The 55,559-nt window shown below is 41.5% G+C and carries 55 protein-coding genes and 31 tRNA genes (1 of these 86 running past the window's edge); 29 read left to right on the top strand and 57 right to left on the bottom strand.

Translation table 11 applies throughout. The annotated features are described in order from the left end of the window. The 3 genes from V7L31_RS08520 to V7L31_RS08510 form a co-directional block, all read right to left on the bottom strand. Positions 1–27: the start of a hypothetical protein gene (locus tag V7L31_RS08520; RefSeq protein ID WP_334695810.1), read on the bottom strand. 429 nt of this gene lie to the left of the window's left edge; the window shows 27 of its 456 coding nt (coding positions 1–27); it begins with the start codon at positions 25–27; the stop codon falls past the left edge of the window. A 384-nt stretch (positions 28–411) separates the two neighbouring features. Continuing rightward, a complete protein-coding gene (locus V7L31_RS08515) occupies positions 412–987 on the bottom strand; it encodes a GNAT family N-acetyltransferase (RefSeq protein WP_334695809.1) in 576 nt (191 codons plus the stop codon). Continuing rightward, positions 926–1,150, bottom strand: coding sequence for a hypothetical protein (locus V7L31_RS08510; protein WP_334695808.1), 225 nt, complete (start codon positions 1,148–1,150; stop codon positions 926–928). Before V7L31_RS08510 ends, V7L31_RS08515 begins: the two co-directional genes overlap by 62 nt. 272 nt (positions 1,151–1,422) lie before the next feature. Between V7L31_RS08510 and bioB the strand changes: the two genes are divergently transcribed. After that, entirely contained in the window at positions 1,423–2,430 is a 1,008-nt protein-coding gene (gene bioB, locus V7L31_RS08505) for a biotin synthase BioB (protein WP_334695807.1), read from the top strand. 109 nt (positions 2,431–2,539) lie between these two features. On the opposite strand, the gene V7L31_RS08500 is transcribed toward bioB, so the two are convergent. Further along, positions 2,540–3,319, bottom strand: a complete 780-nt coding sequence (locus tag V7L31_RS08500; protein WP_334695806.1) for a carbon-nitrogen hydrolase family protein — start codon at positions 3,317–3,319, stop codon at positions 2,540–2,542. 71 nt (positions 3,320–3,390) lie between these two features. Here V7L31_RS08500 and V7L31_RS08495 point away from each other — a divergent pair, with 71 nt between their 5' ends. Continuing rightward, the gene (locus V7L31_RS08495) at positions 3,391–3,657 is read left to right on the top strand and encodes a hypothetical protein (RefSeq protein ID WP_334695805.1); all 267 of its coding nucleotides are present in this window, start codon (positions 3,391–3,393) and stop codon (positions 3,655–3,657) included. Positions 3,658–3,678: 21 nt separating this feature from the next. Here the strand turns inward: V7L31_RS08495 and petL are convergent, their stop codons facing one another. Continuing rightward, on the bottom strand, positions 3,679–3,774 hold the full coding sequence (gene petL / locus V7L31_RS08490; RefSeq protein WP_334695804.1) for a cytochrome b6-f complex subunit PetL: 96 nt from the start codon (positions 3,772–3,774) through the stop codon (positions 3,679–3,681). A gap of 156 nt (positions 3,775–3,930) precedes the next feature. On the opposite strand from petL, the gene aroB reads away from it, so the two are divergent. The 3 genes from aroB (at position 3,931) to V7L31_RS08475 (ending at position 6,428) form a co-directional block, all read left to right on the top strand. Beyond that, the gene (gene aroB / locus V7L31_RS08485; protein WP_334695803.1) at positions 3,931–5,043 is read left to right on the top strand and encodes a 3-dehydroquinate synthase; all 1,113 of its coding nucleotides are present in this window, start codon (positions 3,931–3,933) and stop codon (positions 5,041–5,043) included. A gap of 107 nt (positions 5,044–5,150) precedes the next feature. Then, positions 5,151–5,729: a Uma2 family endonuclease gene (locus V7L31_RS08480; protein ID WP_334695802.1), complete on the top strand. Its 579-nt coding sequence runs from the start codon at positions 5,151–5,153 to the stop codon at positions 5,727–5,729. Between the two features lie 378 nt (positions 5,730–6,107). Continuing rightward, positions 6,108–6,428 (top strand): hypothetical protein, encoded by a 321-nt coding sequence (locus V7L31_RS08475; protein ID WP_334695801.1) that lies wholly within the window; start codon positions 6,108–6,110, stop codon positions 6,426–6,428. 82 nt (positions 6,429–6,510) lie between these two features. On the opposite strand, the gene V7L31_RS08470 is transcribed toward V7L31_RS08475, so the two are convergent. Then, on the bottom strand, positions 6,511–6,726 hold the full coding sequence (locus tag V7L31_RS08470) for a hypothetical protein (RefSeq protein ID WP_334695800.1): 216 nt from the start codon (positions 6,724–6,726) through the stop codon (positions 6,511–6,513). 207 nt (positions 6,727–6,933) lie between these two features. Here V7L31_RS08470 and V7L31_RS08465 point away from each other — a divergent pair, with 207 nt between their 5' ends. Next, the gene (locus tag V7L31_RS08465) at positions 6,934–7,245 is read left to right on the top strand and encodes a hypothetical protein (RefSeq protein ID WP_179065585.1); all 312 of its coding nucleotides are present in this window, start codon (positions 6,934–6,936) and stop codon (positions 7,243–7,245) included. Positions 7,246–7,465: 220 nt separating this feature from the next. Continuing rightward, positions 7,466–7,804: a thioredoxin gene (trxA, locus tag V7L31_RS08460; RefSeq protein WP_179065584.1), complete on the top strand. Its 339-nt coding sequence runs from the start codon at positions 7,466–7,468 to the stop codon at positions 7,802–7,804. Positions 7,805–7,930: 126 nt separating this feature from the next. On the opposite strand, the gene V7L31_RS08455 is transcribed toward trxA, so the two are convergent. Then, entirely contained in the window at positions 7,931–8,464 is a 534-nt protein-coding gene (locus tag V7L31_RS08455) for a dihydrofolate reductase family protein (RefSeq protein WP_334695799.1), read from the bottom strand. A 280-nt stretch (positions 8,465–8,744) separates the two neighbouring features. Between V7L31_RS08455 and V7L31_RS08450 the strand changes: the two genes are divergently transcribed. After that, on the top strand, positions 8,745–9,170 hold the full coding sequence (locus V7L31_RS08450; RefSeq protein WP_334695798.1) for a (2Fe-2S) ferredoxin domain-containing protein: 426 nt from the start codon (positions 8,745–8,747) through the stop codon (positions 9,168–9,170). A gap of 294 nt (positions 9,171–9,464) precedes the next feature. On the opposite strand, the gene V7L31_RS08445 is transcribed toward V7L31_RS08450, so the two are convergent. The 3 genes from V7L31_RS08445 to V7L31_RS08435 form a co-directional block, all read right to left on the bottom strand. Then, on the bottom strand, positions 9,465–10,127 hold the full coding sequence (locus V7L31_RS08445) for a nuclear transport factor 2 family protein (RefSeq protein ID WP_334695797.1): 663 nt from the start codon (positions 10,125–10,127) through the stop codon (positions 9,465–9,467). Positions 10,128–10,561: 434 nt separating this feature from the next. Continuing rightward, the gene (locus V7L31_RS08440) at positions 10,562–15,988 is read right to left on the bottom strand and encodes a trifunctional serine/threonine-protein kinase/ATP-binding protein/sensor histidine kinase (protein WP_334695796.1); all 5,427 of its coding nucleotides are present in this window, start codon (positions 15,986–15,988) and stop codon (positions 10,562–10,564) included. A gap of 184 nt (positions 15,989–16,172) precedes the next feature. Next, positions 16,173–16,709, bottom strand: a complete 537-nt coding sequence (locus V7L31_RS08435) for a nucleotidyltransferase family protein (RefSeq protein ID WP_334695795.1) — start codon at positions 16,707–16,709, stop codon at positions 16,173–16,175. Between the two features lie 194 nt (positions 16,710–16,903). Here V7L31_RS08435 and V7L31_RS08430 point away from each other — a divergent pair, with 194 nt between their 5' ends. The 3 genes from V7L31_RS08430 (at position 16,904) to cobO (ending at position 20,187) form a co-directional block, all read left to right on the top strand. Beyond that, on the top strand, positions 16,904–18,166 hold the full coding sequence (locus V7L31_RS08430; protein ID WP_334695794.1) for a plasmid pRiA4b ORF-3 family protein: 1,263 nt from the start codon (positions 16,904–16,906) through the stop codon (positions 18,164–18,166). Between the two features lie 362 nt (positions 18,167–18,528). Further along, positions 18,529–18,984, top strand: a complete 456-nt coding sequence (locus tag V7L31_RS08425; RefSeq protein ID WP_334695793.1) for a GFA family protein — start codon at positions 18,529–18,531, stop codon at positions 18,982–18,984. A gap of 525 nt (positions 18,985–19,509) precedes the next feature. Next, positions 19,510–20,187 (top strand): cob(I)yrinic acid a,c-diamide adenosyltransferase, encoded by a 678-nt coding sequence (cobO, locus tag V7L31_RS08420; RefSeq protein ID WP_334695792.1) that lies wholly within the window; start codon positions 19,510–19,512, stop codon positions 20,185–20,187. A 163-nt stretch (positions 20,188–20,350) separates the two neighbouring features. On the opposite strand, the gene V7L31_RS08415 is transcribed toward cobO, so the two are convergent. Further along, positions 20,351–20,896, bottom strand: a complete 546-nt coding sequence (locus tag V7L31_RS08415) for a fascin domain-containing protein (RefSeq protein WP_334695791.1) — start codon at positions 20,894–20,896, stop codon at positions 20,351–20,353. Between the two features lie 447 nt (positions 20,897–21,343). Between V7L31_RS08415 and V7L31_RS08410 the strand changes: the two genes are divergently transcribed. Beyond that, positions 21,344–22,741 (top strand): NB-ARC domain-containing protein, encoded by a 1,398-nt coding sequence (locus V7L31_RS08410; RefSeq protein ID WP_334695790.1) that lies wholly within the window; start codon positions 21,344–21,346, stop codon positions 22,739–22,741. A gap of 152 nt (positions 22,742–22,893) precedes the next feature. On the opposite strand, the gene V7L31_RS08405 is transcribed toward V7L31_RS08410, so the two are convergent. Then, on the bottom strand, positions 22,894–23,022 hold the full coding sequence (locus V7L31_RS08405; RefSeq protein ID WP_334695789.1) for a hypothetical protein: 129 nt from the start codon (positions 23,020–23,022) through the stop codon (positions 22,894–22,896). Here V7L31_RS08405 and leuB point away from each other — a divergent pair. The 4 genes from leuB (at position 23,014) to V7L31_RS08385 (ending at position 26,128) form a co-directional block, all read left to right on the top strand. Next, positions 23,014–24,102, top strand: coding sequence for a 3-isopropylmalate dehydrogenase (leuB, locus tag V7L31_RS08400; protein ID WP_334695788.1), 1,089 nt, complete (start codon positions 23,014–23,016; stop codon positions 24,100–24,102). The two genes, V7L31_RS08405 and leuB, sit on opposite strands and share 9 nt — an antisense overlap. Before the next feature lie 250 nt (positions 24,103–24,352). Next, positions 24,353–24,613, top strand: a complete 261-nt coding sequence (locus tag V7L31_RS08395) for a hypothetical protein (protein ID WP_179065938.1) — start codon at positions 24,353–24,355, stop codon at positions 24,611–24,613. A 123-nt stretch (positions 24,614–24,736) separates the two neighbouring features. Beyond that, the gene (locus V7L31_RS08390) at positions 24,737–25,564 is read left to right on the top strand and encodes a prepilin peptidase (RefSeq protein ID WP_334695787.1); all 828 of its coding nucleotides are present in this window, start codon (positions 24,737–24,739) and stop codon (positions 25,562–25,564) included. A 216-nt stretch (positions 25,565–25,780) separates the two neighbouring features. Then, a complete protein-coding gene (locus tag V7L31_RS08385; RefSeq protein ID WP_094347414.1) occupies positions 25,781–26,128 on the top strand; it encodes a DUF760 domain-containing protein in 348 nt (115 codons plus the stop codon). Positions 26,129–26,171: 43 nt separating this feature from the next. Here V7L31_RS08385 and V7L31_RS08380 read toward each other — a convergent pair whose 3' ends face one another. Then, positions 26,172–27,380: an HhoA/HhoB/HtrA family serine endopeptidase gene (locus V7L31_RS08380; protein WP_334695786.1), complete on the bottom strand. Its 1,209-nt coding sequence runs from the start codon at positions 27,378–27,380 to the stop codon at positions 26,172–26,174. A 390-nt stretch (positions 27,381–27,770) separates the two neighbouring features. On the opposite strand from V7L31_RS08380, the gene V7L31_RS08375 reads away from it, so the two are divergent. Further along, positions 27,771–28,664, top strand: coding sequence for a LysM peptidoglycan-binding domain-containing M23 family metallopeptidase (locus V7L31_RS08375; protein ID WP_334695785.1), 894 nt, complete (start codon positions 27,771–27,773; stop codon positions 28,662–28,664). 84 nt (positions 28,665–28,748) lie between these two features. Here the strand turns inward: V7L31_RS08375 and V7L31_RS08370 are convergent, their stop codons facing one another. The 4 genes from V7L31_RS08370 to V7L31_RS08355 all read right to left on the bottom strand — a co-directional run bounded on the left by V7L31_RS08370 (position 28,749) and on the right by V7L31_RS08355 (position 30,756). Further along, the gene (locus V7L31_RS08370; protein ID WP_334695784.1) at positions 28,749–29,786 is read right to left on the bottom strand and encodes an isochorismatase; all 1,038 of its coding nucleotides are present in this window, start codon (positions 29,784–29,786) and stop codon (positions 28,749–28,751) included. Positions 29,787–29,846: 60 nt separating this feature from the next. Beyond that, positions 29,847–30,056 carry a hypothetical protein gene (locus tag V7L31_RS08365; protein ID WP_334695783.1) on the bottom strand — a complete coding sequence of 70 codons (210 nt, stop codon included), beginning with the start codon at positions 30,054–30,056 and terminating at the stop codon, positions 29,847–29,849. A 245-nt stretch (positions 30,057–30,301) separates the two neighbouring features. Further along, positions 30,302–30,439, bottom strand: coding sequence for a type II toxin-antitoxin system RelE family toxin (locus V7L31_RS08360; protein ID WP_334695782.1), 138 nt, complete (start codon positions 30,437–30,439; stop codon positions 30,302–30,304). Positions 30,440–30,558: 119 nt separating this feature from the next. Continuing rightward, positions 30,559–30,756 carry a DUF2281 domain-containing protein gene (locus V7L31_RS08355; protein WP_179065931.1) on the bottom strand — a complete coding sequence of 66 codons (198 nt, stop codon included), beginning with the start codon at positions 30,754–30,756 and terminating at the stop codon, positions 30,559–30,561. Positions 30,757–31,082: 326 nt separating this feature from the next. On the opposite strand from V7L31_RS08355, the gene ispG reads away from it, so the two are divergent. Both ispG and ctpC read left to right on the top strand, forming a co-directional pair. Beyond that, positions 31,083–32,309 carry a (E)-4-hydroxy-3-methylbut-2-enyl-diphosphate synthase gene (ispG, locus tag V7L31_RS08350; protein ID WP_334695781.1) on the top strand — a complete coding sequence of 409 codons (1,227 nt, stop codon included), beginning with the start codon at positions 31,083–31,085 and terminating at the stop codon, positions 32,307–32,309. A 215-nt stretch (positions 32,310–32,524) separates the two neighbouring features. Beyond that, the gene (gene ctpC, locus V7L31_RS08345) at positions 32,525–33,808 is read left to right on the top strand and encodes a carboxyl-terminal processing protease CtpC (RefSeq protein ID WP_334695780.1); all 1,284 of its coding nucleotides are present in this window, start codon (positions 32,525–32,527) and stop codon (positions 33,806–33,808) included. A gap of 64 nt (positions 33,809–33,872) precedes the next feature. Here ctpC and V7L31_RS08340 read toward each other — a convergent pair whose 3' ends face one another. The 3 genes from V7L31_RS08340 to V7L31_RS08330 all read right to left on the bottom strand — a co-directional run bounded on the left by V7L31_RS08340 (position 33,873) and on the right by V7L31_RS08330 (position 36,565). After that, positions 33,873–34,058 carry a DDE transposase family protein gene (locus tag V7L31_RS08340; RefSeq protein WP_334695779.1) on the bottom strand — a complete coding sequence of 62 codons (186 nt, stop codon included), beginning with the start codon at positions 34,056–34,058 and terminating at the stop codon, positions 33,873–33,875. Between the two features lie 134 nt (positions 34,059–34,192). Then, positions 34,193–35,920 (bottom strand): succinate dehydrogenase/fumarate reductase flavoprotein subunit, encoded by a 1,728-nt coding sequence (locus tag V7L31_RS08335; protein WP_334695778.1) that lies wholly within the window; start codon positions 35,918–35,920, stop codon positions 34,193–34,195. A gap of 327 nt (positions 35,921–36,247) precedes the next feature. Then, positions 36,248–36,565: a hypothetical protein gene (locus V7L31_RS08330; RefSeq protein ID WP_292851316.1), complete on the bottom strand. Its 318-nt coding sequence runs from the start codon at positions 36,563–36,565 to the stop codon at positions 36,248–36,250. Positions 36,566–37,074: 509 nt separating this feature from the next. Between V7L31_RS08330 and V7L31_RS08325 the strand changes: the two genes are divergently transcribed. After that, complete coding sequence (locus V7L31_RS08325; protein ID WP_334695777.1) at positions 37,075–37,926, top strand: hypothetical protein; 852 nt, start codon at positions 37,075–37,077, stop codon at positions 37,924–37,926. Between the two features lie 63 nt (positions 37,927–37,989). Here the strand turns inward: V7L31_RS08325 and V7L31_RS08320 are convergent, their stop codons facing one another. The 4 genes from V7L31_RS08320 to pds form a co-directional block, all read right to left on the bottom strand. Further along, a complete protein-coding gene (locus V7L31_RS08320) occupies positions 37,990–39,312 on the bottom strand; it encodes an ABC transporter substrate-binding protein (RefSeq protein WP_334695776.1) in 1,323 nt (440 codons plus the stop codon). A gap of 193 nt (positions 39,313–39,505) precedes the next feature. After that, positions 39,506–39,597 (bottom strand) — tRNA-Ser (locus tag V7L31_RS08315). A 125-nt stretch (positions 39,598–39,722) separates the two neighbouring features. Beyond that, complete coding sequence (crtB, locus tag V7L31_RS08310; protein ID WP_179065921.1) at positions 39,723–40,655, bottom strand: 15-cis-phytoene synthase CrtB; 933 nt, start codon at positions 40,653–40,655, stop codon at positions 39,723–39,725. Beyond that, complete coding sequence (gene pds, locus V7L31_RS08305; RefSeq protein ID WP_334695775.1) at positions 40,639–42,078, bottom strand: 15-cis-phytoene desaturase; 1,440 nt, start codon at positions 42,076–42,078, stop codon at positions 40,639–40,641. Before pds ends, crtB begins: the two co-directional genes overlap by 17 nt. Before the next feature lie 443 nt (positions 42,079–42,521). On the opposite strand from pds, the gene V7L31_RS08300 reads away from it, so the two are divergent. Further along, positions 42,522–43,610 (top strand): glycoside hydrolase family 3 protein, encoded by a 1,089-nt coding sequence (locus V7L31_RS08300; protein WP_334695774.1) that lies wholly within the window; start codon positions 42,522–42,524, stop codon positions 43,608–43,610. Between the two features lie 95 nt (positions 43,611–43,705). Here V7L31_RS08300 and V7L31_RS08295 read toward each other — a convergent pair. The 29 genes from V7L31_RS08295 to V7L31_RS08155 form a co-directional block, all read right to left on the bottom strand. Beyond that, a tRNA-Lys gene (locus V7L31_RS08295) sits at positions 43,706–43,776 on the bottom strand. Positions 43,777–43,931: 155 nt separating this feature from the next. Next, positions 43,932–44,014 (bottom strand) — tRNA-OTHER (locus V7L31_RS08290). A 6-nt stretch (positions 44,015–44,020) separates the two neighbouring features. After that, positions 44,021–44,096: transfer RNA gene (locus V7L31_RS08285), tRNA-His, on the bottom strand. Positions 44,097–44,101: 5 nt separating this feature from the next. Then, a tRNA-Ala gene (locus tag V7L31_RS08280) sits at positions 44,102–44,175 on the bottom strand. A gap of 91 nt (positions 44,176–44,266) precedes the next feature. Beyond that, positions 44,267–44,340: transfer RNA gene (locus tag V7L31_RS08275), tRNA-Arg, on the bottom strand. Positions 44,341–44,346: 6 nt separating this feature from the next. Beyond that, positions 44,347–44,422 (bottom strand) — tRNA-Val (locus tag V7L31_RS08270). Positions 44,423–44,427: 5 nt separating this feature from the next. After that, positions 44,428–44,499 (bottom strand) — tRNA-Gly (locus tag V7L31_RS08265). A gap of 8 nt (positions 44,500–44,507) precedes the next feature. Further along, a tRNA-Gly gene (locus V7L31_RS08260) sits at positions 44,508–44,578 on the bottom strand. Between the two features lie 4 nt (positions 44,579–44,582). Then, positions 44,583–44,655, bottom strand: a tRNA-Thr gene (locus tag V7L31_RS08255). Between the two features lie 7 nt (positions 44,656–44,662). After that, positions 44,663–44,739: transfer RNA gene (locus V7L31_RS08250), tRNA-Met, on the bottom strand. A 10-nt stretch (positions 44,740–44,749) separates the two neighbouring features. After that, positions 44,750–44,822, bottom strand: a tRNA-Leu gene (locus V7L31_RS08245). Positions 44,823–44,827: 5 nt separating this feature from the next. After that, positions 44,828–44,903 (bottom strand) — tRNA-Leu (locus tag V7L31_RS08240). A 4-nt stretch (positions 44,904–44,907) separates the two neighbouring features. Continuing rightward, positions 44,908–44,981 (bottom strand) — tRNA-Leu (locus V7L31_RS08235). Between the two features lie 3 nt (positions 44,982–44,984). Continuing rightward, positions 44,985–45,057, bottom strand: a tRNA-Pro gene (locus V7L31_RS08230). Position 45,058: 1 nt separating this feature from the next. Beyond that, positions 45,059–45,136 (bottom strand) — tRNA-Leu (locus tag V7L31_RS08225). A 6-nt stretch (positions 45,137–45,142) separates the two neighbouring features. Next, positions 45,143–45,219, bottom strand: a tRNA-Leu gene (locus V7L31_RS08220). A gap of 6 nt (positions 45,220–45,225) precedes the next feature. Then, positions 45,226–45,301, bottom strand: a tRNA-Gln gene (locus V7L31_RS08215). 3 nt (positions 45,302–45,304) lie between these two features. Further along, positions 45,305–45,377 (bottom strand) — tRNA-Gln (locus V7L31_RS08210). A gap of 5 nt (positions 45,378–45,382) precedes the next feature. Beyond that, positions 45,383–45,457: transfer RNA gene (locus V7L31_RS08205), tRNA-Asn, on the bottom strand. Positions 45,458–45,463: 6 nt separating this feature from the next. Further along, positions 45,464–45,538: transfer RNA gene (locus V7L31_RS08200), tRNA-Phe, on the bottom strand. A 25-nt stretch (positions 45,539–45,563) separates the two neighbouring features. After that, a tRNA-Arg gene (locus V7L31_RS08195) sits at positions 45,564–45,638 on the bottom strand. Positions 45,639–45,642: 4 nt separating this feature from the next. Then, positions 45,643–45,732, bottom strand: a tRNA-Ser gene (locus V7L31_RS08190). A 4-nt stretch (positions 45,733–45,736) separates the two neighbouring features. Then, positions 45,737–45,819, bottom strand: a tRNA-Tyr gene (locus tag V7L31_RS08185). Positions 45,820–45,826: 7 nt separating this feature from the next. Next, positions 45,827–45,897 (bottom strand) — tRNA-Glu (locus V7L31_RS08180). A gap of 84 nt (positions 45,898–45,981) precedes the next feature. Further along, positions 45,982–46,053 (bottom strand) — tRNA-Trp (locus tag V7L31_RS08175). A 3-nt stretch (positions 46,054–46,056) separates the two neighbouring features. Further along, positions 46,057–46,132, bottom strand: a tRNA-Met gene (locus V7L31_RS08170). 4 nt (positions 46,133–46,136) lie between these two features. Further along, positions 46,137–46,209 (bottom strand) — tRNA-Cys (locus tag V7L31_RS08165). A gap of 3 nt (positions 46,210–46,212) precedes the next feature. Beyond that, positions 46,213–46,334, bottom strand: a tRNA-OTHER gene (locus tag V7L31_RS08160). A 4-nt stretch (positions 46,335–46,338) separates the two neighbouring features. Continuing rightward, positions 46,339–46,412 (bottom strand) — tRNA-Asp (locus tag V7L31_RS08155). Between the two features lie 119 nt (positions 46,413–46,531). Here V7L31_RS08155 and V7L31_RS08150 point away from each other — a divergent pair. Next, positions 46,532–46,723 carry a hypothetical protein gene (locus tag V7L31_RS08150; RefSeq protein ID WP_334695773.1) on the top strand — a complete coding sequence of 64 codons (192 nt, stop codon included), beginning with the start codon at positions 46,532–46,534 and terminating at the stop codon, positions 46,721–46,723. Positions 46,724–46,922: 199 nt separating this feature from the next. Continuing rightward, complete coding sequence (locus V7L31_RS08145) at positions 46,923–47,768, top strand: polysaccharide deacetylase family protein (protein ID WP_334695772.1); 846 nt, start codon at positions 46,923–46,925, stop codon at positions 47,766–47,768. 166 nt (positions 47,769–47,934) lie between these two features. Here the strand turns inward: V7L31_RS08145 and V7L31_RS08140 are convergent, their stop codons facing one another. The 3 genes from V7L31_RS08140 to V7L31_RS08130 all read right to left on the bottom strand — a co-directional run bounded on the left by V7L31_RS08140 (position 47,935) and on the right by V7L31_RS08130 (position 49,201). Next, entirely contained in the window at positions 47,935–48,324 is a 390-nt protein-coding gene (locus tag V7L31_RS08140) for an alr0857 family protein (protein ID WP_179065916.1), read from the bottom strand. A 16-nt stretch (positions 48,325–48,340) separates the two neighbouring features. Further along, positions 48,341–48,847 (bottom strand): HNH endonuclease, encoded by a 507-nt coding sequence (locus tag V7L31_RS08135; protein ID WP_334695834.1) that lies wholly within the window; start codon positions 48,845–48,847, stop codon positions 48,341–48,343. 114 nt (positions 48,848–48,961) lie between these two features. Further along, positions 48,962–49,201, bottom strand: a complete 240-nt coding sequence (locus V7L31_RS08130) for a hypothetical protein (RefSeq protein WP_442944382.1) — start codon at positions 49,199–49,201, stop codon at positions 48,962–48,964. An 83-nt stretch (positions 49,202–49,284) separates the two neighbouring features. Here V7L31_RS08130 and V7L31_RS08125 point away from each other — a divergent pair, with 83 nt between their 5' ends. The 4 genes from V7L31_RS08125 (at position 49,285) to V7L31_RS08110 (ending at position 52,988) form a co-directional block, all read left to right on the top strand. Continuing rightward, positions 49,285–49,620, top strand: a complete 336-nt coding sequence (locus V7L31_RS08125) for a hypothetical protein (protein WP_096535028.1) — start codon at positions 49,285–49,287, stop codon at positions 49,618–49,620. Positions 49,621–50,248: 628 nt separating this feature from the next. Further along, a complete protein-coding gene (locus tag V7L31_RS08120) occupies positions 50,249–50,377 on the top strand; it encodes a hypothetical protein (protein WP_334695770.1) in 129 nt (42 codons plus the stop codon). Continuing rightward, the gene (locus V7L31_RS08115) at positions 50,374–52,392 is read left to right on the top strand and encodes a sensor histidine kinase (RefSeq protein ID WP_334695769.1); all 2,019 of its coding nucleotides are present in this window, start codon (positions 50,374–50,376) and stop codon (positions 52,390–52,392) included. Before V7L31_RS08120 ends, V7L31_RS08115 begins: the two co-directional genes overlap by 4 nt. 8 nt (positions 52,393–52,400) lie before the next feature. After that, the gene (locus V7L31_RS08110) at positions 52,401–52,988 is read left to right on the top strand and encodes an SRPBCC family protein (RefSeq protein ID WP_334695768.1); all 588 of its coding nucleotides are present in this window, start codon (positions 52,401–52,403) and stop codon (positions 52,986–52,988) included. Between the two features lie 91 nt (positions 52,989–53,079). On the opposite strand, the gene V7L31_RS08105 is transcribed toward V7L31_RS08110, so the two are convergent. Beyond that, positions 53,080–53,152, bottom strand: a tRNA-Glu gene (locus tag V7L31_RS08105). A gap of 121 nt (positions 53,153–53,273) precedes the next feature. Between V7L31_RS08105 and V7L31_RS08100 the strand changes: the two genes are divergently transcribed. Next, positions 53,274–53,405: a hypothetical protein gene (locus V7L31_RS08100; protein ID WP_334695767.1), complete on the top strand. Its 132-nt coding sequence runs from the start codon at positions 53,274–53,276 to the stop codon at positions 53,403–53,405. 74 nt (positions 53,406–53,479) lie between these two features. Beyond that, positions 53,480–55,399, top strand: coding sequence for a cation:proton antiporter (locus V7L31_RS08095; RefSeq protein ID WP_334695766.1), 1,920 nt, complete (start codon positions 53,480–53,482; stop codon positions 55,397–55,399). Positions 55,400–55,559: the final 160 nt, after the last annotated feature.

The raw sequence follows: 55,559 nt of genomic DNA, 5'->3' as shown, positions 1-55,559 counted from the left end.
AAAGGGCTTTATAGAATTAATGGACATTTGAAAAAACTCCTCAGTCATTTAATAAAATTGGACACATCGGCTAAAACTAACCTTGATAAATAAGCCAGGCAATGAATAAATCTTACTATTGCATTTGCTTATGGACTTGTTGTGTATTTATTATGAATTTGCTATGAATTTTTAAATGTTCACAACCGAGACATGAAAATTATTTTAGGTTAGATATTTTACTATTATCGCTACTTGTAACTTTGGCAATAATTAAAAACTAAAAATAGTGGTTTTAGCTAATTTTAAGCCTTGTTATCTTACAGTATTTTCTAATTTTTGCTAGAAAGTAGTATTTATAAACAAGTAAATCTCGTGTATAAATGGTGTGGGAAATAAAATAAATATTTTTAATAATTATACTTAGTACATTTAAAATATCGGTACTTCCCAATTAGGATTTGTCAGACTTGTCAAAATATGGTCTTCCCATTGACCATTAATTAATAAATAGTCTCTAGCATATCCTTCAATAACAAAACCGATTCTTTTAAGTACATTGCCACTACGTCGATTGTGAGGCATATAATTAGCCATAACTCGGTGAAAGTTTAACTCTTCAAATAGATATTGAGTTGCAGATTTTAGCCCTTCTGTCATATATCCTTTACCTTGTTTATTTTCCGCCAGGCTATATCCCACATAGCAAAAATGAGCGGCTCCTCGAACAAAATTACTAAAATTGACCGTTCCAATAACTACAGTGGGATTTTTTTTGGTAAAAATAAATAGTTTTAACGATTGCCCATTGATAAACTCCAGAAAACTATTCTCTATCTGATATTGCCAATATTCTTCAGTGAAGAAACCATCAGCCCAAAGAGGGTAGAATGGAGTAAGATAAGTTTTGTTATTAGTGAAGTATTTGAGAATTTGGGGTATATCTTCATGGATCGCTGCTCGTAATAATAGGCGATCGCTTGTAATTATTGGCAGTTCTGATATCATAAATTACTTCATCGGCGGGGTCTGTTCCCATAACATTCTCTAAATTTATAAATTCTCTCATACCCTGTGGTTTAGCAGCAGTCAAGGCAATAGAATTTGCGGCTATACAGGCAAAATCTGCTTGTTTTATCCTAAAGCCACTCAGTTGACTGTTGCCCAACAAAAGATATATGCGCCAGTTGCATAAGTCCCCCTAATCCCAAATCCCAAATCCCCAATACATGATGAGTATTTTTGCTCTTAATCTGCCATTCCACCAAAATCTTGATAAGCTGATGTCTAATATCTAGAGCGGAAGGATTGAGAGCCAATGGGTGATAAAGCACAGTGCAGGGCATAACTTCGATAAAATCGCTTTGCCCAAACGCTGTACCGCAGCAGATTCAAGCAAAAAACAGCTCAAGATTCAACCCAGTCTACAAGAAGGATAGTGATGTGGTGGGAATACGCTACGATTGGCAGGAATTAGAGATTCGGGCGATATACAACACGCCATTGCTAGAGCTTATTTATCAAGCTGCTAGCGTGCATCGCCAATATCATGACCCAACAAAAATACAAGTTTGCAAGCTCATATCGATTAAAACGGGGGGGTGTCCAGAAGATTGTAGCTACTGCGCCCAATCTTCTCGCTATAAAACAGAGGTAAAGGCGCAAGCACTCCTAGAAAAGGAAACTGTAGTTAACATCGCCCAAAAAGCTAAAGAAACTGGTGTTAGTCGCATTTGCATGGGTGCTGCTTGGCGCGAAGTCCGGGATAACTCACAGTTTGAGGAAGTCCTGGAAATGGTCAAGGATGTAACCGCAATGGGTTTAGAAGTGTGCTGCACTCTGGGTATGTTGACAGCCAATCAGGCCAGGAAATTGGCAGAAGCGGGACTTTACGCCTATAACCATAACTTAGATACCTCGCAGGAATATTACAGCACAATTATCACTACAAGGACTTATAGCGATCGCTTGAACACAATTGAGAATGTCCGTCAGACAAATGTTACTGTATGTTCTGGCGGTATCCTGGGCTTGGGCGAAACCGTCAATGACCGTGTTGGAATGTTACAAACTCTGGCAAACTTACATCCGCATCCAGAGTCCGTACCAATCAATATTCTTTCACAAGTACCAGGCACACCCTTAGAAAATCAGCCTGATGTCCCCATTTGGGATATTGTGCGGATGATTGCCACAGCCAGGATTCTAATGCCAGCTTCCGATGTGCGTCTTAGTGCTGGTAGGGCGAGACTTTCTGAAGTTGAGCAAGCTTTCTGCTTCATGGCAGGAGCTAATTCTATCTTTTCCAGCGACGACAACAAGATGTTAACAGTGACAACTCCCTGTCCAGGTTATGACACTGACCGAGAAATGCTGAACTTACTTGGTTTGGGAATGCGATCGCCTTCCCAAAGACAGGAGAAAATAGCAAGTCCGGCTGTTGTAAGATAAATATTTGATTTCGTGCAAAACATTTAGTCGAGGATTTATATCCAGACTAAATGTTTTTCGTTTTGCCTTTCTTTTTTTGAATGAATAATGCTGATTAATCTCAATCTCGTTAATGATTAAAACAAATAACATCTGTCCTTGCTTGATCTAGCACTGAATTTGACACATTCGATAGGTTCAGTTCACTACTTCCCATTGCTGTGTTAGGCGATAGTACCTCAAATAGCACTTTTCCCGAAGGAGCAATAATCATAGTCGGACAGTTTTGATATGGATCTGCGTTGTTGGCTCCCAAAATAAATCGCTGTGTTTCAGCAGCACGACTAATCAGATGACTTCGCCATATAGGGCAAATTTCTGAATCTCCCACAGCATTATTGAGGAAAGCAAAAACTTGAACGCCTTTATATGCAAGATATCGCCATTGCTCAGGATAGCGAATCTCACGACACATTTGAATGCCAAGTGATACTGTCACCCCACGAATCAAAACAGAAAACACAGGAAGCTCATCTCCTGGTTTGAAGAAGCCCCGCTCACTCGTCGCCAGATTAATTTTTCGGTAGACGTAAAACTCTTTATCAGGCCCGAAATACAAAGCCGCATTGTACCAATTTCCTAATTCTTGAATACAAGAACCAATAACAAGGTGGAGATGACGTTGAGCAGCCTCGTCACGCAACTTCTCTATTGCCTGCTCAAGTAAAACTGTATTAACTTGCTTTAAAAATGTCGAGTCCTGCGAATATCCTGAAATAGCTCCTTCCGGTGTAACTACAATGGTTTGTTCCTCGACAGTATGGATAATTGAGAGAAGATGATCCAAGTTTGTTGAGATATCCAAAGAGACTGGAAACTGAGCAACAGCAGCAGAAACAGTATGATTCATAAAGCATTCAACCGTTGTTAGTGGTGATATTCTCGTGGCTATTATTGGGCGATAAACCATCAAGATGCTCAATGATGGCTGCCATTGTTGGATTTATTGCTGTTAGTTTATTGGTTCTCAGTCCAGCAGATCGTCTTGATTGGATCGGAATTGGCGCTGCGATCGCGGGAACGGTAACAATGGGCTTAGGAGCGACATTAACCAAACACTGGAAACGTCCAGTTTCTCTGCTAGAGTTTACGGCATGGCAATTGGCGATCATTCGACCACTTTTAAGCGCAATTCATTGTGAATTGAGGGACAGGCAGAGTGCCCGTCCTTCAAAAGTCATAGGTTAATAGATTGAATGTATCTCTCAGTTAAATTATTTTGGCAGTCCGCAGACCGAACAGCAGTCCAACAGATAAGCCAAAGAACAAAGCTAAAAAGCCGATGTAAGCTACAACTGCAAACATTTATTTTTCTCCACAATACTTCCTAAGTCTATTGAATCATTAGTTGTTGGGCATTGGGCATAGGTTATTATCCTTGTCCCCAGTCCCCAGTCTCCAATCCCCAATCCCCAGATTGCGATAGAATACAGCCCACGGGCGCTTGTTAGGGGTTGGGCAATGACTTCTGTAATTAATGTAAATTTACCAGGGCAGTCTTATGAGATTGCGATAACTTCGTTGAGCTACGCTAACGCACCTTCGAGTTTAGATCAACTCGGTCAACAGATGGCTAATCTCAAGCTAGGCAAGAAGGTATTGCTGGTTTCTAATCCGACAATTTTTAAACATTTTGGCGAAAGAGCGATCGCATCCCTAAAATCTGCTGGATTTGAAGTTGCTAGCTGCACCCTACCACCTGGGGAACGCTACAAAACCCTCAATTCCATCCAAAAACTCTACGATATCGCCTTAGAAAACCGCCTAGAACGTTCTGCGACTATGGTGGCTTTGGGCGGAGGTGTAATTGGCGATATGACTGGCTTTGCCGCCGCAACTTGGCTGCGCGGTATTAACGTTGTCCAAGTACCTACCTCTTTGTTGGCGATGGTAGATTCGGCAATTGGCGGCAAAACTGGCGTGAATCATCCCCACGGCAAAAACTTGATTGGGGCATTCCATCAACCGCGCTTAGTTTTGATTGACCCAGATGTGTTAAAAACTCTACCTATGCGCGAGTTTCGGGCAGGAATGGCAGAAGTGATTAAATACGGTGTGATTTGGGATGCCGAATTGTTTGCCCAGTTGGAAGCAAGTAAACGCCTCGACCAACTCCGCTATGTCAAACCTGAGCTAATAACCAGCATATTAACACGCTCTTGTCAAGCTAAAGCTGATGTTGTGAGCAAAGATGAGAAGGAAGGGGGATTACGGGCGATTCTCAACTATGGACATACCATCGGTCATGCAGTGGAAAGTTTGACTGGTTATCGCCTAGTGAATCACGGTGAAGCAGTGGCTATTGGGATGGTGGCAGCCGGTCAAATTGCTGTGGATTTAGGACTGTGGCAAAATGTTGACACAGAACGTCAAAATGCTTTAATTCAAAAAACGGGTTTACCAACTCAGTTACCAACTGGGGTAGATATTGAAGCAATTATTGAGGCGTTGCAATTGGATAAGAAAGTCAAAGCTGGGAAAGTGCGGTTTGTTTTACCAACAGAGATTGGTGTAGTAACAGTTACCGATGAAGTGCCATCGGATATTATTCGGCAAGTTTTGCGGGGAATGTGAACAATTTCAAGAAGAATTCAGGAGTCAGAATTCAGGAGTCAGAAAAAAATTAGTTGCTCTGTTCTTCAATTACGAATTACGAATTACGAATTACGAATTATTCAGCCATGATACTCCAAGCCAAGAATCAATTAACCTTGCAAGAGTTCTTAAATCTTCCACCAGGCGAGGGAGATATCACCTACGAACTTGTTGATGGTCAAGCAATTCCTAAAATGTCACCAAAATTTTTTCATGCAAAACTTACCCGCATCCTTCTCAATTTGATTGAGCAATCGTGTGAGGGGAAAGGAGAAGTTTGCCCGGAATGGGCTGTTGCATTAACCCGGCGGGGGCGAGATTGGATGCCAATTCCAGATATCTTGTACATTTCTTATGAACGTTTACCTGCTAACTGGGATGAAAATGAAGCTTGTCCTGTTCCTCCTGATTTGGTAATTGAAATTATTTCACCCGGACAAACCTTTGGACAAATGGCGGCTAAAGCCAAAGACTATTTAGATGCTAAGGTGCTGCGGGTGTGGGTATTAGATAGTAAAGCCAGAAGCATTACTGTTTTTTATCCAGATGCAGCACCACAAACTTATATGGGAGAAGAATTACTCACAGATTCTTTATTTGAGGGACTGGAATTTACGGTCGAGCAGGTGTTTCAAAAGGCAAAAATACCATTAGATGCTCAATAGTAGATTTTTGGCATCTAGTACCGCAAGGCGGAATTAAAAATTAAAAATTAAAAATTAAAAATGAATACAACGTAAGCGTTTCATTGATTTAGAATGGGTGGTTTATTTACGCCGTGCTGTACTAGTACAATTTTTTAGCTTTCAACATTCATCTAAATTTCAAGTGGTGGAAGTTTACCTAGCTTTAACAAGTTGCTTGAGCAACTTGGCTAGTGGATTGATATGGTAGCTGGATTTTTGCTGTGTTGTACTAATAGTTTGATTGATTAATTCACCCATTTGTGGGAGGTAATTAGCAATCCAATAAGTGTACTTTGCTTATAGTCAAACCAATACAAGATGGTTTGAAGCAAGATTCACGCAACAGATGTATCAATTATGTTAAACCTAATATCTACCGGATGTATAAAAATAAAGCCCTTGGTGGTTTCAACAGCTTTTTTGCTGGCTATACAGACTTCTGCTAATGCTGAACCAGCTGTTCCTAGTTTAACTCCAGCACAAGCCCAACATTTATCCCGTGACTTGGTTCCATATAATTCTCAAGACTTTTTTAGGCAAGGAAAAGATTCAATTGAGAGAGAAATTCAAATTCTGAGGCAAGAACAACAGCGCTCAATTAAACCTGTTCTTAAGATTGATTTAGTACCGCAAATCAAAAAACCAAATCCTCAGCAAAAACCTCAAGGTCTTATCTAAGGAATAAGAATTAAATAACATACAATTTCGGGTTACAGAGGTTTTGTGTTTTCAAGAAAATTTGTAACACAAATTTACAATTTTAATCGTCTAGTAAACCCATCAACGCTTGAACTTCAACGTCTTGATCTTGCGGCTCTGATAATTGAGACTGTAGCTTTAATAATTGACCTTGTAATTCTTCTGCTACATGGCTCATATCAGATTCTTGTGCAATTTTTAGCTGATTTTCTTTAATTTTGATTTGTTTAAGCAAATTATTTTCAACATGGGTTGAGTTGTAATGTTGAGCAATCATAGCTTTAGCTTTACGATCAATGTATGGAGTGCAGTGAAATTTTTCACCTATGTATTATTCCACACTTTTGTCATTTTTTAAATATAGCTGTTATTGGTGAGTTAGAAGAACTCTACACCCAAAACCCTCCTAGCTGGTTTCGTAGAGGAGACTATGATGTACCTTGTATGATTAGGAAACGCTATAAACATTATTTTTGTGAACAGTATGGACTTAAAGTTTATCAAGAAAAAGATTTATACCTTTGTAAAAATTATATCTACAGTGCTTATAACAAGCGCAATTGGATTGGAATCGTGGAATATTTATGCAGTAATCACTAATACTAATGTACCAAGCAGTCTGAATCCAATTTTTTGGATTGAGCGTTTTGCCACGATCAGCCATTTTATCGAAGGTATTATAGCAGCTTTTTATGCACCTTCAAGACAAAAAATACCAATAAAATATGCTATTTATACTTTTTTTGTCGGTACAATTGGTTTGTTAGAACTGTTTGATCGACAGGATGACTATTGAAGCTTCTACGCCTTGAAGGCATAGGTTTTTAGATTCAGTTGGTGGGGTGCGATCACATAACGCACTCTACCTACAAAAATTGTAAGTTATTAAGTATACGCTACTCATCTGTGGGGATTTACCAATATAGGTAACTGGTGAATCTGACACTCAGAAGGGAGTATAGTTTATATAGCTAGCTTTTTGCTGAGATTTTAGTTTGATACTAAGGAATTGAAAAATGTCTACTGATACTGACATAGTTAGTTACGTTGAAGAAAGCGAATTTGATGTTGTTTTAAATGGAAGTGAAGAGAAAATTGTTGTTGTTGATTTTACTGCTACTTGGTGTGGCCCCTGTCGCTTAGTCAGTCCGTTAATGAATCAACTTGCCGAAGAATACAAAGGTCGCGCTAAAGTTGTTAAGGTGGATGTTGACAGTAACAAGCCAATTTTCAAAAAATTCGGTCTTCGCAGTATTCCAGCAGTTTTAATTTTCAAAGATGGTATCTTAGCAGAAACGATAGTAGGGGTTTCACCTTACGAAGAATTTAGCGCGGCTGTTCAGAAGCTTCTTTAGATAATTCGTAATTGCGTTCTTCGCTCTTAGCGTCTCCCCTTCTCTACGAGACGCTATGCGAAGGGAGAAGACTCGCTAAAGTAATGGGTAATTTATAGATATTATCATTAATAATTACGAATTATTTTAATTTTTGATTTGTCGCCTGTAATGTGCCTGGACTAAACCACCAGGATATTGTTGTGAGTTAATCAGTTCCAATTTTTCTTCAGGCGTAGGCGGTGGGAAAAGTTGTATACCGCCACCTAAGATAGTTGGAATAGTTGAAATAATATATTCGTCAATCAAGCTGTGCTGAAGAAACGAATTGATTAATTTTCCGCCACCAACTAGCCAGATATTTTTAAAACCTTGAGTTTCTATATTTGCTAAGGCCTGTTTTACTGGTTCAGAAACAAATATAACGTCATCACGGTCAGATTGGAGATGGCGCTGGGTGAAAACGAAGGATTTTTTTTCTGGATAAGGCCATTGTTCAAAACCAAGCCCGATTTCATACGTCTTGCTACCTAAAACGATCGCATCAATTGATTCGTAGAAAGCAGTGTAACCGAAGTCTTCACCTTCTGTATCAAGGATTGACAGCCAATCAATTCCGCCATCAGTGCGAGCAATGTAGCCATCCAAACTAGCTGCAATGTAGAGTGTAACTTTTGTCATTGTGCTTCTGAATTTGGTAGTTTTCACTCAATTAGTGCAAGCGATGCCTGTGGCAACGCGAAGCGCGAACGCAGGCTGATTTCTTTTACAGTACTTTAGCCTTGGATGGTTTATATCACAAAATAGCGGTAGCTTACCCAATTACTTACGTTTTTTGATTGTATCTTTTAAACCGACCTACAATAAGTTCTCGCTCTTGATAAATACTTTGATCTACTAGAACAGACTAAACGGCAAACCTATATTATTCTCTCACTGAGAGAAGCAGGTAGGGTCGTCCATGAAAAAATTGCTCCGGCGTATTAGAATATTACTCCAACGTATCCTCACAAGGTTTGCATCCAATTCTCAGCAACCATCGCCCTTAATAGATTCTCGCCCTCGCTCATTAGAGACTTCTATTCCCAGTGTTTCTCCCCGGTGGGAGTCTGGTTTAGTGCTTGTGTGTTCGCAATGTACAAACGAGCAGTCAGGCTCAACGGCTTCCCAAGACTTAGAAAATTGGTTGAAATCGCGTTTAAAATTTGAGGGATTATGGGGTGATTTTCGGGTGGTTAGCACCAGTTGTTTAGGTGTTTGTCCCCGAATAGGCGTTACTGTTGTGCTTGTAAGTAATGGAAATTACGGTAATAGTCCCTGCTTAATTGTAAATCCTCGGAGCGATCGCGAACTTCTCTATTCATACATCAAACAGAATAAAAACTGACTGCAAAAGTTTGCTAAAGCTGCAAATTATTAGACCTCTTGCAAAAGTGCTTTTTGCAAGAGTGGGAAAAGGGTAAAGGTTAAAGGGGAAGGGGACAATACAGAACTTTTTCCCCTTCCCTTTTTCCCGACTTATGCAAGAAGTCTATTGAATATCAAACTGGATTTTATCTTGCAGTATGTTTCAATCAAGTGAAAAAAAGGGGTGAATATTTAGAATTCACTCCTTTTCCAGGTTATTAGGAAGGTAAATAATACTATCTAACCCGTATTAATACCATTCTGATCTGAAGAATTATTCTTTTAAATGAGGTATATTTGGTCTTACAAAGGTAGCTGAGGAATTAGTGCTTCGGGCATTAGTGCTTGAAGAAGCAGTAGTTGGCGAACTGAGATTCAAGAAATCAATGAGTTTAAGGGTACGATTACGAATTTTCCAGCGTCCATTTCTGTTAACGACTTGATCTTCATAAGTGCCATTCGCGACATCAATGCTAGTTTCTGAACGTTTGTGAGTAGCATGGAGATAAGAGGTCATCGTTGCTTTATTATTCTCAACTGAAATGTTTATTGTACCCATCAAGTGTTGAGTAGCTGTATAACCATTTCCTTGGAATACTGAATAAACAAAATCTGCCCAAGAATCTGTCCCATAACTTGTTTGAGTTGCCCCATCAGGAAAAATAGCAGTGAGAACTGCATCTTGAGTAAAACAATCCCGATAAATATTTTTGCCTTCTTGGAGATTTCCTCTACCAATAGCATCAGTTCCTAGCGAGTAACAGGATGTTAATTTTTGAATTTCTAGTTCCGCGTTAGGTTGAGATGCACTTGCTAGTTCAAATTTACCGCCAACAAACAGGACAAGAGTCACTGCAAGCACAATCAAAGTTATACGATTTAACAGGAACGAAATAGCCTTGGAAACTATTCCCCCATTTTCTCTTCTTTTCTCCACAAGATTACTCCCTTAATTATTTATATTTTTCGCATCTTGTACTGTAGCCAAAACTTAGTTTTGGCTAATAATTTTAGCCAATAAAACCTGGCTAAAATGCTTGGAGATTTTGCTAGGAATAATATTTTATATTCGCTAGAAAATCTATTTTCTAGTAAATGATAAAGCTAGTACGTACAAGATTTGGTGTATACAATTAGTTATAACAGTTAATTGATAAGTTAAAGGTGTTAATTGCAACTAAGTTTGTGTTGATTTGATTAAGTAATAAAGTTACTACTTACATAGTTTTAGTAACAGCAAAATGAATTTAAGTTTAACAATTTTCAGCAACCCCTAAATATAATTACTATAGCAATTTTAAAAAATTCATGATAAACTCCTCAACTCCTTTGAGAAGTCGACAATCTGCGGCTAAAACTATCAAAATTCATTTATTCTCCCAAAATTGGAATAGAAATTATAAATTGTGTTCCTTTTCCCAAGACTGATTCACAAATCAAATCTCCACCATGATTTTCAACTATAATTTGCCGACTAATAGATAATCCTAATCCTGTCCCCTTTCCTACACATTTGGTAGTAAATAAATTCTCAAAAATGCATTCTTTAACTTTTTCAGTCATTCCTTTGGCATTATCCTGAATTTTAATTACTACATTTTTATTATCTATCGCCACATTAGTTTCAATAGTAATAATATTAGGATATGTTTCTTGAATCTCTAAAAAATCACGCCCGATATTTACTTCTTCTAAAGCATCAATTGCATTCGCGAGGATATTCATAAACACCTGGTTTAATTGTCCCAAATAGCATTTTACTAATGGAATATCTGTATAATGTTTAATGATTGTAATAGCAGGACGATTATGATCGGCTTTTAGACGATGCTGTAAAATCAACAAAGTACTATCGATACCTTCGTGGATATTAGCTAATACTTTCGAGGTAGTATCAGCGCGCGAAAAAGTGCGGAGAGAGGTACTAATGTTACGAATGCGCTGTGTCCCTACCGTCATACCATCAATCATTTTTGGTAAATCTTTTAGCAAGAAATCTATATCTATTTCTTCGGCTTTTTCTTCAATTTCAATACCAGGATTGGGGAATTTTTCTCGATATAGTTGCAGATAATCTATTAAATCTTTAACAATATCTTTGGCTTGAGCGATACTACCTGTAATAAAACCAATGGGATTGTTGATTTCGTGTGCTACACCTGCAACTAAATTTCCTAGAGAAGACATTTTTTCACTTTGGATAAGTTGTAGTTGCGCCTCTTGTAAATCTTTTATGGATTGTTCTAATTCCCTAGATTTATCTTGTGCCCTTGTGTACAAACTAGCATTTTCTATGGCAATCGCCATTTGCGAAACTAAGACTTTTAATACCTCTACTCTTTCTAAAACAAAAGCTCCTGATGATAACTGGTTTTCTAAATAAATAATTCCAGTAAGCTGTGACTGATACATAATTGGCAAACAAAAGATTGATTTTGTTTGAGATTTATGGATATAGATATCAAAGTTAAATGGTTCTGTAAGTGTTGCATCATTTAATACGATATATTGCTGAGTTCGGGAAACATAATTAATCACAGAGAGCGGTAAATCCTGATAGGTTTCAGCAGGAATAGAGCGTAAAATCGTCACCACCTCGTCAGTAGCATTTCCAGAAGCTTCGATATATAAGTGATTATCTTTAACTAGGAGTAGTACTGCTTTTTGGGCAGCAGCATTTTCTAGTAAAATTTTGATCAACTTGCCCAATAAATTTTCTAAAACAATTTCATTAGTAATCGCTTGTGAAAACTTGATGAATGCATTAAAATCTAGAAAATCGCTCAGGCTGCTATTGGTAGTAGTGTTAGTGGTAAGATGAATTGTATCCATTTTTGAAGTAGTGTTTTCTAGCGTAGTAGTTTGTCCTACTAGAAAAGCATACTTAGATTCTAAGTATTTAACTTTAGCGATCGCACCCCAGCGAATATAGGCATAATAAGCTTTAGTTATGTAAGTTTGATGAATTAATTCTTTACCTAGAGACTGATAAAATTTTCCAGCTAACTCATAAGCTAAAGCTTCTTCTTGGAGAAAACCGTTTTCTTGAGATTTGGCAATAGAGTGTTCATAGTAGTCCATTGCCTCAAGTTTTTGACCCAAAATGTGATACCTTTCTGCTTCCACGAGATAAAATCTGTGTAAGTGATTTGTGGGAGCATGAGTAGCCCAGAGTTCCATCTTCTGCTGATTAGCTCGGACTTTTTCTAGAATAGCTTGCTTGTCAGACTCTTGGACAGTATGATATATTGCCAAGTGGGCTAAAGAATCGTAAAAGTAGAACAGTGGAACAACAAACAAGCCTGTAACACCACCTAAAGATTTTTCTGCGATCGCAGCATTTTCTACAGCTTTAAAATACTCCCCAAATATGTAAGAGAGCATTAGCTTATTCACAAATAAATGGTTAATTGTGTAAAGGTCATTTACTTGCTGATGAACTGGCAGCATTATTTGCTCGTTATAGGCTTCTCCAATTAAACAGTCCACATTTTCAAAACTTCCTTTCAAGTTCAGAACTGTTTGTAAATATACTGAGTTCCAAGTAAAAGCTACTTGCTGCTTAATTTTTTTCAGAGAATCACAATAAGCTATCAGTTCTTTTTCGAGAACCCAAAGTTCCTTACCCAGCCAAAATGAATGATAGGGATAAATGTAACCACAATAGCCAGCATATTCTAAATCTCCAGTTTCCAGACCGCTAGAATATCCTGACATTGATGATGTTAATGTCTCTCTAACATGCTCTTTCCAATGCATAACATGGGCACTAACAACCGTCAGAATCTTCGCCTTGAGTTCTTCGGCATTAAATTGTGACACTAAACTAGAAGCTAACTTCCCAAATTCATAGCCAGAATTAATTTCTCCTTGAACTCCACAAAGAAGTAATCCATAAAGACTGTAACCATAGGCAGATACAGCCGTATTGCCATACCTTAAGGACAAATTGACCATTTTACAAACAATAATTGGCATCATTGCAGGTGCAGTTTGAAAAGCCGCAGGGAGAACTCCCATTAAGATTCTCATGGCTGCAATCTTGTTAGGATCGGTCATTAATGGTAAGTTAATTAAATCTGCAATGGCTTTCCCTTTCAAAGAAGCAGCAATTTCACCCATCCCCTCCTGAATATCAGTTGATGTCGGCTCCTCTGGAAAATTTATTCCTAATAATTGCAGAATTGATACTGCTATCTGAATGGCTTCTAGTTGCTTGCTTTGAATGATAGAAGCAATAATCTGTACTTCATAGACTTTCACTTTATCTAGAAGAATTTTGGCTTCTTGCTGCACCACATCAGCCCATTTTTGCATCTGCTCAAAATAACCGCCTAGATAGGCTGCCTCTGCGGCTCCTTCATATAAACCGATGGTTAAGGTATATTCAGTTTGCCAAGCGTCTACACTTAAAAGTTCTATCCCATTTGTGAAGTATTTAAGAGCCGCTTCATAAGCTGTAGAAGCTTTAGCTTTTCGTCCGGCAATTAAATTTAATCGTGCTAATTCAGTTTTTTCAGATTGCTCTATCAGGTTAAGAATACCTACATTCAACTGATTGACAACATCAAAAATATTAGCTTCTATTTCCTCTTTTGGTATATTTTGGAGAAGCAATTGCCCAATTTTCAGGTGAGTAGATTTCTTCAGTTCTTCTGGAATTAACGAATATGCTGCTTGTTGTACTCTGTCATGTAGGAACTTATAACCCACTCGTGAAGTATCGAAATTTAAATTAACCGCTTCTTCTTGATTAAAAACCAAAGGAATACGATAAGCTTCACTTAAAGGCAGAATCAATCCCGCTTGCAAAGCTGAGTGCAAATCATTTGCTGTCAAAGAAGGCGATTTTTCATTAACTATCGATAAAATATCTAAACTAAATCTGTCACCCACACAAGCTGCTAGTTTTAAAACCTCTTGGGTGAACTTTGGTAGTTTTTCAACTCTACTAGCAACTAACTCAACGACATTTTTATCGGTAATGCCAATTGCTTGAATATCTTCTATACTCCATTGCCATTGAGCATTAGCAAAGTCAAATTTTAACAGTTTTTCTTGATGAAGTGCTTGAATTAGTTGTGTTATAAAAAATGGGTTCCCACCTGTTTTGTTAAAAATTAACTCAGCTAATTTAATAATTTTTTTGTTAAATACTTTGGTTTCTTCATCATGCTTAACTTCTATTTCTTGGAGAGTTTCGGCAACTAGCTGAGTTACATTATCTAAATTTAAAGGTTGCAATACAATATTATTAACAACCGTGCCGCTATTCTTGATTTCTTCTATTTTTTGGATTAAAGGATGTGCCGGATTAACTTCATTATCTCTATATGCGCCAATAAATAAAAAATATTTGCTGTCAGTATCAGTTATGAGCAATTGAATTAAATTTAAAGTGGCTGAATCTGCCCATTGTAAATCATCTAAAAAGATAACTAAGGGGTGTTCTTTTTGAGTAAAAACTTGGATAAATTCTTTAAAAACATGATTGAAGCGGTTTTGTGATTCTGTTGCCCCAATTTGAGTTACTTCCGGCTGTATACCAATGATTAATTCTACTTCTGGAATTACATCAGTAATGACTTTTCCATTTGTTCCTAAAGCTGATAAGATTTTCTGACGCCATATTTCTATTTGTTCATTATTTTCTGTCAGCAAATACCGCATTAAGTAAGCAAAAGCTTGAATTAAAGAGGCATAAGGTATATTCCGCTTTAATTGATCAAATTTACCAGAAATAAAGTAACCTTGTCTGCGGGTAATGGGTTTATTAACTTCATTGACTAAAACTGATTTGCCAATACCAGAATAACCAGAAACTAGCATCATTTCACTAGTTCCAAATGTAATCCGCTCAAAGGCAGCTAACAGTTCATTAACTTGTTCTTCACGACCATACAATTTTTGAGGAATTAATAACTGGCTCAAGACATCTAAACGACCTGGAACAAAATCAGTAATGATTCTTTTAGTTTCTAATTGGTTGAGACATAATTCTAAATCTGCTAATAATCCTGTGGCACTTTGATATCTGTCTTCCGCATTTTTTGCCATCAGCTTCATCACAATTTCAGAGACGGCGGTAGGAATTTGTGAATTTAATGATTGCGGGTTGATTGCTTGAATAGCAATGTGACTATAAACTATTTCTAGGGGGTCTTGACTAAAAAATGGTGTTTTATCAGTGAGCATTTCATATAAAGTCACACCCAGAGAATAAAAGTCAGTGCGATAATCAAGAACGCGATTCATTCTCCCAGTTTGTTCAGGAGACATATAGGCAAGTGTGCCTTCAACGCAGTTAGGGTTATTAAATTGGGGATTTTCTTTATTGAGGCGGGAGGCGATACCAAAGTCAGTGAGTTTAACAATACCTGTCAGGGAATTAATGATGATGTTACTAGGTTTAATATCTTTATGAATAATCTGCTGTTTGTGCAAATAATCTAAGGCTTTAGTCAGTTGAATGGCAATTTTTAAATGGTTAATTAAATCGAGTTTTTCTATTTGTAGCAGTTGAGCTAAAGACTGACCCTCGAAGTCTTCTAATAAGAGTCCTACACGATTTTGAAAGGTTTCTAGACTGATAGCTTTAACTATATTGGGATGGTCTAAACCTTGCTGAATTTGGTACTCGTTTTTAATCCGAGTAAAGGCTTCGAGAGTCGGATATTCATTTTTAAGCAGCTTGAGGATAACTCGCTGTTGCGTCTCTGGTCTTTGTGTTTGATAAATAATTGTTTGAATTCCTTCGTGGAGAGTCGAGTTTATTTGATATCCAGTACGATTTGGCATTGATTTTTGACTATAAAGTTATAAAATTAGCGTCACCCCCATTCTGTCGTGAAAGGGGTTCTAGTTTAATTATTCCCAGCAGGAGAAAATTATTAACATTGGGATTCCGTACTCAAGGGTTGTACATTAAAAAGCAATTGTTCCCTTGTAACGAAAACTAGCGGCTAAAATCTGACTGTAATTTTTACGCCAACCGCAGATAAGGACACTTTTGTAAAAAACCAGAGGCCTTATTGTGTGCGTCTATATTATGAGTATGCGTTGGTGTCGGTCGAATAATGCCACCAAATAGGTCATCCAAGCCGTAGGGTGTGAAAAATTGCCATTGGCCTTGTGCATCTAGTCGAACTCCCACAGCAGTAGCAGTATGCAGCCAATCTGCGATCGCATCTTCTGTATTATTGTAAGGTCTGCTGCCAAGCCGCCAACGAGCAAAACTAGCTTGATTTTTAACATCAAACTCCTCATGAGGAAATTTTTCTGTGAGGGTTGTCTTTGCTACTTGTTCCTGGGAACGATTTCCTTCTATATCAAAGAATGCAATATCAAAATCTTTAATAATTAACCCACAATCATTGCCAAAAATTGACGACCAAACGGTGTTTCGGACTGCACCACCGGCTAACCACCAGTTAGGTAGATTTAGTTGAGCGATCGCAGGTAATACTGTATTAATACGTGTATTAGCTAAAATCATCTGTAGGCGAGTGTTACTATTCATATTAAATACCTGGGATTGTCAAGTAAAAGGTGAAAATATTATCATTCACATTTCATGAAACTTACGGTGTTGATAGTCCTGCTATGATACTTGGCAAGTCAATCTTTTTGAGGGTAACTGCTGAAGTAATAGTATAAAGAAAACAAGGTTACACAAAGGTTAAATTGTGAATTGATAATTAATAATTTTTATTTATGGAAGATTTATTTGCGCGACTAGAACGCACACTCAATCCTGAACTGCCTTCCTTAACAGAGTCACAACAACAACTCCTCCAAGAACTCAGTATTGATGAAAATCAACCCGGTACGATTCTGCATGACTTTCAAACCCTGATAGATTTCTTGCAACCAAACGGAGTGGAAGTTAGTAGTGTTAATAACCTTCTACCGCTAAAAGTACTATCAGAAGTTAATTCTCGGTTAAGTCACCCAATTGAAACTAAACTCAAACGCCCCGTACAGAAATCATACCCCTACATTAATGGACTATATCTGTTATTACGCAGTTCTGGAATAGCCCAAATTAGATCCCAAGGGAAAAAGCAGGTTTTAGTTTTAGACGCAGCAACTTTACAATCATGGTCAAGCCTGAACTTAACAGAACGTTATTTCAACTTATTAGAAGCTTGGTTGATTTGGGGAAATAACGAAATTTTGGGCGAACATCAAGATTTATTAGGGAATTTATTTAGATGTATGCAGCTTTGGTCTCGCGTCCCAGATAAAGGTTTAAAATTTCCTAAATATGAAGATCAAAACAATATTAGTTATTATCCTAGTCTGCATAATGTTGCCCTATTAGAGTTATTTGGATTGTTATCTATCAAACATGGAAAACCACAAGAAGGCAAGGGGTGGCGCATTACTAGTTTACAACGCTTACCCTTTGGTGATGCTCTGTTGCAATTACTTTTCCCATTGGGAATACGAGGAGAATTACAGGATGATGTAAATGTGACTTTTGGAAAATTACAGTCACATTTACAACCATTTTTTCCCGAATGGGAGCATAATTTACTTGTTCCTATGCAAGGCTTCACGGATGGTATTTATATTTTTAAAGTCTCCCTTTTTAAAGCTTGGCGACGCATTGCCATACCAGCAAATAAACCATTAAGCTGGTTAGCAGAGACAATTCTCGATGCTTTTGATTTTGATTACGATCATCTATACGAGTTTAGTTATAAAGACCATTTTGGTCGAATTATAAAAATTGGTCATGCCTACATGGAAACACCACCATTTGCAGACCAAGTGCAAATTGGTGATTTATCTCTAGAACCAGGTGGTAAAATGACCTATCTTTATGATTTTGGTGACAACTGGAAATTTGATGTGCAATTAGAAGCAATTAATCCACCTGATAAGAAAATTAAAAAAGCCAAGATTTTAGATGTTCATGGAAATGCACCTCAACAGTATTGGAGTGAGGATGATGAATCGGATGAAGATTGAAGAAGAATTCAGAAGTCAGAATTCAGGAGTCAGAATCAAGACGCTCGATAGCGCAGCGTTATCAGTCGGGGATTCAGACCCGCGACTTTCTTGTTGACCACCAAATTGAAAATTTGGTGGGGGTCTTAAACCCGATTATTCCGACGTTTGCGGACTCGCTAACGCTGCGCTATCCGCCAGTTATACAGAATTTATTCTGAATTCTGACTCCTGACTACTGAATTCTGTTCGATAAAGGGGATTTAGGGACGCGCAAAGAATCGTGTCCACTTGTCTTCTGTTTGTGTCTAGCAAAACCCGCTTTAAGACAGAGATAGTTTTAGTTACAATCAGGCAACACAAATTATCAGGAGATAAAACTTGTGAATCTTCCATATACTGGAGGTTGTCAATGTGGACAGATTCGTTATGAAATTTATGCCCAACCATTAACACTTTACCTATGTCACTGCAAGGAGTGTCAGAAACAATCTTCTAGTGCTTTTGGAATGTCTCTTACAGTACCACGAGATGCTGTTGTAATTGTTCAGGGAAAACCGAAAGCTTGGACTCGCAAAAATGATAGCGGACGTGAAGTAAATAACTTGTTTTGTGGCGACTGCGGAACGCGATTGTTCCATGAACGAACTTACAAACCAGATACTATCAATATCAAAGCTGGAACCTTAGATGATACAAGTTGGTTACGCCCAGTGGCTAACATTTGGACAGGTAGTGCCCAGTCATGGGTGATAATTTCAGACCAATTACTCAACTATGAGGGTCAACCAGAGGATACGCAGCCGTTATGGGAAAAATGGAAACAACAACATCCTTAAAAATTCAAAATTCAAAATTAAAGACATTTCAGACGTTCGCGTAGCGTCTTGTAGAGAAGAGAAGCAAAAAATTGTAGGTTGGGGAGCCACAGCGCTCTTGCGGGTTACCCGCCTTGTAGGAAGTGGCGTTGGAGGCTTTGCCAAAGCCAACATCCTGATATCTGTTGGGTTGGGTGGAGCGGAGCGCAACCCAACCTACGTCTAATACACTAATCAAATACTAGTCCTATAGTTTAATTCATGACTATACCAAATGTGATAATGATAAATTTTTACTGGTAAGCTACTTTAATGAACATATTAAATTATTTAAAACAGTAATAGTAAACTCAAATTATAAGTTCAGTTTGTGTATCATATATATTTCTACTTGTCTGCAAATCATTAATAAAGCTAACACACTATGCATATTTCACATGAAGATTTACTGGATATTTACAATCAAGTAATTTAGGTGAAACTGAATAACTAAGACGATTTTGGTTCATTTTCAACACTTTTAACAGTTATTTCTAGACAAGCTTGATGAAAAACGATACACCACAAGAATTGAACTCAGATCCAGAAATTGGGCGCTTGATTGATGAGGTAATGTCTTCGTCTCTGACTGATGAACAGTACCGCAAAAAGATGCAGCGACGCAAAGAAGTTCAAGACAAGCGTATAGCAGAAGCCGTACCAGAAAAAGGGTTAATTATTGTAAATACTGGTAATGGCAAGGGTAAAACCACTGCGGCTTTAGGAATGGTGTTACGATCGCTAGGTCATGGGTATAAAGTAGCGATCGTTCAATTCATCAAAGGTAGCTGGGAACCCTCTGAGAAAAGGGTTTTCAGCTATTGGGAAGACCAGATAGAATTTCACGCAATGGGCGAAGGCTTTACCTGGGAAACTCAAGACCGCGATCGCGATCTTGACAAAGCCAGCGCCGCCTGGGAAAAATCATTAGAATATATCCGCAACCCAGACTTTCATCTGGTATTGTTAGACGAAATCAATATCGCCCTGAAAATGGCTTACTTACCAGTAGAAGACGTTTTAGCAGGTTTGGCGCAAAAACCCGCTAACAAACACGTTATTCTCACAGGTAGAGGCGCACCAGCTGCTTTAATTGAACGTGCTGACCTAGTAACCGAAATGACTCTAGTTAAGCACCCTTTCCGCGATCAAGGTGTGAAAGCACAACCGGGAATTGAGTATTAAATCAGAATTCAGAATTCAGAATTCAGAATTCAGAATTATTAAAAAACCAGGTTTCTAATCTCAACAGAGATTCAGAAAGCTGGTTTTTAATTCTCACTAATTGACAGATAAATTGCTTGTAGAGACGGCGATTTATCGCGTCTCTCTAAGCTCGAAAGAAATACTAGGGTAGGATTTCGACTTGGAATTGAGAATATGGATCAATGGCATCTTTTGCAGCTTCAATGGGATTTTGACCACCTGCACCGCCGTAATTAATACGACTCAGGAACTTACCAGTATCCGACTGTAAAGCGATTTTACCGCCGTCTAAAACTTTCACATTAAATTGAGAATAAGGATCAACAGTATCCTTTACAGCTTCAATGGTATTTCTGCCATTTGATGTGTAATTAATGCGACTCAGATACTTACCTGTGTCTGCCTGTAAAGCGACTTTATTGCCATCTAAAACTGTCACCTTAAATTTAGAGTAAGGATCAATAGCATCCTTTGCAGCTTCAGCAGGATTTACACTACCACGATTAATTCGACTTAGATACTTACCTGTATCCGATCGCAGGGCAATGGTGTCTCCTGTTTTGAGGCTAACTAAAGGAATGGATTGAGCAAAAGCATTGCTAGCAAAACCAAATACCAGAGAAACCACTAGTAAAACAGAAACAACAGGTTGTATAAAACCAGCAATAATTTTCTTGATGACAGACATATTCACATACCTCAGGAAAAAACTACAGAACCAAGTAGATTGTGACTCATGAAACTTCGACAATCCGCAATTTCACTGCTCAAACATTGTTAAAAACAATGCTCCAATCGGTATTTGTTGGAACTGAATACAGTTTGACTATCTAAACCCAATATTGACAACCGAAGTTTAGGAACTTAAGAAAGAAGTTAAAAATTTATTGCCCTCAATCACCAAAATCCTCTGCCAGAAAGACTTTGCAATTCTGGCGATTTGATAATTAATCTGGTTGAATTCGCTTAACATCGGATAAAATTTTATATTTTGTACAAAATAGCCAAAATCTTTCCTGGCAATAAAATTTTCTGTATATTTATTTACTTTATTTATTAGTTTGCTAAGATACCAACAATAGTTAATTTCGCTAGTCCATAAATGTATTGATAAATACAATAGGCTTGTGATGTGATGAATCGACAAAAACCCAGACGTAGACGTGGTGTAATTCTCACCACTGAAGGATTTAAGAAACTACATACGGCTAAATGTCAAGCAGAAAGTTGGGAAAACTCCGATCAACGTTACACTTTGGAACAACTTAGGTCACGTACTGGCTTAGATCCAGATACCCTGATGAAAGTATTTCGGTGTCAAATCGGAGTCGATAAGCAAAGCCTCAATTGCTGTTTTAAGTCTTTTAACTTACGACTGGAAGCAAGTGATTATCAATTACCTCCTATTGAAAATCCTACCCAAAATCTAGAATCCTCAACCCTAAATTGTATTGATTGGGACGATGCGCCAGATGTATCTATCTTTTACGGACGCACAGCAGAATTGGCGACGCTGGAACAATGGATAATAGGCGATCGCTGTCGGTTAATGACACTATTAGGTATGGGTGGAATCGGTAAAACTTGGCTATCGATGAAGCTGGCTACTGAAATTCAAGAACAGTTTGAGTTTGTGATTTGGCGAACTCTCCGCAATGCGCCACCAGTCAAAGATATGCTAGCCAATTTACTCCAAGCTTTATCAACCGATCCGTCAACTCATTTACCAGAAACGGTAGAAGGTAGAATTTCTCAGTTGATTAATTATTTCAAGAAACATCGTTGTTTGTTGATCTTAGATAATGCAGAGGCAATTTTAAAAGATGCTGCCGATAATGGTGATTATAGTTACCCTTGCCCAGAAAATGAAAGTTATGGTCAATTTTTTCGACAATTAGGAGAAACATCTCATCAAAGTTGTTTATTGCTAATAAGTCGGCAAAAGCCAAATCAAATTAGGCGAATGGAAGGGAAGAAATCACCTGTTCGCGTATTGCAAATACAAGGGTTACAGACACAAGATGTACAGGAAATATTTAATACCAAAGGTTACTTTTGCGGTTCAAATATCGAGTGGAGCAAGCTCATTGAACGCTATGAAGGCAATCCATTGGCATTAAATATCGTCTCTACTACCATTCAAGAGTTATTTGATGGCAGAATTGGTGAATTTCTCAAGCAAGATGTAGTAGTTTTTGGTGAGATTTACTATCTAATCAAACAACATCTTAATCGGTTATCAAGCGTGGAAAAACAGATTATAAACTGGCTAGCGATTAATTATCAGCCAGTTTCATTTTCAGAATTGCGATCGCAAATATCCACCTTAGTCTCACCACAACAATTACTAGAGGCTTTGTCAGTTCTGCAAGAGCGATCGCTAGTTCATAAAAATGCTGCTCTTTTCTGTCTGTCACCCATAGTTAGAGAATATATCAACAATCAATTAATAATCGAAAATAAAGTTAGCTACAAGATGAAATCTAAAAAGTATCAACAAAACGTTCCTCAGGTCATCCAGATCCAAAATTGACATCTGGTGAAAAATAATGTAGAGACGTAGCCGTGCTACGTCTCTACAAGGGTTATGGGTGACGACATAATAAACAAAACCCACCTCTGTAGGTTTAGCCCTAATTTTACCTTAGTCCGCGGAGGCGGACAATGCCAGTGTAGCCGCGATTTCTAATCGCCAGGGCTGTATGCTGCATCCAAACGAGAACTGCTATAAATTAAAAACTCCATCGGTACATCTTGCTCGGTATGATATTTAATCTGCAAGCATTTACCTAGTAATAACCAGCTATGACACATAACTACCGCATTACTCTACTTCCCGGCGATGGCATTGGCCCTGAAATTATGGCAGTGGCGGTAGATGTGCTGAAAGTCGTAGGGAAGCAATTTGATATTCAGTTTGAATTCCAAGAAGCCCTGATTGGTGGTGCAGCAATTGATGCCACAGGAGAACCCCTACCATCTGCCACTCTAGAAACTTGCCGTAATAGTGATGCTGTATTACTCGCCGCCATTGGTGGTTATAAGTGGGATTCCCTGCCATCTAATTTACGCCCAGAAGCAGGTTTGTTAGGACTACGTGCAGGTTTGGGATTATTTGCCAATTTACGCCCAGCGAAAATTTTGCCCCAGCTAATCGATGCCTCGACTTTGAAACGTGAAATTGTCGAAGGCGTGGATATTATGGTGGTGCGTGAACTCACTGGTGGGATTTATTTTGGTAAACCTAAAGGGATTTTTGCTACGGAAACTGGTGAAAAACGCGGTGTAAATACAATGGTTTACACCGAATCGGAAATTGAACGCATTGGACGGGTGGCTTTTAAGGCGGCTAAAAAACGCGGTGGAAAACTTTGTTCGGTGGATAAAGCCAACGTATTAGAAGTATCTCAGCTGTGGCGCGATCGCATCACCCAACTTTCTCAGGAATATCCAGATATCGAACTCTCTCATTTATATGTAGATAATGCTGCCATGCAGTTGGTACGCGCTCCCAAGCAGTTCGATACCATCGTCACAGGTAATTTATTTGGCGATATTCTCTCTGATGCTGCTGCCATGCTCACAGGTAGTATTGGGATGTTACCGTCAGCTAGTTTAGGCGCTTCTGGGCCTGGTGTATTTGAACCAGTTCATGGTTCCGCCCCAGATATTGCCGGACTGGATAAGGCAAATCCTTTAGCACAAGTGTTGAGTGCGGCGATGATGTTACGCTACGGTTTAGACCAACCAAAAGCAGCAGATAGCATCGAACAAGCCGTATTGCAAGTTTTAGAACAAGGCGATCGCACGGGAGATATAATTTCCCCAGGAAAAAATCTTTTAGGTTGCCGCGCTATGGGCGATGCTTTAATCAAAGTACTCAACCAGCCTTAAAGTTGTTGGTTGAAGATGAATGCCAGGTAGTAGGCAAAAGTAAGAAACTTTTGCCAAGACTGAGATTTCCTCAACATAAAACGTCTACAAAGCTTTCCTGTACTCAGGTTTTATGCCCAAATCCCTCTTCGTTAGGGAATTACGAATTACGAATTGCGAATTTTAAAGTGCAACCTGGCCAATTTGGCAACCTTTGCTAAAAGTTTCGGGTAGACTAGAGGGAAATCTAGCAATCAAATAACAGTCGATAGTGTACGCATTACGACAAGGACAAGCAACTTTTACCGCCCCAAAGAACCAGTCACCTTTGATTGATCCCGCCGTAATCAGAGCCGCTGGGCAGATTTACTACACTCATTGTGAAGTACATCCCGAAATAGCTGGGCAACCCTCCGGTGTAGCAATTAATCGTATGACTCATCGAGGTAAGGTTATTTTTACTAACCAACCAGTTCTATTACCTCAAGAATGTTTTGTGCCCTTGAGTCAAATTGAATCGCACATGTATTAGTCATTGGTCATTGGTCATTAGTCATTGGTCATTGGTCATTGGTCATTAATTATTAGTTCTGGACAAAGGACGAAAGATAAACGACAAATGACACAGGACAAATGACAAAGGACAAATGACTGTATGGACATTTTGTTCGCCATTCCGGCGAGTGTAATGGTCTTTGCTTTAGGTGCATCTATTGGTAGTTTTCTCAATGTTATTGTTTATCGGCTACCTGCTGGGTTGTCAATTCTTTGGCCGCCTTCTCGTTGTCCTAAGTGCTTAAACCAGCTAAAAGCTTACGACAATGTACCAGTTTTCGGTTGGATTTCCTTAAAAGGGCGGTGTCGATATTGCAAAAGCAAAATTTCTGTCCGTTATCCCGTGGTAGAAGGGGTAACGGGCATAATTTTTTTGCTGATTTTTTTAGTATTTCAAGTTTCGATTTTAACAATAGGCTATTGGGCTTTTTGTAGTTGGTTATTGGCGCTATCGCTTATCGACCTAGATACAATGACTCTACCCAATCCACTTATTAAGTCGGGTTTAGTGGTGGGGATTTTGTTTCAAATGGTGGTTGGTTTTTTACCAGAGGCTAGTTCCGTGGCATTGGTAAATCACCTGATGATGGCGATAGTTGGTGCAGTATTGGGCTTATGGTTATTTGAAGCGATCGCCTTATTGGGTTCAATTGCCTTCCGTAAAGATGCAATGGGGCCAGGTGACGCCAAGTTAGCAGCCATGATGGGAGCCTGGTTAGGCTGGAAATATTTGCTCTTGGCTAGTTTTCTTGCCTGCGCGCTGGGAGCGTTAATTGGCATCGGTATTTTGATTATGCAGCGATCGCGACAAAGGTTAGGACAAAAGATCCCTTTTGGCCCTTTTCTAGCTTTAGGATCTGTTATTACCCTGTTTAGCGGCGAACCCATTTTATCTACCTACCTGCGGTTGTTTTTTCCAGCATCTTGAAGAGGAGAATAGCAATGCCCAATGCCCTTCAGGAGTGCTGAATGGGGAAGCAAGGGAGCAGGAGAAGAATTTTCCCCTCCGCTCCCCGCACCCTGCCCCTCTACATCTTTTCATTCCCCAATTCCCCATTCCTCTTGACTTATACCCGTGGTGAATGCGCTACTCTTGTACTATGGTTTAGAGTAGAGTTAGCAATTAAGCTAAATAAAACTGCCAATGGTGTTTAATCCTGACTTTTTGAATGACAACTCCGAGGAACACCCTAATCAACTTCTTTCCGACCACTCTGAGGAATACCCCAATCAGTTACTCAAATATCTACAGCATCAGTCTCCTGATGTTTTAGCTAGGGTTGCTCAGTCTGCCAGCCCCGAAATTAAACAAATCATCTCGCAAAATGTTCAAGGGCTAGTGGGAATGCTCCCGGCAGAAAATTTTAACGTGCAAATCACGACAGATCGGGAGAACTTAGCTGGACTTCTAGCGTCGGCAATGATGACAGGGTATTTTCTGCGCCAGATGGAACAAAGAATGCAGTTAGAGCATTTGTCTAATGGTCAATAATCAGTAGTCAATAGTCAAACATTCTGGGACTATTGACTATTGATTATTTCCTTTCAGGATAAGCTCCTAATTTTACTTTCAAGGTTTGAATTTTACCGCTGCGGTTGACTTCGAGTGCTATTATGTCCCCAACTTTGCTGGACTCTACTAGCCTCTGAACTTGGGCCGAGGTTTTGGCTGGTTTACCGTTAACTTTTTGAATCACGTCTCCAGGAAGCAATGCTCCACGCTTGGCTGGAGAATCGTCTGTTACGCCTTTAATGACAACCCCCGCATCCTGCTGAATGTTCAGTTGGTTATCTTGATTAATCTGCTGTCTTCTGATGGGAGAAAGGTCTGCCATTTCAATACCCAAAAAGGGATGTTCCACATGCCCTTTGGTAAAAAGCTCATTGGCAACACGGGCGGCGGTTTCAATGGGGATGGCGAAACCGAGTCCTTGAGCATCAGCGCGGATGGCAGTATTAATACCAATGACTTCGCCTTGGGCGTTTAACAAGGGGCCACCAGAATTACCAGGGTTAATCGCGGCATCAGTTTGGATAAAGCTAACTCGCTTATCTGGGACACCAACTTGAGTGCTGGTGCGATCGGTAGCGCTGATAATGCCCATAGTGACAGTATTATCCAAACCTAGAGGATTGCCAATAGCGATCGCCCATTCTCCTGGAATCAGGTTTTGTGAATTGCCCAGTTTCACCGTCGGCAAATCATTCGCTTGTATTTTCACTACCGCCACATCTGTCACAGAATCAACTCCCACCACCTTTCCCTCTAAACTCCGACCATCCTTGAGAGTTACTTGTACTGTATCGGTATCTGCCACCACATGAGCGTTGGTGAGTAATTCACCATCTTCGCTCAAAATAAATCCCGATCCGGTACCGCGCTCAATGCGTTCTTCAGGAATTGGTTGATCATCTTCTCCAAAAAATCGTCGTAAGAGGGGATTTTTCAACGCGTCAGAGATAGGATTAGCTACTTTGCGAGTGGCATTAATTCGCACCACAGCCGGGCCAACTTTTTGCACTGCCGTCGCAATAAAATTCACATTATCGCCCCCATTAGCACCAGTTGCTCCATTTGGAGAATTCGGAACTACGGATTCTGGAGGCGAAGACATCGTTACATTTTTTAATTGTTGAAACGATCGATTTTGTGGCAGGAGATAGTGACTACCAAACAAGCCTGCACCACCGCCAATCACTAGTAAAAACACATAAACAGCCAGTTGCTTTAAGGATAACTTCATAATCTTTTTACTCAAGGACAGCAATGCAGTTGCTAATTTCTAAGTGTAGTCAAGCTAACGGCAAGTGGACAGATCAATTTACGAGAAATGGGGGATTGAATATTAGAAAACTCTTTTCTAAACCTCGTCCATGTTGAAACCTGGAGTTTTGAATTATTCTGTTGTGTCATTGCGACATTCGCTCTTAGCGTTCCCGCAAGGTAGGAAGCAATCGCAAAACTTTGGTAAAAAACTAAAGTTCTCAAGTTAGACGAGGTTTAGTCCCTATTTTTTAGTTCCCACTTCCGTCCTAGTCCCCATTACCCCTTATCACTAGAGCGGGCCCAACTATCCCCAATCCCCACTCTTCCCATCTAAAATCTAAAGTTAATGCGCTATTGACCTTTATACATGACTTTACTCTTTCGTCAACTGTTTCTCTGTAGCTTAGTTAGCGCCTTGGGCCTAGTAAGCATACTGCCATACTCGAACAGTGCTAACGCTGCTGTAGGTGGTTGCCCAATTCCAGCCTTATCTCGCTTCCAACGCCATAAAGTCGTTCGTGGTGAAACTTTGGAGAGCATAGCGCAGCGCTACAATCTCATTCCTACAACTATTATCGGCATGAATCCAGCTTTGCAGAATGGTGGGATTGCAGCCGTTGGGAGTGTGCTTCAAATTCCTCCCTACAATGGGATTGTAGTCGAAGTACCTCGCGGTGAAACTTGGCGACAAGTAGCGGCACAATACAAAGTTCGTGCTGATAGCCTTTTTGAGGTGAATGGCTGCCAACCAGACCCCAGAATCGTATTTGTTCCGGGGGTAAACTGGTCGCCTAATGGTGTTGTAACTAAATCCCCTTTACCCAGTGATGCAGGTACACCAAATCGGGCATCGCTATCTGGATATCCCTTAGCACAAGTGGCGACAGTGGGATTAGCTTACGGCTGGCAAATTAATCCTGCGACAGGTGAAGTTTTCTTCCATAGTGGTATTGACTTATTAGCACCAGTTGGTACAAATGTGCAAGCGATCGCACCTGGAACCGTAGCCTTTGCCAGCGATCAAGGTTCCTATGGCAAGTTGGTCATTATTAACCATAGTGGCGGACTCCAAAGCCGCTACGCCCAGCTTGACAGTATCAAAGTTACTGTTGGTCAACAAGTAAAAAAAGGAGACTTACTAGGAACAGTAGGCACTAGTGGAAAACCAAGTTCTATTCAATCGCATCTTCATTTTGAAGTGCGTTCTAGCTCATCTCTAGGTTGGGTAGCAGAAGATCCTAAGGGTTATTTGAAGAAATGAGGTTTGTTTTTAAACGCAGAGGAACGTAAAGGAACGTAAAGGAAATCTCTGTGTTCCTCTGCGAAACCTTTGCGATCCTTTGCGTTAAATAAAGGATGCTATATTTTCGCTAGATTTTACGATGTGCATTCCTGCCTCTGCAAACCTTGTAAATGCGGCATCTGCCTGTTCTGTGTAGTCCACAACACCAGGGACAACAACGGGGGAAGTGGAATCTTCTAACAGATAGATTTTTTGAGCAAGGGTGGCATCTATCTGTTTAATTTCTGTTAATAAATCGTCAATTGTCCAAGCGACGCAGTGACTTTTAGCTTGACCACCAATAATTACTGCATCATATTCTAAAAGTTGTTTAATCAGGCGCGTGTTCTTTTGAGCAAGTGGACGTTGTTCAAAATCTTCTAACACCTCTGGACGTAAAATGGAATAGTTTTCTGTTAAAGGATTTTCACCTTTAATTTCAAATTGCGTTTGACTCTGACGCGCAATGCCGTGGAAAAATATCGCTTCTTCTACCGATGAAACTAGAGCATGACCAATACCACCCAACATAGAATGATAAGGCCAAACAGTGAGGGGATATTTCCCATCTTGACTAAGTTTTTTAAGGTAATGGTAAGCGTGTTTTTCTAATAGTTCATAATCCCCATTAGTAACACTGTTAGCAACTGCTGGGTTAACTTTCCAGATACCTTGTTCGATATCTGCTGGTGTGATGCTAGTCGCTGCTGGAGTGGGATGTTCTCCCGCAGCGTTTACCCAAAATATCGGATGGAAGATTTGCGTTGCTGTGTGAGTATCTAGAGTTGGTACAATTTTCGTGATTATTCCCAAGTTTCGATAGATAAACTCACATAATCTGACGTTATCATCCACCGCCGCATTCCCGGATTTTCCACCTACAAATAATTCAAATCCAGGGATGCAGAAGGTGTTTTGGACATCAATTAACAGCAAGCAAATACGGGTTTTATCTAAAGATGCTGATTTTATGTCGTGTTGTTTTGCCCAGATTTCAGCTTCAGCGGCACGTTCTTGGTAAGGTACGCGCCAGACTTTGCCCACTTCTTCAGGGTTAAAGTGTGAGGGAATTGGTAGTTGGGTTATTATTTGAGTGTTCATCTAAAATCTGTACTTATTTTCTAATTATTAGGCTTGACTTAGTTAAAAATAATGCTGAATTTAGTAAACGTCATCGTGGGAACCTAAAGTTAGCAACAAAATTTCTTCCTCTCCTGATTCAGGATTTGTAACAAATTTAAATAAAATCCGATTCCGATAATCAATTGAACATGAATATCTACCCGATGAATCACTTTTTAGCTTGTGACTGGTTAAAGCGATCGCACTCTGGGTAGTCAAAAAGGCAATGCTTGTGGCGGGCTGCGCCAACGCACTTCATCATGAAGGACATCGCACTGTGGGTAGTAAGAAAGGCTGACGCAGTTGATTGTGTATGAGAATGGGAAAGCGATCGCACTCTGCTTAGTTACAAAAGGCAAGCGATCGCACTCTGGGTAGTTACAAAGGCGATGCCTGTGGTGGGCTGCGCCAATGCACTTGCATCATGTATGAGAAAGAATGCGAAAGCGGTAAAGCGTTTTTGCACATTTGGGATGCTCCCGATTTTTAGTTGTTCACAATCTATAAACATCACTACGATGCTTTACTTTGACTACCGTGACTAATAATAAACCATCTTGTATTTCGTAAATAATTCGATATTTTCCCAATCTAACTCTATATAAATTATCAGAAACTTCTAATTTTTTCACACCATCAGGACGAGGCTCAAAAGCAAGTTATTCCAATTTAGCAACTATTTTTTGTTGAACATCATAAGGTAATTTTTTTATCTGTCTTTTTGCAGCCGGAGCAATTTCTACTTCGTAACTCACAAACCTAATTCCGTTTTGAGTTCACCCAAGGAAATCGTACCAACCTCTTGTGCTTCTTTTAATGCAGCTTTTGCATCTTCTAAATCTTCTTTATCTTCTTTGGCTTTCAAAAAAAGTAAAAAGTCCAGAACCTCGTATACAATTTCTTCTGGTACATTTTCTATCTCTTCAATTATTTTCTGTTTGGCATTCATAAATTCCGCTTTATGGTAGTTGACTATATTATAAGATGATGGCTATTGAAGTCTTGCTAACTCAAGTAAGAAATTGCGATGCCTGTGGCGGGCTAGCGCCAACGCACTTCATCATGCAGGACATCGGACTGTGGGTAGTGAGAACGGTTGACACAGTTGATTGTGTATGAGAATGGGAAAGCGATCGCACTTGATCTTTTGTGCTGTGTTATTGTCTGATTTTTTTCTCTCTAAATTACCCAAAGAGCCACCACCTGTGGCAATCTGGGAAACAGAGATTTATTAAATCTGATATTTGAGCTACAGCAAATTTACCTAATCAGGTTATGCAAACTCTGCCCACAGTAAACACTTCAAGCATCACATCAACTCAAGCCACCTTTGATACAACTATCAAGCGGCGTAAAACCCGTCCTGTAAAGGTGGGAAATGTCACCATTGGCGGCGGCTACCCCGTTGTAGTCCAGTCAATGATTAACGAAGACACTCTTGATATTGATGGTTCCGTAGCTGGTATTCGTCGTCTGCACGAAATTGGCTGCGAAATTGTCCGTGTCACAGTGCCAAGTATGGCTCATGCGAAAGCTTTAGCAGAAATTAAACAAAAATTAATTAAAACTTACCAAGACGTGCCAATTGTGGCTGATGTCCATCACAACGGACTAAAAATTGCTGTGGAAGTTGCCAAGCACATAGAGAAAGTACGGATTAATCCGGGTTTGTATGTGTTTGAAAAGCCAAACATCAATCGAACTGAATATACTAAAAGCGAATTTGACGAAATTGGCGATAAAATCCGCGAAACCTTAGAACCTCTAGTAGTTTCTTTGCGCGATCAAGGTAAATCGATGCGAATTGGGGTAAATCACGGTTCCCTTGCTGAGAGAATGCTATTTACCTACGGTGACACCCCCGAAGGAATGGTGGAGTCTGCTATAGAATTCATCCGCATCTGTGAATCTTTGGATTTCCACAACCTGGTAGTTTCCATGAAAGCCTCACGAGTCCCGGTGATGGTGGCCGCCTATCGCCTCATCGCCAAGCGCATGGATGAACTGGGTATGGATTATCCATTACATTTAGGCGTTACAGAAGCCGGTGATGGCGAATACGGGCGAATTAAATCCACAGCAGGTATTGCTACCTTACTTGCTGATGGCATTGGCGATACAATCCGCGTCTCACTTACAGAAGCACCAGAAAAAGAAATCCCCGTCTGCTACAGCATTCTCCAAGCTTTGGGATTGCGAAAAACGATGGTGGAATACGTCGCTTGTCCTTCCTGTGGACGCACTTTGTTTAATCTAGAAGAAGTGCTGCACAAAGTTCGGGAAGCCACTAAACACCTAACTGGGTTAGACATTGCAGTTATGGGTTGCATTGTCAATGGCCCGGGAGAAATGGCCGATGCCGACTATGGTTATGTCGGCAAAACACCCGGTTACATTTCTTTGTATCGTGGTCGAGAAGAAATTAAAAAAGTCCCAGAAGATAAAGGTGTAGAGGAATTAATTAACCTCATTAAGGCAGATGAACGCTGGGTAGAACCTTAAAGGGGGCAGGGGAGCAAGGGGCAGAGGGGCAGGGGAAGAATAAGTAATACCCAATCCCCAATCCCTAGTCCCCAATCTCTAGTCTCCAATCCCCAGTTTGCCAGATTGTCAAGTATTTTGTGTAAATTAGGAATACATACTCCGTCTGTACAGTGGTAGCCTGTGTTAGATTGAGCATACTGACTATAAATTTTCCCTCTGATGCAGCTGTCATTATGGTGATTACAAAAAGTAGACTTGTTTTGGGTGCTACGGCAGTGACACTCTCCACGATCGCTGTTACTAGCCTTGGCATTCATTCGCGAGGTCAGGCTTTATTTAAAGCAAGCCCTAAAGAATTAGTAGATGAAGTTTGGCAAATTGTTCAACGCCAATATGTAGACGGTACTTTTAATCAAGTTGATTGGCAGGCTGTTCGTAAGGAATACTTGAGCAAGTCTTACAGTAATCCGCAGGATGCGTATAAGTCCATTCGGGAAATGCTGAAAAAGCTAGAAGACCCGTACACCCGATTTATGGACCCGTCGGAATTCAAGAATATGCAGGTGGATACCTCTGGAGAATTGACAGGGATTGGGATCACCATTAGTCAGGATGAAAAAACCAAGCAATTGGTTGTAATTGCGCCAATCGAAGATACACCAGCCTTTAAAGCTGGTGTTTTGGCAAAAGATATCATCCTCAAAATTGACGGTAAAGATACTAAGGGGATGGATACTAATCAGGCAGTATCCTTGATTAGGGGTGAGGCAGGATCGCAAGTCAGCCTGATTATTCAGCGCGATGGGCAGACAAAACAATTTGACATTAAACGGGCGCGGATCGAAATCCATCCAGTTAAGTTTTCCCAAAAGCAAACCCCAGCGGGGAATCTTGGTTACATCCGCTTGAACCAGTTCAGTGCCAATGCTGGTAAAGAAATGCAAAGCGCTATCAAAAATTTAGAAACCAAAAAGGTAGCTGGATATATTCTGGATTTGCGTGGTAATCCAGGTGGCTTACTCTTCTCAAGTGTAGATATTGCCCGGATGTGGATAGATAAAGGTAAGATTGTCTCCACGGTTGAACGCCAAGGAGAGGCAGAAAAAGAAGAGGCAAACGGACGAGCCTTAACAAATAAACCTTTGGTAGTACTGGTAGATAAAGGTTCAGCTAGTGCCAGTGAAATCCTCTCAGGGGCTTTGAAAGATAATAAGCGCGCGACTTTGGTAGGTACTCAAACTTTTGGTAAGGGATTGGTGCAATCAGTACGTCCTCTGGAAGATGGTTCAGGATTGGCGGTAACAATTGCTCATTACTATACCCCTAATGGTACAGACATCAATCATAAAGGCATTGAGCCAGATGTGAAGGTGGATTTGACCAAAAAGCAGATGGAAGATTTGTGGCTGCACGGACGCGACAAACTCGCTACCTTAGCAGACCCTCAATTCGCTAAAGCAGTGGAAGTTATAGGTAAAAAAATTGCTGATAAGGGCACACCCACAGCAGAAAAATAAAGTTAGGAGTGAATAGTAAGGAGTTAGGAATAAAAACCATCATTGTTAACTTCTAACTCCTAACTTAAACTGGTTGGCATTTTCCAGCCCTAATAAGTCCGACACGCCGAGCGATCGCTTCTTCTTGCGAACTAAAAGGCCCCCATTGTTCTATAATTTCTGGGTTATCGTCTGCAACTTGGTCACTGGAGATAATTTCACAGTTTCCACCAGAGCGCTTGACAATATACCATGTTTGTGATTTGTTCATACTTTAAATAAAAATCTTGTTTTTATAGTCAGAATTTTACTGCATAGAAAAAATATCTTCGCACTTACTGTTATTAATCGAGGTGGACAAAATTTTTGTAGTCCCCTCGATTTCTCACATAAATTTACTTTAAACTAATACTTCCGCTCTTTTGGCTCAAACATAGTAATCGCCACCGGTCTATATTGAATTTCAATTCCGGCTGGTGAATAGTAAGCCATTGTGTGTTTGAGAAAATTGCTATCATCTCGCTCGGAATAGTCTTCGCGGAAATGAGCGCCACGACTTTCTTGCCGATTTAGGGCTGATGCCAAAATAGTTTGTCCTACTACCATCAAACTTCGCAATTCTAAGGCTTCTACGAGTTCTGTATTCCAGCAACTACCTTTGTCATCTAAATAAATTTGCGGGTATTTTTGTTGTATTTCTTCTAATTTCTGCAAACCTTCAGTCATTAATGCCTCAGTGCGGAAAACACCACAGTACTCAGTCATACAATCCTGAAAAGCTTCACGGACTTGGTTAATGCGGTACTTTCCTGGTTGTTCTAGCAAAGCTTGAATTTGTTGCTGGGCTTCTGTTACATACCGTTGCTCATCTACAGAAGGTAACTTACGTTTTTGGACAAATTTGGCGATCGCAGCCCCAGTCCTTTTACCATAAACTACACACTCTAGAAGTGAATTACTCCCCAAACGATTTGCACCATGCACGGAAACACAAGATGTTTCACCCGCAGCAAAGAAAGCATCAACTAAACCATCGCCACTACTACGAACTTGCCCATCAGTATTAACTGGGATACCACCCATACAATAGTGAATTGTCGGGCGGACTGGCATCGGTTGAGTTACTGCGTCAACGCCTACTAGACGATGGGCTTCTTCCCAACAGAAGGGAACGCGACTCATAATCTTTTCTTTGCCCAGATGGCGTAGATCCAGATAGACAAAGGGGCCACCAGCACTACCATCAAGATGGATACCACGTCCGGCGCGAATTTCGTAAGCGATCGCTCGTGAGGTAATATCACGAGGAGCTAGTTCCATGCGACTGGGGGCATAATTCGCCATAAAGCGATCGCCTTCACTATTAATCAGATACGCCCCTTCTCCGCGTACCGCTTCTGAAATCAGCACCCCTACCGGATATAAACCAGTGGGATGAAACTGCACAAATTCCATATCTTCTAGGGGCAAACCGGCGATCGCAGTCATTGCTAAACCATCACCCGAAGACGCGTAATCATTAGAGGTAGTGTTATAAACGCGACCATAGCCCCCTGTGGCAAACATCACCGCCTTAGCCCGCACCACCTCAATATGTCCATCCAAAAGATGAAACATGACCACACCCTTTGCCTCATTTTCTTCCAAAATGAGACGCATCACGTACCACTCTTCATAAACTTGCACCCCATAACGCCGCAAATTGTTAACCAATTCGTGCAAAATCGCGTGACCAGTTTTGTCAGCAGCGTAACAAGTGCGGTTGTGAGAATGTCCCCCAAAAGCCCGTTGGGCAATGCGTCCATCGGGTAAGCGAGAGAATAAAACGCCAAGATGTTCCAAGTCAATTACCACACTTGGCGCTTCTTGGGTGAGAATTGCTACAGCATCTTGGTCTGCCAAGTAATCAGAACCCTTGACAGTATCAAAAGCATGTGCTTCCCAACTATCCTCTGTATCAACATTTTTCAGCGACGCAGCCATACCACCTTGAGCCGCAACCGAGTGAGAGCGAATTGGGTGGGTTTTCGCAACCACAGCAATATTTAAACTAGGGTCAGTGCGGGCAATTTCCACAGCAGCGCGACATCCTGCTAATCCACCCCCGACAATAATCACATCATGTTCCAGCATATTTAGCCCCCGACTGCAAACCACTGCTGTTCTATTGTAGAGACGTGATGAATCAGGCAGTGGGTTACAACAGTGGCATCTCTACAAAAAAATTCCCTGCCTATAGATCAATACGCTTGGGTTAAGACTAAAACCCTTTGTCAAAGTCATTAACGAACGACAGAGGGCACTGAGAGAAGAGACCAATGCTTAACTGAACTGTATTGGCTTATAGACAGGGATGTTATAAAAAATTTTAAATTAGGAGTGAAAACTTAAAAATGAAGAGTTTTGGGACAGATAGAGTGACTCCTAACTCCTAACTCCTAACTTCTAACTCCTAACTCCTTAGCTGGTTGCTTGTACAGGTTGTTGCTGAGACACGTTACCTGGTATGGGTTCCAATTTGGTTCCCGGCCCTACAGGAGCGACTTCAATATGATTTAACAAGGTAGTGACAAAGGCAAACACCAAGAAAGGTAGCGATAGCAGAACGACGAGACCCGCCGTTGCTAAAGCATACACAGGTCGCTTGGCCCCCATCAATGCCAAAGCTGATGCCAAACTGAGAGTAATTGTAATTAACCAAACAATTATTTGACCGTAGATATCACCGAAAGTCAAGGTACAGACAAACCGATACTTTTGAATATTATTTTCGCTCATTACATTTGCCTCAAGTCTTCTCCTAATAGGTTCTACGTTAGAACTATGTTTGCCTTGTCGGCAATTTCTAAATATTTTTGCAAGCTTCGTAATATCACTTTACAATCAAGCCACCTTTGACAGAAAGGCAGATATTCTGGAAGAAAACTTTTTCTCTTCGTGGCAGGGGTCGCAATTTTCAGAACCTCCTAAACAGATAATCTCTTTGCTTAATGTCATCTATCAAATTGAGGATATTTCAGAATATCTAGCAATTGTATTTGATTGTGAAAATCGCAACTCACAGATGGCTGACTTCTTTAAGAAGTCAGCCATCTTGTTTGTCACAAACGATTCAGATTAGTATAGTATTTAATTTTTTGCGAGTAAATATTAACTAGAGAAATCAAGTAAAGTCAGGATGGAAAAACCAATTTTTTGATGTTAAATTTTGAGTATTGCCCGAATCTGTTGACTTAGAATCAACAAAAATCTTTATTTTTCGTGGCAACATTGTTTTAGGAGTGAACGTGAATACTATTTTTCTTCGTAAAGGTGTTTTTTTGTTGCCAAGTGTAGCTGCTCTTACATTCCTGAGTAGCGGCTTATCTGCAAGTGCCCAGACTGTAGACAAGGTGAGCATTCAGCCATTAACCGAGCCTTCTGCAACCGTAGCGTCTCCCCATGAGTTTAGTCCAGAACTAGACACTGAAAGCCAAAATCTCTCTACAGAAACAACTGAAATATTTACAGCGACAAATTTAGCTAAGGTACAGCAGTTGCCTAACACTGCCACTGCGATGGAACAAAACACCAGCACAATAGCTATACCCGTTCCAGGTACAGTGTCAACCTCATCTGCGATGCTCACCTCTGAAGTTGTACAACCGACTTCTCAAACAACTGCTCAACCATCTGCTACCAAAGTGGCACAATCGGATATTGATTTAGGTAGAACTACCCGTGGTGGCAGCAGCTATGTTGGCGTCGCTGCTAATATCGGTTTGAGTGGTGATGGTGACACGTCTTTGGGCGACGGTAATTTTGCCGTAGTGAGCAAAATCGGACTGACAAATTCTATATCGGTGCGCCCCTCAGCCGTATTCGGGGACAACACCACAATTTTGCTTCCGATCACCTATGATTTTACCTTCAAATCAGCAGATGCTTTTAGCGAACCATTAGCGATCGCACCTTACGTCGGAGTGGGTGCAGCTTACAAAACAGGTGATAACTCTAAATTCGCCTTTTTGGTATCTGGTGGCATTGATGTGCCTCTAACTCCTCAATTTACAGCAACCGCTGCTATAAATGCAGGATTTTTCGATAAAACTGATGTGGGCTTGTTGTTAGGAATTGGTTACAACTTCAATGGGCTTTAAAAGTTAAAAGTTAGGAGTTACAAGTTATTAAGACTGAATTCATAACTCGTAACTCCTAACTTTCTATTTGGGGGTAACTTTATCAATCACCTTGATTGTGCCATCATCTCCTACCGTCCAAACATCGTATACACCGACGACATCGCCGTTAGCATCAATATCTACGTTGCCACTGGCTCCTTGGTAGTTAATCTTTTTACCATCTTTAAGTAACTTCAGTCCCTCGCAGACATCAGTAACTTCTGTGCCAGGCCCATCAGCAACTTCCCGGATTTTGCTGGATATGCCAACACCTGTATTTTCCTTAGCAGCTTGCGCCGCCAATGTTAATAAAGCTGCTGCATCCCAAGCTTGAGGTGCGTATTCCCCTGGCGCACCACCTTTTTTATCCTTCCACAGCTTGTTGAAAGCTTCTAGTGCTTTACCATCGGAACCGGGTACTGTACCGATCGCTCCAGTTAAAATATATTTACCATCACTGCCTTTGCCTACTTGTTCGGGAAAAGTAGGTGATTTTACCCCATCTGTCAGCAAAATTTGCACTCCCTTCGCCACACCTTGCTGATAGGCGGCCTTTAGAAACAGACTACCAGTTTCGGCGTAGAGTACAGCCAGAACTGCATCTGGCTTACCTGCAAAAGCAGCCGCCGCTTCTGTATCAAATGTTTGAGCTTTTGGATCGTAGCGAACAGGCTTATCTTTATTAACTATAGTTCCACCCAATTTTTCAAAAGTTTGCACGAATGCTTTTTCAAAACCAACGCCATAGTCGTTATTAATCACGACTGTAGAAACTCGCTTGAAACCTTTTTTTCTGGCAAGTTGGGCTAAAGCTAATGCTTGGTAGGTATCAGGGGGAGCAGTACGCGCCCAAAAGCCTTTATAGTCACCTTTTTGGGCTTTTTCGGTAAATACAGGACTGGTACTACCAGGGGAAACCAACATGACTTTATTCGGTGTAGCAATGGAGACTGCTGCACTTGAAACGCTACTGGCGAAGGAACCAACTACACCTGCCACTTTATCTAAAGTTGCCAGTTTGGTCATGCCGGCAGCTCCAGCTTTGGGGTCAGTTTGGTCATCTACTTGCACCAAGGTAACAGGTTCGCCATTCACCCCACCGCAAGCGTTGACTGTATCGACTAGTAAAGGTACAGAACCTAGCATTTGCTGTCCCACAGAAGCCAAATCGCCTGTTGTGGGTAGCAAGGAACCAATTTTTAGCCCTTTAGCACTGCTTGTAGTCGTTGAGTTTGCCGCTGGGGTAGCGGTGCTGCCGTTGGTAGCTGTGCTGTTGGGGGTACTATTATCACCACAAGCCCCAACTAGGAACCCAGTTGCTAGGGTAGCTAGACTTAAGGCTAAGGCGGCGCTAATTTTTTTCATAAATCTCTTTTACTCCTCAAATATTTAGGAGCCTAAAAATAAGATTCCACCTAGATTTATAACTTAGCTGGATCTTAGTCAAGGTTCCAAAGGATAAATCATATCATCCATCTTTGGGAGTAGAAGTATTTACCCAGACATTAATATTTATTTTTGTACACAGAATATACTCCGTGTATCAAATACTGAAAAACGGAGAGGGAGGGATTCGAACCCTCGGTACGGAGTTGCCTGCCGTACAACAGATTAGCAATCTGCCGCTTTCGACCACTCAGCCACCTCTCCTGACTCACGAATATCAATGTTACCAGACTTGCTTTTAAGAGTCAATAGTCATTTGTCATTCGTCATTTGGGTTATTCACAAAATACTAAGGACTAGGGACTAGGGACTAATGACTAATGACTAATTCAAAGAACTTGCGATCGCATCCAAGCTATGGGCAAGGTGCGTAACTTTTTCCACTGGGGAACGAAAGCCCGCTGACTGAATACATCGTAATCGTTGCGTTCAATCGCCTCTAAAATTTGACCGTACAGCATTGATGCTGCCCACACAGGCCAACGGGCATCGGATGCTAAATAAGTAATTCCCTGGTCGGATGTGGTGTAAAATTGGCGGGCGCGGTCAATTTGAAAGCGCATTAATGCTCGCCAACGATCATCTACCACACCTTTGAAGAAGTCTTGCTCGGTATAGTTGAATTTTGCCAAGTCCTCAAGGGGAATGTAAATCCGCCCCCGTTTGGCATCTTCTCCCACATCCCGCAGGATGTTGGTTAGTTGATTGGCAATTCCGAGAGCGATCGCTTCTTCTATGGGAACATAAGGTTGTTTATTTTGCCGCCACGGTGCTGCATATATGGTGTTATCTACACCCATAACGGATGTTGACATCAAACCAACAGTACCAGCAACGCGGTAACAGTAGAGGTATAAATCCTCAAAGGTTTCATAACGACTGCGATATAAGTCCATGCGCTGACCAGCAATCATATCCCGAAAGGGTTGGATGTCCATCGGAAAGCGCTGGAGGGTATCAACTAAAGCTACATCGTAATTTTCTAATGGACGCCCCGCAAAAATCGATTCCAGCTGCTGTTCCCATAGGTCTAGGGTTTCTGGCGTGGTAATAGCAGATGCGGGACCATCCACCAATTCATCTGTACGGCGACACCAAGCGTAAATTGACCAAATAGATTGACGTTTTACCGGACTCATCAGCAAAGTACCCAGGTAAAAAGTCTTGGCATACTTTGCTGTGAGATGCCGACAAAGTTTGTATGACTCGTCTACAGAGACCAGCGTTTTCATGCGCGGCGGGGAATCAGGCAGTTGCAGCATTCGTTGCGGGCGGTCGGGTGAGCGTTTGCAGGTTTGAGGAATTTGCTACCGGGAGGGCCTCAGAAATCGCCTGCGCTGTTAGCTTACCAGAAAGTACGGCACCTTCCATACTCGCTAAGTAGCGTTGCATGGTGTAATCCCCTGAGAGATAGAAGTTACTAATGGGGGTTGTTTGGGAGGGACGGTACTGTTGACGACCAGGGGTCGCTTTGTAAACTGAACGGGGCGTTTTCACCACATGAGATTTCAGCAATGTTGCTGGATTGTCTCCCCCAAAGTGGTCGGGGAAGAGTTTTTCTAACTCGGCAATAGTGGCAGCCACAATCTCCTCATCGGATTTGGCAATCCAATCTTTTGCCGGGGCTAGAACTAATTCCAGCATCGAGCGTTCGGGGTTGGCGTATTCACGGCAGGTATTGCTCATATCAGCATAAACGCTTAGGAGGGGCGATCGCGAGAATAGCAAGTGATCAATTTGCGTAAGTTTACGATCGAACCACAAATGCACGTTAATCACAGGCACGCCTTCCAAGCCTTCTAGCTTTTGGAAAAACTCCATTTCTTTCCAAGGTGCTGGCAAAATCACCTTCAGAGGGTCAACCGGCATGGCAGATACATACAAATCCGCTGTGAAAACTTCATCCTCTTCGCCATTCAATCCCCGAATTAAATATCCTTTGACGCCGCCATCGGCGTTCAGCAAAATCTCTTTCAAAGGGGCATTCAAGCGGACTTCTCCACCACGTTCGGTGATGTAATCTACTATGGGCTGACACAATCGTTCTGTGGGCGAACCATCCAGAAAGGCCATTTTCGAGCCATTTTTTTCCTGGAGGAAACGATTGAGGGCAGTTAAAAGAATGGTTGCCGAAATTTCATCTGGGTCGATGAAGTTCAGCGACTTGGCCATGGCAATAAAAACTTCTTTATTGACCCGTTCTGGAATGTTGTGTTTACGCAGCCAATCTGTCCAGGAATATTTGTCCATTTCTTCAACGTACTTTTGCCCCTGAATCATGACCGGCAATAACCCGATGCCAAAGCGGATTTTTTCTGGCCATGTCAGCATGTCGTTGTTTCGCAGAATTGCCACTATACCATTAATTGGTGCTGGCAAATCGGGGAAATCAAAGCGGCTGTAAGTACCTGGTGCATCCGGCTGGTTGAAGATCATTGTGTGTTCTTTCCACTGCAATCGATCTTCAATATCCAGTTCTTTGAATAACCGCAACATATTGGGATATGCGCCAAAAAAGATGTGCAGACCTGTTTCGTACCAGTCTCCATCAGCATCTTTCCATGCAGCCACTTTACCGCCTAGAACGTCTCGACGTTCCAAGACAATGGGTGTGTGACCTGCGTCTGTAAGATATTTCGCGCAGGAAAGTCCTGCTAGTCCCGCTCCCGCGATCGCTACTCGCATGTAACCCTACTGCTCTTCAATATTTCTTAACCGTTTTATCGTTCTCATTATACGTTGCAATCCGTTACATTTGGCAGTTATTGTGCGATCGCTTCCCCAAAAAACTTTTACCAAAGGGAATTTTACCTACGCGCACCTACCCGAACAAATTCTTAATACCATTGTTGGCAATAGGTTTGAGCGAGCATTTCATCTATCTTTACATGGAGAAAAATTAGGCAAACAAAAGTATTTCCTTTGACTGAAAATAAGTTAATCTCAAATGTGGTCTGAAAGTAGTTGATTTATTTGCTAATTCGTGTATTTGCTTTGAGTAAATATCGAGGGTATTGGTTAAAGACTACTCGGAAAACTTTCTGCTTCCCATAAGGTGTAGGATAAAAATCTATGTCCTCTAGGTTGAACAACCGAGTTGTTTACCGCACAACTTATAGGTGAAAGTTATGGGTGTATCGCAAGAGCTAAAGCGTTTTGGACATCACCTGATTCTAGGTATTTCTGGCACGACATTAAGCGATGACGATAAACGCGCACTCAATGAATTGAAACCGATTGGGGCGATCTTTTTTGCTAAGAACTTTTTGGATGGCACCCCATATCAGGTTTGGCTGGAAAGCTTCAAGGATTTAAACAGGCAGATACGAGAATACACTGAGCGTGATTCCATGTTCATCACTCTCGATCATGAAGGAGGTCGTGTAATTCGTACACCACTGCCAATTACCCGCTTTCCTTATGCCTTATTGCTGCGATCACACGCTTACGAAGTAGCAAAAGCCACAGCGGTAGAACTAAAATCACTAGGAATCAATTTATCTTGGGCACCCGTAGCCGATATTTTTTCCCATCCCGATAACCCGGTGATTGGGCCTCGCGCCTTTGGTAACACTCCCGAAACTGCTACTCAAGGTGCGCGTGATTACTACCTTGGACTTCGAGATTCAGGAATTTTGGGATGCGCCAAACACTTCCCCGGACATGGAGACACCAGCAAAGACTCTCATATTGAGTTACCAATACTGAATTTAACTCTAGAAGACCTGCGACTTCGAGAACTTATACCTTTCAAAGCCTTAATCGAAGTACAGATTCCTTTGGTTATGACTGTCCATATTTTATTTCCCAGAATAGATGCTGATGTGCCAGCAACCCTTTCCCAGGCTATCCTCAAAACCATACTTAGAGAAGAACTTGGCTTTAAAGGAGTAGTTGTATCTGATGATTTGGATATGAAAGCTATCTCAGATATGTTTATTCAATCTGGTACTGTGGCGCGGTCACTTAATGCAGGCTGTGACTTGTTTATTGTTTCGCGCAATATCAACTCATCATCTTTAGAAAGAACTTATCGGATTGCTGAAGATTTTGCTGATTCGCTCAGTAACGGTAGCTTAGATGAAGCAGTGGTAGAAGCAGCCAGAGAAAGAATTGAGAAACTACTGGCAGTAACACCGCAATATCCCATACATACTTTGGATAAAGATATATTATTGCAACATGCTCAACTAGCGATCGCTAGTTGCTATTCATAACCCAACGCGCATTCAAGTTGCATATTAGCGATTGCCAAAAGGCTAACTTAAAATTGCATTTCTTAATTTTGAATTTTAAATTTTAAATTATTTAGTGGGTGGTATAGGGGTCGAACCTATTTCTGCGGGTTAAAAGCCCGCTGCACAGCCGGTATGCCAACCACCCTAGTTAATTTGAAAAAGAAATGAGCAAGTGCGATCGTATTACACCGCAAGCCTTGTAACACCAACACTAGATATAAATCCACCAGGGAGGTACTGCCCCTCCTATTTCTGTGTTATCAGCACAGCGCCTCACTTTTCGGCTTCAGGTGGAAAAAGAGGAAGATGGAGGAATCGAACCCCTACAGTTGCCCATACCCTGGTTTTCAAGACCAGTTGCCGTCCATTCAGCGGCATCTTCCATTCAGGGGTGTCTGACGGGACTTGAACCCGCTATGACTGGTTCCACAAACCAGCGCCTCGACCACTTTGGCTTCAGATACCATCAGTGGAATCAATGGGAATTGAACCCATAACCTCCTGCTTGCAAGGCAGGCGCTCTAGCCATTTGAGCTATGACCCCATCAAATAAGTAAAAAGAGTAAAGTAAAAACTAAAAAGAAAGAGAAATATTAAATTCATTCTTTTGACTTTTAACTTTTGACTTGTTTAGGCGGGAGTGGTAGGACTTGAACCCACAACTTTCGAGGTAGAAGCTCGAAGCTCTATTCCATTGAGCTACACTCCCAAGATTTGGTAGTCCTGGCAGGAATTGAACCCGCAACATTCTTCTTGTAAGGAAGACACTCTACCAATTGAGCTACAGGACTACGCAAGCGAGTGGAGGGAGTTGAACCCACGCACTGAGTATGGCGTACTCAGATGCTACCGACTACATCACACCCGCAAGTTCAGAGCGGACGGCGAGATTTGAACTCGCACGAAGACGGTGGAAACGTCTCATGCTACCGTTACATCACACCCGCATCAAGCTGGTAACAGGAATTGAACCTGCAACCTACTGATTACAAATCAGTTGCTCTGCCAATTGAGCTACACCAGCACTGTTTTGGTGACGGGGGCAGGAATTGAACCTGCCGATATTCAGGTTATGAGCCTGATGAGCCACCGTTGCTCTATCCCCGCATATTCACCAATACCCCTGACTGGATTTGAACCAGCAACCTCTTCGTTCTAAGCGAAGCGCCTCTTCCGTTGGGCTACAAGGGCAAACTTGGTACTCCCGACAGGATTTGAACCTGCAAAAACTAGATCCTCGGTCTAGTGCGTCTTCCGTTCCGCCACGAGAGCTTAGTACCCCTGACAGGATTTGAACCTGCAAAATCTGGACTCTGATTCCAGCACGTATGCCAGTTCCGTCACAGGGGCATATCGGGATGGCAGGACTCGAACCTGCGACTCCATGCTCCCAAAGCATGGCTTCTCGCCGCTGAATTACATCCCGTTGGTACTCCTGGTGGGAGTCGAACCCACAACGAAACAGATTTTAAGTCTGCCACCTCTTCCAATTGGGCTACAGGAGCAAATTTTGGTACTCTTGGTGGGAATCGAACCCACAACTTACCGTTTTTGAGACGGCAGCCTCTTCCAGTTGGGCTACAAGAGTAGAGTTTGGCAGCCCCGCCAGGACTCGAACCTGGAATCTTCGCCTTCAAAGGGCGCGATGTTGCCAATTACACCACAGGGCTTTATTGCCAGGGCAGGGTTTGAACCTGCAACCTCATCGTTCAGAGCGATGCGACTTACCAATTCGTCCACCCGGCAATGAATGGCTGCCTCAGTAGGACTCGAACCTACAACCGCGCGGTTAACAGCCGCTTGCTCTACCATTGAGCTATGAGGCAACGAAGCCCCCCAGGTCGGAATCGAACCGACGACCTCCTGTTTTTCAAACAGGCGCTAACTACCAACTGAGCTACCGGAGGATAGGAGAAGAGATTATGTAACGAGCGAGAGTGGAGGGATTTGAACCCTCACGTCTTCAGTTTCGTAGACTGAGATGTTATCCAGTTACACCACACTCTCAAAACGGAGAGAACAGGATTTGAACCTGCGACGGGTATTAGCTACCCGTTTCCTCTTAGCAGGAGGACGCTTTTAGCCACTCAGCCACCTCTCCATAGTGGGTCGAGCAGGATTTGAACCTGCGCGCAAAAAAGAACAGTTTTACAGACTGTCGCCTTCAGCCAGACTCGGCCACCGACCCATAATCATTCCCTCGACGAGAATTGAACTCGCATCTGTGCTTTGAAAGAACACTGACTTAACCATTTGTCCACGAGGGCATAATTGACTGAATTTTAGATTTTAAATTTGGGATTAAATTTTTTAATCTAAAATTGGCAATCTAAAATCCAAAATTGTCTGACGCAGGGGCTAGGATTTGAACCTAGAACATCGGATTTGGAGTCACGAGGTGTTACCGTTACACCATCCCTGCATTTGGTGGCAGCGGCGGGATTTGCACCCGCATATACCAGGGTATGAACCTGGGGCTTTGCTGGTTAAACTACGCTGCGACAGAGGTCAGAGCGGGATTTGAACCCGCGCTAATCGGTTTTGCAGACCAACGCCTTACCAACTTGGCTACCTGACCATTTGGGAGTCCCGACGAGATTTGCACTCGCAATCTTCAGCTTGAGGAGGCAGCGCGTTGCGGAGGTTCCCTCCGTTGTAGCGACTGCCGTAGGCTGACGGCTTAAACTATTCGCCTACAGGACTACAACCAGGGTGACGGGACTTGAACCCGCAACATTTCCGCAGACAACGGAACGCTCTAGCCAATTGAGCTACACCCCGATTTTTTGGAATCTGTGCCTAAACTTTGAGATTTTTAGGCACAAATTTTGTTGGTGAACTTGCCCATTTCTTATTTAGTTTTCAAGGTTCAGAAAATTTACTTTTAACTGTTAGAAACTGTGAAGAAAACAACCGAAACTCTAGGTAGCAAGCCTGTTGTGTATTACGGATGTATTCAGTGGTTTTTGATGAGTGCAAAATTAGAATTTTTTTCGTTTATTGCCTCTACTGCCAATGGTTTGCAAGTAAAGGCAGCTTTGCTGACTAAGGATTATGGTTTGTTTCAACGCTTTTCCTTTAGTTGTATGTAGAACGTAACTTTGACTCTTGGGAAGCTTGTCTTTTGCTCCACTACAAATATACTACAAAATACTACAAGAGGTGTCAAGGGGTTTTAGAAAGTTTTTTTGAAATTGTCTAGAAAAGCTTGTGCACTTAGATTTGAACTTGCTAAACCCTCTGAAAAGTCAAACTACAGCTTATGATTGGGTGAGTCTTTAAAAGCCTGACGTGACAGACAACTACCTCAAGCGACAACAGATAATTAGTATTGTCGCGATCGCCTCTAGTATTACAGCTTGTAGTATTGCTCCAGGCACTTCCCCGCAATCCGGGTTGAACCAGCCAGCAAGCAAAATCCATACTGCACTTCAAGATCCAGCAAAGGGCCAAATTAATGCCCAGCTACCGCCATCAGCCAAAGTAGAAAACCCTACTTTTACAGTCCCAGCGAAATTTCAGGGAAAAACAGTTTATAAGGTGCAACCCAGCAACAACGAAAAGGTTATTGCTCTCAGCATTGATGATGGGCCTTGGCCAAAGACAACCCTAGAAATGCTGGATATCCTGAAGCAAAATGATGTTAAAGCAACATTCTTTTGGGTAGGACAAGCTTTACAAGCAAATCCCGACCTAGCCAAGCGTGAAGTAGCCGAGGGACACGCCATCGGCAACCATACTTGGCATCACTGGTATAAGCGAATGGATGAAGCCACAGCCAAAAGTGAAATCGATCGCACAGCCGATTTGATATACAAAACTACAGGAGTCAAAACGGCTCTGTTCCGTCCTCCTGGAGGCTTTTTAAATAACGGACTAGCCGCTTATGCCAAAAGCCAGAAAGACGCTGTAATTATGTGGTCGCTAACTTCCGCTGATACCGATCCTCACGCCAAACCGCAGGCATTTGTAAATAATGTCCTGAAAGGCGCGAAACCTGGTTTTATTGTTTTAATGCATGATGGTGGTGGCGATCGCCGCAGAACTGTAGAAGCTTTGCCACAAATCATCAGTGGACTAAAACAACAAGGCTATCGATTTGTGACAATTCCCGAACTGATGCAAATGAAGGAATGACTCACCTGATTTTAGATTTTAAATTTTGGATTTTGGATTGAGTAATCCAAAATCCAAAAATATTTGTTCTCGCAGCATCTCTCAGAGTTACCCCCGAATTTCAACGTGAGAACAAATCTAAAATCCAAAATCCAAAATCCAAAATTGAGTCACCCGACTATTTCGTTTATTCGCTCAGGACAGAAGCACAAGATTGAGCTTCCTGCCAAAGTTTATGTAAAAAGAACTCAGCGCGATCGCTCATAGCGGTGAAAAACACACCTACAGAATCCTTAGAACTATCTGATAGCCAAGAACCGCGCAGGGTGACTTCCAGATATTCGGTATCGCAAGCACAGAGGGCAATGATTTCTCTGTCATCTCTTTTTACCTCAGCCCTGAGTACTTCTACTCCTGGCAAATCAACAGGAAGCAAAAAGGAAGCGGTAGTGGGTTCAATGCAAAAACTTTGCCCAACTCGCAGGGCTAAAATCACTCGCTGCGCTACCCATTCTTCTAGCGACAGAGTGACACATTCCAAATCAAAACTGCTTTCGGTGTAAGTTAATTTCAGCATTCCTTATGCTCTCCTGTTATTCCAGGCTTCCTTGCATATCTATCCAAAACTGTTCAGCAAAAGAAATCGCGGGGTGAATTGGCGCTTTTGGTTTGGTACGCAGCTGCATACCAGCTTCAAACAGGGTGCGATCGCCTTTACGGGAGTTACATCTTTCACAAGCTGTGACTACGTTATCCCAAGTGTGAGAACCGCCTTTAGAACGCGGCATCACATGATCTAGCGTTAGATGTTTGCCGCTGCCGCAATATTGGCAACTGTGATGATCTCGTCGCAACACTTCCCGCCGATTCACTGGCGGAACTTTCCACATCCGCTCATTGGAAGTGATTGTCAAGCGAATATGTTTTGGCACATCAATTACCAAATTGGGTGAGTGAACTTGCCAGCCGCCTTCTGTGGTAAAACCTAGCGGTTGCGCCTTGTTGGTTACTAACAGCACGATCGCCCGCTTAATATTGACCCGACATAGTGGCAAGTAATTTTGGGAAAACACCACCACAGATTGCTCCAACACTTGCATTGCGTTCGCGCCGCGCATGGAAGATATCGTCACAGCTTAACTCCTTATAAAAAAACCCCCGCTTCAAGTTTTCGGTGAAGCGGGGGTTAGAATTGACCGGAAAATTTTCTGGTCTTATATCGGTACAGGATTCCTTTTTCTGTACCCCCCGCTTTGTTCATCTAGTTGTGGCTTTGCAATTAGTGCAATAATGCTGAGATATTTATAATCATCATTACCTTCTGTGATTTGCCCATGATTCCGGCTACCATCGCCCATAAATAAATACTCCACTTCCATAGCGGCTGATTCCCAATTGGTTCGGCAATTGGTAGCGCACAAAATTAAAGTAGAGGTGGGGTAAATGGATTTCACAGAAAATTTCACCTATTGAACATTCCTTTAAACATACTACACTTGTATTACTATCCTGTCTATACCTTTAAGGAGAAAAACTGATGCATACGATCGCTCGCACCCCAACCACCGATATGGAAGTTACCAGCATCCGCCTAGAACGGGAACTCAAAGATAAGCTCAAAGAAATCGCTGGAAATCAGGGATATCAAGCTCTAATCCGAGATATCCTTTGGAATTATGTCCAGCAAAAATCAGGTGAGTGGAAGCCTAGATTTTCGCGATCCGACATTCGAGCTAGCATAGCTGCCACAGCCCAGCAAGAAGAACGCTGTGTACTAACAGGTCAACTAATTCAACCCCAACAACCGATGTTGTTAGGACTGACGAGGAACGGCGATATGGTTCCTCTGAGTGTCGAAAGCTTGGCTGGATAGTTTTTTATATTCAAACGAATGCAGCCCAGTTATTTTTACTAATAACTGGGCTGCATTCAAAATTTAGCTATCAAGGAAGGCAGTCCCGATGAAAAAAGTTTCAAAAGCCTTGAATGAAAGAATAATTGGGGCTTAGGTACTGGGGACTGGAGATTAGGTACTGGGGAGACAATAGTAACTACTCACTCATAACTCATCACTCATCACTCATTACTCATTACTCATTACTCATTACTCATTACTCATTACTCATCACTCATTACTCATTACTCATAACTCATCACTCATTACTCATCACTCAATATTTTACTGAGAGTTACGGATATCAACTAGTAGCTTGTTAAACCTACTAGGTTTTAAAAAAAATGTCATAAAATTTCATAAAGCTAGGTACGTAATTTTACGTGATGTAAAGGGTAATTTTGCTGGAATTCCAGAGAAATTACGGTTTATGTATACTTACGGACAGGATAAGGTTAGTAAATTATTTTCAGATAGAGCAGTTAAAAATAAGCTAACAGAAGCATTTATAGGATATCTTAAGTATTCTATTACTTATGTACCAATGTAGCAATTTGCTTGATACAGGGGAAATTTGGCCATCTGAGATAGAAAAGGGCTATAACAGGTGAGAGAAAGTATTCACACAAAATTTGTCAACTATCAAGGTGTAGCAACACAACTAACGGTGAAGAATATGCCAACAGGTTGGGTGCAAGAACAATGGAGTTATTATCCAAGGGCGTGCCAAGAATGAAGAAGCCTTTATCATCGCCGCCACATTACGTAGATGACATAGATCGACTACAACCTTACCAAGTCAAGGTGATGCAGCATCAGGAAGAACGTGCCCGCCAGTTGGGACAAAAAATTAACCAAATCATTGCCAATAGCTCCGCTACGGCATTGATGCTGCAAGATATTGCCCAATTACTAGGAGTTGCTTTTCAAGTAGATTGCTGCTGCTTGGTTTCAGTGGCGGATGAAATATCCGACGAAGCAACTACTACTAATTGGTGTGCTGATGAGTATCTAGGGTTGCCACACCCAGAAGAAATGTTTTCGATGGAACAGTTACTTATGCACTCGCCAGTGTTGCAATGTGCTGCCCAACCATTGACTATTGAAGACATTTCCATCATTCAGAACAGTTTGGTAATTGGGTGTCAATCTTTGCCACTACCGATAAAAGCAGTTTTGGCAATCCCCACTCGGTTTGGTGGCAAGAATAACGGAGTGATTAATCTGATTAAATTCCAACCTTATGAATGGAGTGAATCAGAAAAACAATTGCTCAAAGATGTGGAGTCAGCTTGTGCGATCGCTTTTTCTAGAGTGGCACAAGCTCAACTAATTGCTCATCAAGAGCAGTACGTGCAAAAGAGCAAGCAGCATCAAAGCTTGATCAAGCAACTGACCGTATTAAGCCGCAGCAACTTGGAGCTTAATCAAATGCTCCAGTTAGTTATTGCCTCTACTGCCGAATCTCTACAGGCAGATCGGGGTTTGCTCATATCACTGAAGTATACAGATCCACTATTTAGGACTCAAGCTAAAAAACAAATTCCCAAAGCAAGAGCTACTGTAATTGGTGAATGGGCTAGGGAAGCACAAAATTCCCGCACTACTAAACCAGACACCTTAGCTCAATCTTTCTTGATTTCAGAGTGTGGTTTATGCCAGCGTGCCTTCATGGATTCTGGAAAACCAGTAATTTTCGATGACTATACAGACCAAAACGAAACCTTGACAGCGGCTTCATTATTTGCAATAGAGGAATTGCCTGCGGTACTTTTAGTGCCATTAGAGAGCCAAGGTAAAATCTTAGGATTCTTGGTGCTACAGCAATCTGTGATTCGCAATTGGCAACCAGCAGAATTAAATCTTGTGGAAATGGTTTGCGCTCAAATGAGTAACGCCATAATTCAGTCACAGACATTGCGCCAAGTGCAAACTTTGGTAGACGATCGGACGGCGAAACTCCAGAGCAGTATAGAACTTCAGGCAAAATTGCATGAAAAAACACGGCAATATGTCGATCAGCTACGTAAACTTAATGAACTCAAAGATGAATTTTTGAGTAACATGAGCGATCGCCTACGCTACCCCTTGACAAATATGCTGATGTCAATAAAAAATTTGCGTTTGCCAGGGATAGCACCAGAGCGTCAAGCTAGATATCTGGATATTCTTGAGCAAGAATGTTCCAAGGAAATCAACTTGATTAATGACTTGTTGACACTCCAGAAACTAGAGTCGCCTCATGAAGCCCCGCTATTACAATCTATAGATTTAAATACTAGAATCCAGGATATAGCAGCATCTTTTGAGAAAAAACTTAGCGAAAAAGGATTAAGGATTTCTGTAGATTTACCAAAGGATTCGCTAAAACTGCAAACAGAACTGGAGAGTTTTGACCGAATCCTGCAAGAATTATTAACGAATGCCTGTAAATACTCAGAGCAGGATACAATAGTACGCCTGGAAGCGGCTCACCGAGTCGATCAACAAATCGATCAAGTTATCATAAAGGTGACGAATATAGGACGCGCGATCTCTGAAGAAGAAGCGACCTATATTTTTGACAAGTTCCGTCGCGGAAAAGGGCGTTGGACTCCAGGGACAGGCTTGGGACTTGCTCTAGTCAAGTCTTTAGTGCAGCATTTGAATGGAGCGATCGCAGTTGAAAGTCTCCCCATCTCGGATTCTGAACAAAGCGAAATTTGCTTCACCCTGACTCTGCCCCAATTTTCTGACGAAAGCAAACCATAATTCTGAAAGTGACTAAAAAACAGAACACAACAGAGAACCCTGATTTGCAGTCTCCTAGTGATGACACCGACCTAGAAGGGGATTTGCTTGCTCAGGTAGAAATTCAAATTGAGAAAATAGCAGAGCGACAGCGGCAAATTAGTGCTAAAGTCCAAATTCCCCATCCAGTGGAGCAAATCTGGAAGGTTCTGACAAATTATGAAGCCTTACCAGACTTCCTCCCCAACCTCGCCAAGAGTTGCCTAATCGAGCATCCCAATGGTGGAATTCGACTGGAGCAAGTAGGCTCCCAGCGCTTACTGAATTTCAATTTTTCTGCGCGGGTAGTTCTGGATTTGGAAGAATGCTTCCCCAAAGCAATTAATTTCCGTATGGTAGAGGGAGATTTTAAAGGCTTTTCTGGTAGCTGGTGCTTAGAGCCTTATTCCTTCGGTGAGTATCTAGGAACAAATCTGTCCTACACAATTCAAGTTTGGCCTAAACTCACTATGCCAGTGGGAATTATTGAAAATCGCCTGAGTAAAGATTTGCGGTTAAATCTCCTAGCTATTCACCAACGTGTAGAAGAACTAGCCAGCAAAGAACCCCATGCATAACACTTAAACCATCATTCAGGAGTATTACTGGATGATGGTTTTTATCGTTTAACTTCAAACAAAAAGCTTTTGCTTTTTATTCTTTTTTAAGTACCCCCAGGGGAATTCGAATCCCCGTTACCTCCGTGAAAGGGAGGTGTCCTAGGCCTCTAGACGATGGGGGCATCTGACTCAGACCTTTTATAAGTTAACCAATTTCCTCGCAGTTGTCAACAGGTTTTGCCAAAAAAAGTTTGTGGCAGCTAAACTGGGTGGAGGCGAAAGCTTGAAAGAGGATACAAGGATATGGAGACACAAAAAGAAGTTCGTAGATGCTGCTGCGGTCAGCCGCAGAGTTTGTCACTTAACGATGCTGGCGATTTAGGAGGATATACAAATCGAAAAAACGCTAAAGACAGCAAGGAACAAAGGGTATGATGTTGTACCCTGTAGAGTTAATATCTACGGTTTTCTACAAAAGATTTTGAAATAAATCGCTCAAAATCTACAACATGGAAGCATCTTTTGAAATTACTATACAGATGGCGATCGCTGTCTTTGCAGGCATTAGCGCCCAAGTGCTAGCCGCATACCTTCGTGTACCCAGCATCGTCTTGTTATTGCTGTTGGGCATTTTGTTTGGCTCTGATGGCATAGGGTTATTGCATCCCCATTCGCTAGGCACTGGGCTAGAAGTTATTGTCGCCCTCGCAACGGCAATAATTTTGTTTGAAGGCGGACTTAACTTGGATCTACGAGAATTAGGCAGAGTTTCAGTCAGCCTGCAATTGCTTGTCACTCAAGGAACGCTAATCACATTACTTGGTGGGAGTATGGCAGCCCACTGGCTGGGGGAATTTCCCTGGAACATAGCTTTTCTCTACGCTTCCATAGTTGTGGTGACAGGCCCAACCGTCGTTGGCCCTTTGCTTAAACAAATCAATGTCGATCGGCAAGTAGCAACACTTTTGGAAGGGGAAGGGATTTTAATTGACCCTGTAGGGGCTATCCTCGCCTTCGTTGTCCTCGATACGATTTTGAACGGCGATGCTGACCCCATTAACGCGATCGTTGGTTTACTGATGCGTTTGGGTGTTGGTGCAGCAATTGGTGGTGCTGGCGGTTATCTGATGAGTTTGATTTTCAAACGCGCCAGTTTTCTGTCATTTGAACTAAAAAATTTAGTGGTGTTGGCGATACTTTGGAGCTTGTTTACCTTATCGCAAATGATCCGCAGTGAATCGGGAGTAATGACAACAGTAGTTGCAGGAGCAGTATTTGCGAACTCCTCAGTCCCAGAAGAACGTCTTTTACGAAGTTTTAAGGGTCAGCTAACAATTCTCAGCGTCTCGGTGCTATTTATCTTATTAGCTGCTGACCTATCCATTGCGAGTGTGTTTGCTTTGGGTTGGGGTAGTTTATTTACTGTTTTGGTACTAATGTTTGTCGTTCGCCCGATTAATATTCTCTTGTGTACTTGGAACAGCGATCTAAACTGGCGACAGAAATTATTTTTAAGCTGGGTTGCGCCAAGAGGAATTGTTGCCGCCTCCGTAGCTTCTTTTTTTGCGATTTCGCTGACACAGCGCGGCATTAACGGCGGTGATTCCATCAAAGCTCTGGTATTCCTCACAATTATTATGACTGTTGTCTGCCAAGGGCTAACAGCTGGTTGGGTTGCTAAATGGCTGCAAATCACTTCTAAAGACGCAATTGGGGCAGTAATTGTGGGTTGTAATCCCTTGAGTCTTTTGATTGCCCGGTTTTTTCAAGAACGGGGAGAAAACGTGGTCATGATTGATACTGACCCCGAATGTCTTGTACAAGCTGAGGCGCAAAATCTCCGGGTGATTGCCAGCAGTGCCCTAGATGCTGCTGTTTTGGAAGAGGCTGGACTTGCCTCTATGGGTACTTTTTTGGCGATGACGAGTAATGGTGAGGTGAACTTTGTTTTGGCTCAACGAGCCGCAGAGGAGTTTAATCCGCCGCGTGTCTTAGCTGTTTTCCCCCGCGATCCGCAGGCGAGTACTTCGGTTAGTAATAAAGTTAATCAAGCTTTTATCTCAGATTTAGCAATTAAAACTTGGAATGAATATCTGAATGATGGGCGAGTTAAATTGGGGACAACTACGCTGAATGAGTCGGAATTTTCTACTCAATCCGATCGCATCCAAGAAAAGATTCGGACTGGGGTGTTGATACCGCTATTGATAGAACGAGAAGAACGTTTACAGGTAATGCCAGCTAACCAAGATTGGGAAATTGGCGATCGCATTATTTATCTGTTATACGACCCCAGACCTAGCCTTTTAAAACGTTTATCTGGTGCCACCCAATCCACTCCCCTCTCTTTAGAAAAGTTACCGGAGGTTGAAGACCTATCCCTCGCCCAATTATCTCAACTTTCTACTAGTGAGGCTCCTGGGGTATGAGGGGATTGGGGACTGGGGACTGGGGACTGGGCATGGGGCATTGGGCATTGGGAGAAAATAACTCCTAACTCCTAACTCCTAACTCCTAACTCCTAACTCCTAACTCCTAACTCCTAACTCCTAACTCCTAACTCCTAACTCCTAACTCCTAACTCCTAAC

The sequence above is a fragment of the Nostoc sp. genome (assembly GCF_036916655.1).
Lineage (GTDB): Bacteria > Cyanobacteriota > Cyanobacteriia > Cyanobacteriales > Nostocaceae > Nostoc.
The sequence above is the reverse complement of the archived record's forward strand: the minus strand, read 5'-3'. Positions and strand labels throughout refer to the sequence as shown.

Bases quoted from the DNA above. Each gene is read 5' to 3' on its own strand.
- V7L31_RS08515 (WP_334695809.1), bottom strand. From the start codon at position 987: ATGATATCAGAACTGCCAATAATTACAAGCGATCGCCTATTATTACGA.
- V7L31_RS08500 (WP_334695806.1), bottom strand. From the start codon at position 3,319: ATGAATCATACTGTTTCTGCTGCTGTTGCTCAGTTTCCAGTCTCTTTG.
- V7L31_RS08495 (WP_334695805.1), top strand. From the start codon at position 3,391: ATGATGGCTGCCATTGTTGGATTTATTGCTGTTAGTTTATTGGTTCTC.
- petL (WP_334695804.1), bottom strand. From the start codon at position 3,774: ATGTTTGCAGTTGTAGCTTACATCGGCTTTTTAGCTTTGTTCTTTGGC.
- aroB (WP_334695803.1), top strand. From the start codon at position 3,931: ATGACTTCTGTAATTAATGTAAATTTACCAGGGCAGTCTTATGAGATT.
- V7L31_RS08480 (WP_334695802.1), top strand. From the start codon at position 5,151: ATGATACTCCAAGCCAAGAATCAATTAACCTTGCAAGAGTTCTTAAAT.
- V7L31_RS08475 (WP_334695801.1), top strand. From the start codon at position 6,108: ATGTTAAACCTAATATCTACCGGATGTATAAAAATAAAGCCCTTGGTG.
- V7L31_RS08470 (WP_334695800.1), bottom strand. From the start codon at position 6,726: ATGATTGCTCAACATTACAACTCAACCCATGTTGAAAATAATTTGCTT.
- V7L31_RS08465 (WP_179065585.1), top strand. From the start codon at position 6,934: ATGGACTTAAAGTTTATCAAGAAAAAGATTTATACCTTTGTAAAAATT.
- trxA (WP_179065584.1), top strand. From the start codon at position 7,466: ATGTCTACTGATACTGACATAGTTAGTTACGTTGAAGAAAGCGAATTT.
- V7L31_RS08455 (WP_334695799.1), bottom strand. From the start codon at position 8,464: ATGACAAAAGTTACACTCTACATTGCAGCTAGTTTGGATGGCTACATT.
- V7L31_RS08450 (WP_334695798.1), top strand. From the start codon at position 8,745: ATGAAAAAATTGCTCCGGCGTATTAGAATATTACTCCAACGTATCCTC.
- V7L31_RS08440 (WP_334695796.1), bottom strand. From the start codon at position 15,988: ATGCCAAATCGTACTGGATATCAAATAAACTCGACTCTCCACGAAGGA.
- V7L31_RS08435 (WP_334695795.1), bottom strand. From the start codon at position 16,709: ATGAATAGTAACACTCGCCTACAGATGATTTTAGCTAATACACGTATT.
- V7L31_RS08430 (WP_334695794.1), top strand. From the start codon at position 16,904: ATGGAAGATTTATTTGCGCGACTAGAACGCACACTCAATCCTGAACTG.
- cobO (WP_334695792.1), top strand. From the start codon at position 19,510: ATGAAAAACGATACACCACAAGAATTGAACTCAGATCCAGAAATTGGG.
- V7L31_RS08415 (WP_334695791.1), bottom strand. From the start codon at position 20,896: ATGTCTGTCATCAAGAAAATTATTGCTGGTTTTATACAACCTGTTGTT.
- V7L31_RS08410 (WP_334695790.1), top strand. From the start codon at position 21,344: ATGAATCGACAAAAACCCAGACGTAGACGTGGTGTAATTCTCACCACT.
- leuB (WP_334695788.1), top strand. From the start codon at position 23,014: ATGACACATAACTACCGCATTACTCTACTTCCCGGCGATGGCATTGGC.
- V7L31_RS08405 (WP_334695789.1), bottom strand. From the start codon at position 23,022: ATGTGTCATAGCTGGTTATTACTAGGTAAATGCTTGCAGATTAAATAT.
- V7L31_RS08390 (WP_334695787.1), top strand. From the start codon at position 24,737: ATGGACATTTTGTTCGCCATTCCGGCGAGTGTAATGGTCTTTGCTTTA.
- V7L31_RS08385 (WP_094347414.1), top strand. From the start codon at position 25,781: ATGGTGTTTAATCCTGACTTTTTGAATGACAACTCCGAGGAACACCCT.
- V7L31_RS08380 (WP_334695786.1), bottom strand. From the start codon at position 27,380: ATGAAGTTATCCTTAAAGCAACTGGCTGTTTATGTGTTTTTACTAGTG.
- V7L31_RS08375 (WP_334695785.1), top strand. From the start codon at position 27,771: ATGACTTTACTCTTTCGTCAACTGTTTCTCTGTAGCTTAGTTAGCGCC.
- V7L31_RS08370 (WP_334695784.1), bottom strand. From the start codon at position 29,786: ATGAACACTCAAATAATAACCCAACTACCAATTCCCTCACACTTTAAC.
- V7L31_RS08355 (WP_179065931.1), bottom strand. From the start codon at position 30,756: ATGAATGCCAAACAGAAAATAATTGAAGAGATAGAAAATGTACCAGAA.
- ispG (WP_334695781.1), top strand. From the start codon at position 31,083: ATGCAAACTCTGCCCACAGTAAACACTTCAAGCATCACATCAACTCAA.
- ctpC (WP_334695780.1), top strand. From the start codon at position 32,525: ATGGTGATTACAAAAAGTAGACTTGTTTTGGGTGCTACGGCAGTGACA.
- V7L31_RS08340 (WP_334695779.1), bottom strand. From the start codon at position 34,058: ATGAACAAATCACAAACATGGTATATTGTCAAGCGCTCTGGTGGAAAC.
- V7L31_RS08335 (WP_334695778.1), bottom strand. From the start codon at position 35,920: ATGCTGGAACATGATGTGATTATTGTCGGGGGTGGATTAGCAGGATGT.
- V7L31_RS08330 (WP_292851316.1), bottom strand. From the start codon at position 36,565: ATGAGCGAAAATAATATTCAAAAGTATCGGTTTGTCTGTACCTTGACT.
- V7L31_RS08320 (WP_334695776.1), bottom strand. From the start codon at position 39,312: ATGAAAAAAATTAGCGCCGCCTTAGCCTTAAGTCTAGCTACCCTAGCA.
- crtB (WP_179065921.1), bottom strand. From the start codon at position 40,655: ATGCTGCAACTGCCTGATTCCCCGCCGCGCATGAAAACGCTGGTCTCT.
- pds (WP_334695775.1), bottom strand. From the start codon at position 42,078: ATGCGAGTAGCGATCGCGGGAGCGGGACTAGCAGGACTTTCCTGCGCG.
- V7L31_RS08300 (WP_334695774.1), top strand. From the start codon at position 42,522: ATGGGTGTATCGCAAGAGCTAAAGCGTTTTGGACATCACCTGATTCTA.
- V7L31_RS08140 (WP_179065916.1), bottom strand. From the start codon at position 48,324: ATGCTGAAATTAACTTACACCGAAAGCAGTTTTGATTTGGAATGTGTC.
- V7L31_RS08135 (WP_334695834.1), bottom strand. From the start codon at position 48,847: ATGCAAGTGTTGGAGCAATCTGTGGTGGTGTTTTCCCAAAATTACTTG.
- V7L31_RS08125 (WP_096535028.1), top strand. From the start codon at position 49,285: ATGCATACGATCGCTCGCACCCCAACCACCGATATGGAAGTTACCAGC.
- V7L31_RS08115 (WP_334695769.1), top strand. From the start codon at position 50,374: ATGAAGAAGCCTTTATCATCGCCGCCACATTACGTAGATGACATAGAT.
- V7L31_RS08100 (WP_334695767.1), top strand. From the start codon at position 53,274: ATGGAGACACAAAAAGAAGTTCGTAGATGCTGCTGCGGTCAGCCGCAG.
- V7L31_RS08095 (WP_334695766.1), top strand. From the start codon at position 53,480: ATGGAAGCATCTTTTGAAATTACTATACAGATGGCGATCGCTGTCTTT.